Source organism: Streptomyces sp. NPDC088810 (assembly GCF_044750305.1).
Classification (GTDB): Bacteria; Actinomycetota; Actinomycetes; order Streptomycetales; family Streptomycetaceae; genus Streptomyces.
Map to the genome: position 1 here is coordinate 1 of NZ_JBIVJQ010000018.1, position 55,682 is coordinate 55,682.

Below are 55,682 nucleotides of genomic sequence, written 5' to 3' on the forward strand. Positions count from 1 at the left end.
GCGATGAAGATCCGGCGTCGGCTGGCGGAGGGCAACCCGGCCGCCTACGAACCCGACCTCGCGCGCTCGCTGTCCAACCTCGGCATCCGGCTGGCGGAGGCAGGGCGGCAAGGTGAGGCCCTGACCGCTGAGCAGGAGGCGATGAAGATCTACCGTCGGCTGGCGGAGGGCAACCCGGCCGCCTACGAACCCGACCTCGCGCGCTCGCTGTCCAACCTCGGCATCTGGCTGGCGGAGGCAGGGCGGCGGGGCCAAGCCCTGACCGCTGCCGAGGAGGCGGTGAAGATCTACCGTCGGCTGGCGGAGGGCAACCCGGCCGCCTACGAACCCGACCTCGCCACCTCGCTCGCTGTCTTCGCGATGCTTCCGGCAGCGGAGGGCGACCTTTCCATGGCGCTACGCGCGGCGGAGGAGGCTGTGGAGCTCTACCGCAGGTACGTTGCCACGGTGCCGTCCGTGCTTCCCCGACTTCGCGCTGTGCTGGGAGTACAGGCGGATCTGTTTGAGGTGCTTGGGCGTGAGGAGGAGGCGGAGGCAGTCCGTCGTTGGCTCAGTGAGAATCCGCTGCCGCCGGGATTCTCATAATCGACCGTCTGTGAGAGTTCTGCGAGAGGTCCGGAAGCGATCGCGTTTCCGCAGGTCGCCGTTCGCAAAAGTCCTCTCGAAACCAGCATGTTGTGCGAGGCACTTCTAAGAGACTGCCCGCATGGATCTCACGCCCGATCAGGCAGCACTTGCGGTAGAACGTCACGACTGCCCGAACTGTGACGCGCCCGCCGGCAGCGCCTGCCGCACCCGGGGCGGGAAGACCGCCGCGAAGTACCACACCCCCCGCTTCGTCCTCGTCCCGGCGCTGCGCGAGGAACTGGAGATCCCCGTCCCCGCCGACCGGCACCCGGGCCGCGCGTGGAAGCAGGGCCCCGGCGCTCGCCGTGGTGCCCGCCCCCCGCACCGAGCGGCCGGTGCGGATCGGCTACGCCCGCACCTCGACCCCCGCCAGGAGCTGGCGAGCCAGCTCGAAGCCCTCCACCGCGCGCAGTGCCACAAGGTCTTCAAGGAACCTATCAGCACGCGCGTGAAGGTCCGGCCCGAGCTGGAGAAGGCGCTCGCCCTGGCCCACCAGTTCAAGGAGGCCGCCCCCGAGACGCCGGTGATCTTCACCGTGCACGAGCTGAAGCGTCTGGCCAGGAACGCGGCCGAGCTGATGACGCTGTCCGCCGAGCTCCAGGCCGGCGGCATGCAGCTCGAACTCCTCACCGGCCCGCTCACCGGGATCTACGACCCCAACGGGATGGGCGCCATGTTCTTCGCCGTCCTCGCGGTCGCCGGGCAGATCGAGCGCAACTACATCCGGGATAAGACCCTCGAAGGCCAGGTCATCGCCGCGTCCAAGGGCAACCACGGCGGACGGCCCAAGGTAATCGACGACGACATGCTCACCTTCGCCGTCGCGCTTAAGGACAAGGGCGTCCCCGTCCCCGAGATCGCCAAGAAGCTCACCATCAAGACCGGCAAGAACGCGGGCAAGTCCCCCTCGGTCGCCTCGCTGTACCGGGCCCTCGCGGAAGCCGAAGCCGCCGCGGTGGACGACGGCCTGCCCCTGCGGCCCAAGCCCGTCCGCATCCGCCGGCCCGAGGACCCGCTCACCGCCGAGGAGACCGACCTGCGCGACCGGCTCCAGTCCCAGCCCCACCCGAACACCGAGCTGCGATAGGGCCTTCCCCGCCGTACCGATGTTCCCCCACCCCGACACACGACGGCCCTCCGGTGCCGGGCAGGAATCGGGGGGCCGCCAGCACGAGTGACCTCTCGTAGCGAAGGTTGCGTTCGGAGGTCTGGACGAGCCGTGAGCAGGCAGCAGGTACCTTCACCCGAGGGTCAGATCACGCTGTAGCGGGCGGGGACGGCCACCAGCGAGGATGCCCACCATGACCGCTGACCAGAACCTTGTTCCTCTTCGCGCCACACACGTAGCCCCCGTGGTGTTCGGCGCAGGAGCGGCCATCGGCGTTCTGGGCGGGATGATCGGGCTGGGCGGTGCCGAGTTCCGCCTGCCGCTGCTGATCAGTCTCTTCGGTTTCGCCGCGCTGTCGGCGGTCATCTTGAACAAGGCAATGAGCCTAGTCGTGGTCCTGGTCGCGCTGCCCGCCCGACTGGCCGCGGTCCCGGCCGCCGAGATCGCCGCCCGCTGGCCCGTCGCGGTCAACCTGCTGGCCGGGAGCCTCCTCGGCGCCTGGGCCGGAGCGAGCTGGGCGGTCCGCATGCGGTCGGCCACCCTCTACAAGGTGCTGGCGGCCCTGATGGTCCTCATGGCCGCCGCCCTGGTGGTCACCCACACCACCACCCTGGACACCCTCGCGCTGCCGCTCTGGGCCCAGATCCCCGCCGGAGTCGCGGCCGGGTTCGGGATCGGTGTCGTCGCCGCGATCATGGGAGTGGCCGGCGGCGAACTGCTGATCCCGACGATCGTGCTGCTGTTCGGCGAGGACATCAAGACCGCCGGGAGTCTCTCCCTGCTCGTCTCCCTGCCGACCATGCTGGTCGCGTTCGCCCGCTACAGCCGCGACGGCAGCTTCGCCGTCCTCAGCACCAACCTCCGCTTCACTGCGGTCATGGCCGCCGGCTCCATCGCCGGGGCCGTACTGGGCGGCCTGCTGCTCGGCACGTTCCCGGATGAAGTCCTTATCCCTCTGTTGGCCGTGATCCTGCTGCTTTCCGCGATCAAGCTCGCTCGTCACGACTGACCGGGCCAGAACAAACTCGGCACTCAGCCAGGGTGGATTCACCCGGGACGCTCCGGGACACCCCGAGCCTGATCAGGCCATGATCAAGTGCTTAGCGCTAACGGCTGTACCGATGTCCCCCAAGGCCGTCCTCGGCACGGCGGGGCCGGGAGGCGTCCCAGTCCGGCATCATGCGCTTGATCTCGATCTGGACGCGCGGACCGGCGATCGGCGCCTCCAGCGCGCCGATACGGCCCGGCTCCGCGCCGAGCAGCCCGTCCGGCCAGGGCATGCCCGCCCAGGACCCGCCGGCGACGGTCACCCGCCCCGCCGCGTCCGTGTCGACGAGGGTGAAACTGCTCTCCAGGCCGTCCTTCACGAAGTCCAGCTGGAGGTCGGCGGGCGGCCGGGCACCGGGGTGTGGCCGAGCCGGACCAGGGTGCCGGCGAGCGGTTCCGCGTCCTCCGCCCGGGCGAACCAGTCGATGTCCCCGTGCTCCCGGGTGACTTCGCCCAGGAAGTTCACCGGCTCCGTCGTTCCGTGTCGAACGCGTCGATGACCCGCCCCACCGCCCGTTCGAACACCGCCTCCAGATCGATCGGCCCCGGGTCCTCGCCGAACGCCGCCGCCATGCGCGGGTAGGCGCCGGAGGCGATCTGGCGGCCCAGGTAGGCGATGCGGACGGCGTTCTCCTCGTCCTGCGACCACGGCAGGGCACGGGCCCGTTCGGCGGTGTCGAGTTCGTTGCGGACGTACATCGTCACGACGCCGTTGAGCATCGCGATCAGCTCCAGCTTGATGCCGTACGCCGCGTCCAGCGGGTCCAGGCAGGCCAGGCAGTGCTCCAGGTAGCGCAGGGCGTTCGGGCTGAAGCCGTACACGGGGGACATCAGGCGCGGCAGCCAGGGATGCCGGTGCATCAGCTCGCGCGTCTGCCCGGCCACGCGGCGCATGTCGGCCCGCCAGTCCCCGCTCGGTTCCCACGGGGCGTGCTCCGCGCCTGCCGCGTCCACCATCAGCTCGTACAGGTCCTCCTTGCGGGGGACGTAGTTGTACAGCGACATGGTGCCGCAGCCCAGCTCGGCCGCGACGTGCCGCATCGACACCGCGTCGAGCCCCTGCGCATCGGCGATCCGGACCGCGGCGGCGGCGATGTCGTCGCGCGTGTACGCCGGTCTCGGGCCCCGGCCGGTGCGCTCGGGGCGCGCCCAGATCACCTCGGGGACGGCCCCTCGGACTGCCATCGGTCATCACCTCGGCCACCATCCTAGTTACGTACACCGTACGTAGTGCGGTATGGTCCCGGCATGACTACTACGTACACCGTACTTAGTGAGGGTCTGGAGAAGCGCTTCGGCGCCGTACGGGCCCTGCGCGGGCTGGATCTGGCCGTCGCCGAGGGCACCGTCTGCGGGCTGCTGGGGCCGAACGGGGCGGGGAAGACGACGGCGGTGCGGCTGCTGACCACGCTGCTGCACCCGGACGGGGGCTCGGCGCGGATCGCCGGGCACGACCTGGTGCGGGAGGCGGCGGCCGTGCGCCGCCGGATCGCGGTCACCGGGCAGTACGCCTCGGTCGACGGGGACCTCACCGGCCGGGAGAACCTGCGGCTGTTCGCCCGGCTGCACCGGGTGCGCGGGCCGGCCGCCCGGGCCGACGAGCTGCTGGAGCGCTTCGGCCTGACCGAGGCGGCGGACCGGAGGGCGGCGGCGTACTCGGGCGGCATGCGGCGCCGGCTGGACCTGGCCGCGAGCCTGGTCCGCCGTCCCGACGTGCTCTTCCTGGACGAGCCGACCACCGGACTCGACCCGGCCAGCCGCGCCCGTGTCTGGCAGGCCGTGCGCGAGCTGAGGGCGGACGGCACGACGGTGCTGCTGACCACGCAGTACCTGGAGGAGGCCGACCAGCTCGCCGACGACATCGCCCTGGTGGACCGGGGCCGGGTCGCCCACACCGGCTCGCCCACCGCGCTCAAGGCGCTCATCGGTTCGCAGGTGGAGGCGGTGGTCGCGGACGCCGGCGCGCTGGCGCGGGCGGCGGCCGTGCTCGACCGGCTGACCGGGAGGGAGCCGGTGTTCGACCGCGAGCGCAACGCCGTCGGCGCGGTCACCACCGACCCGACGCTCACCCTGCCCCGCCTGGTGCGCGAACTGGACGCGGCCGGCGTGCCGTTGCTGGACGCGGGCATCCGGCCGCCCACCCTCGACGACGTCTTCCTGCGGCTCACCGGTGAGTCCGCCGACGGTGAGGAGCTTGCCGCATGAGCGCGTTCGCGTACGACGGACTGGCGATGACGGGCCGGCAGCTGCGCCGCGTCCGCAACAATCCGGGACTGGCGGTCCTGACCCAGCTGATGCCGGTCAACATGCTGCTCTTCTTCGGCTATGTCTTCGGCAGCGCGCTGGCGATGCCCGGCCGCGAGTACCGCTCCTTCCTGGTGCCCGGGCTGCTGGTCGCGACGGCCGCCGGCGGGCTGATGACCGGCATGTTCCAGGCCGCCCAGGACACCCACCGGGGCGTCATGGACCGGTTCCGCACGATGCCGGTGAGCCGGGCCGCCGTCCCCCTCGGGCAAGCCGTCGCGGACCTCGTCGTCACGGCCGTCGGGACGGTGCCGCTGCTGCTGACCGCGCTCGCGGTGGGCTGGCGGATCGAGGGGTCCACGGCCGGGGCCGTCGGTGCGGTGGGGCTGCTGCTGCTCTTCCGGTTCGCCTGCACCTGCGCCGGGATCTTCCTGGGCCTGCTGTCCCGCAGCGAGGACGCCGCCGGACAGCTCGGCGCCTCCTCCTTCGTGCTGCCGCTGCTGTCGAACGCGTACATCCCGACGGACAACCTGCCGGGCTGGCTGCGCGCGCTCGCCGAGTGGAACCCGATCAGCGCGGTCACCACGGCCCTGCGGGACCTCTTCGGCAACGCGCCCGTCCCGGAGGGCGCAGCCTGGCCGGTGGCCCACCCGGTCGCCGGGTCGCTGCTGTGGAGCCTGGCCCTGATCGCCCTGTTCCTGCCGCTCGCGGTGGGCAGGTACGCGCGGGCCGAGTGAACCCGCACTGCTGACAAAACCGCCGGTCAGGGGAGATCATCCACCCCATGGATCACCTCCCGCTGCCCCTGGAGGGCATCACCGTCGTCGCCGTCGAGCAGGCCGTGTCCGCACCCTTCGCGACCCGGCAGCTCGCCGATCTGGGCGCCCGCGTCATCAAGGTGGAGCGGGTCGACGGCGGCGACTTCGCGCGCGGCTACGACACGGCGGCCCGCGGTCTGGCCTCGCACTTCGTGTGGTGCAACCGGGGCAAGGAGTCCCTCGCGCTGGACCTGAAGGACCCGCGCGGTCTGGAGGTCGTACGGCGGCTGGTGGCGGACGCGGACGTGTTCGTGCAGAACCTCGCGCACGGCGCCGCCGCCCGGCTCGGCCTGGACGCGGCCACGCTGTGCGCCCGGCACCCCCGGCTGATCGCCGTGGACATCTCGGGCTACGGCGGCTCGGGGCCGTACTCGGACAAGCGGGCGTACGACATGCTCGTGCAGTGCGAGGCGGGGCTGGTGTCGGTGACCGGGACGCCGGAGCAGCCGGTGAAGGCGGGCATCCCGGCGGCGGACATCGCGGCGGCCATGTACGCGTTCTCCGGTGTGCTGGCCGCGCTCGTACGGCGCGGCACGACCGGGCGGGGCGGGCCGGTGGAGGTGTCCATGCTGGAGGCGCTCGCCGAGTGGATGGGCCATCCGCTGCACCACGCGCTGCACGGCGGCGAACCGCCGGCCCGCACCGGGCTCGCGCACGCGGTGATCGCGCCGTACGACGCCTATCCGACGGCGGACGGCGGGCGGGTGCTGCTGTCGGTGCAGAACGACCGGGAGTGGCGGCGGCTGGCCGAACAGGTCATAGGCCGCCCGGAGCTGGGCACGGATCCGGCGTACGCGACGAATGCCGCGCGGGTGGCGCACCGGGACCGCACCGATGCCCTGGTCGCTCGGGCGCTGGCGGTACTGGCGGCCGAGGAGGCGCTGGCCAGGCTGGAGAAGGCGGGCATCGCCTGTGCGCGGCTGCGGGATCTGCACGAGCTGGCGGAACATCCGCAGCTGGCGGCCCGGGAGCGGTGGCGTCAGGTGGGTTCGCCGGTGGGGCCGCTGAAGGCGCTGCTGCCTCCCATCACGCTGCCGGGCGGGGACGAGGCGCGGATGGGCGATGTGCCCGCACTCGGGCAGCACACCGGAGCGCTGCTGCGTGCCGTGGGGATGACGGACGACGAGATCGCAGCGCTGCGCCGGGACGGTGTGGCGGCCTGAGCGCGGGCACCCCTGCTCGGGGTCAGGGGCCCTGCGGTGCGGTCAGTGACCGCCGAACAGCGAACGGCGCAGCCGGCGCAGCGGCGCGAAGAGCGAGACGCGGCCGATCCGCGTGCCCCGGTCACTGCGCTGGTGCACGGAGTCACGCGCCGTCAGTTCGCGCATCAGCGACGTCGCCTCGACCGTCTCCCGCTGCGGTATGGCGGGACCCGCCAGCACCGACAGATGGCGGTCGAGGCGCGAACTGGTCGCGCTGCTCCCGTAGGTGATCGCAGGGACCCTCGCCCTGCTGCGCACTGTTATCTGTTCCATGTCACTCCCCACCCGTACGAGTCCACCCGGCCCGGGCAGGGTAACCCTATCGCCCCACCGGGGCACGCGTGTATCTCGGCCACAGGATTCACCTTCCCTGTAAGGGGGTTGACCATCCCCCTTTGACTACTCTCCGAATCCGACCGATTTCAGGGTGAGTTGGACAATCGGCTGACCGGTGGGCTGAACTGATCCGCCGTCAGGCTCGATGGTTACGGCGAGTGACGACGAGGAGGTGTCGACGCCCTTCGCGACCAGGGGCGTGTCGCCCGCGAGGAGCCCCAGGGAGCGCGGTTGTACACGGGGGCGCATGAGCCAGAGCTGGTGTACGCGTCCGCCGGGCGGGGTGCCGTATCCGCTGAGGGTGACGACGGCTTCCCGCTCGGAGGCGGAAGCGATTACTCCGATACTGCGGCCCCGGGCGTCCTCGCTGCTCGCCGCGCGGGCGTCGGGAGCGGCCAGAACGTGGGCGATCTCACGTGCCCGGGCCCGCTCGGCGGTGAGCCGGTCCTCGGTGCGGTGCGCCTGGACCGCGAAGAGGGAGGCGACGACGAGGGCCGCGGCGGCGGTGACCGTGGCGAACGGCGCGAACAGGGGGCGTCTGCGGGGCGTGCGGGCGCGTCCCGGCGGGGGCTGGGTGCCCCAGACGTGCGGCGGCAGCAGGGGTGCGCGCTCCCGGCCCGGCGCCTGCGCCCGCGCGGCCGTGCGGCCGCGGGCCGACGCGGGCTCCTGCGGGGTGCTGCGGACGGCGGACAGGACCCGGTCGCGCAGCGCGGCGGGCGCCGGGGCCGCCGTGGACCAGGCGAGCCGGACCGCGTCTTCGGCCAGGTCCCGCACCTCGGCGGCGCAGCGGTCGCAGCCCGCCAGGTGTTTCTCGAAGCGGCGCCGCTCGCCCGGTTCGAGGGCGTCGAGCGCGTAGGGCGCGGCCAGGGAGTGCAGGTCCTCGCGGCGCAGCAGTCTGCCGAGGATGCTCATACGGCGCCTCCCAGGCACTGGCGCAGCCGGGTGAGCCCGTCGCGCATCCGCGTCTTGACCGTGCCGAGCGGCAGCGACAGCCGCTCGGCCACCTCACGGTAGGTGTACCCGTCGTAGTAGGCGAGGGTCACCGACTGGCGTTGCAGGGCCGTGAGCCGGTTCAGGCAGCGGCGCACCCACTCGCGTTCCAGGCCGGCCTCGACCTCCTCGGCGACCTGGTCGAACGCGGGTTCACCGGCGCGCAGGGCCTCGCGCTGCTCGCGTTCCCCGGCCGCGCGGGCGCTGCGCACCCGGTCTACGGCACGGCGGTGGGCGAGGGTGAGGATCCAGGACAGGGCGCTGCCCCGGCCGGGGTCGAACCGGGCGGCGGAGCGCCACAGTTCGAGCAGCACCTCCTGGGCGACCTCCTCGGACTGGGCGGGGTCCCGCACCACCCGGCGCACCAGCCCGTACACCGGGCCGGACACCAGTCCGTACAGCTCCTCGAAGGCTCGCTGGTCGCCGCCCGCCACGAGCACCAGCAGCTCGTCCGCCTGCATCCGGGCCCCCTCACCGTGGCCGCAGCCGGCTCTTCCTCGCGCACCGCGCATCCGCACCGAGACACACCTCCCCGAGGGGTTACGGATCAGCGGGCCGAAAACGCGGGTCCTGGACCGGGAAAAAGTTTTTCGCCTTCGACCAAACCGATCGGCGCGTCCGCTCCGTATACCCGTCCGTCAAAGGCAAGTCGGCACTGAGGACGGACGGCATGACACCTCTCTTCTCCAGGGGCGCCCTCTCCGGGAGGGCGTCCACCGGGCGCGGCACGGGACGCACCGGACTGGTCACGCTCATCTGCGGCGCACTGGCCGCCGGAGGGCTCACGGCCGCCGGCGTCGCCACCCTGGCACCCGGGGCGGCCTCCGCCTCCTCCCACCGTGAGGCCCCGCTGATCTCGGGCACCCCGCAGTACGACAACACCGACCTGTACGCGTTCGTCAGCCCGGACAAGCCCGACACGACGACGATCGTGGCGAACTGGATCCCGTTCGAGGAGCCGGCCGGCGGACCGAACTTCTACACGTTCGCCGACGACGCGCAGTACGACCTGCACATCGACAACAACGGTGACGCGCAGGGCGAGTTGGTGTTCCGCTACACCTTCAAGACCCGCACGAAGAACGGCAACACGTTCCTCTACAACACCGGTCCGGTCACCAGCCTGGACGATCCCGACCTCAACATCACCCAGACGTACGACATCGACCTCATCAAGCTCCGGAACGGGCACGAGATGTCGAAGACCAAGCTGGCCGACGACGTGCCGGTGGCACCGTCGAACGTCGGCAAGGCGTCCATGCCGGACTACGGCAAGCTGCGCGCCCAGGCGGTGTACAAGACGGCGGGCGGCGCCGCGACCTTCGCCGGCCAGGCGGACGACCCGTTCTTCGCGGACCTGCGCGTCTTCGACCTGCTGTACGGCGGGAACCTCACCGAGGTCGGCCGGGACACCCTCAAGGGCTACAACGTCAACACCATCGCGCTCCAGGTGCCGAACGACCTGATCCGCGAGTCGTCCCACCAGCCGGTCGTCGGCATCTGGTCGACGGCCCAGCGCCGCAACGCGCAGGGCTACTACAGCCAGGTCTCGCGCCTGGGCAACCCGCTGGTCAACGAGGTCGTCAACCCGCAGAAGGACAAGGACAAGTTCAACGCCTCGCAGCCCGCGTACGACGGGCAGTTCCTGAAGAACGTCACCAACCCCGAGCTGCCCAAGCTGATCGAGTCCATCTACAAGATCAAGGCACCGGCGGAGCCGCGCAACGACCTGGTCGACGTCTTCCTCAAGGGCGTCAAGGGGCTCAACCAGCCGCCGCACGGGACGCCTTCGGAGGAGCTGCGGCTGAACACCTCGATCAAGCCGAGCATGCATCCCAAGCGGCTCGGTGTGCTGGACGGCGACAACGCGGGCTTCCCGAACGGCCGCCGGCTGGGTGACGACGTGATCGACGCGGCGCTGCAGGTCGTCGAGGGCGAACTGGTCGGCTCCAAGAACGACCTGGGTGACGCGGTCGACAAGAACGACAAGAAGTTCGAGAACTACTTCCCGTACGTCGCCCAGCCCACGGCCGGTTCGCGCGGCCGGCTCGCCAAGGGCACGACGGCGGGGACGGACGTGCGCAGCCAGCTCGGGGACGCCCTCCAGCCGGCCGGGTCAGCCTCCGGCGGCTCCGGGAACACCACGCTGATCGCCGCCTCGGCGGCCTCCGGCGCGGCCGGGATCCTGCTGATCGGCACCGCCTTCGCGTGGTGGCGCCGGCGCCTGCAGCGCCCGTACTAGATCCCGCACCCACCCAGACCGGCGCGGCCCGTGATTCCCCCTCCCCCACGGCGGGCCGCGCCTTCCACACGACCGACCGAGGAGAAGGCAATGGGCCCGCGCGGGCAGGACGACGAGCAGGACGTGCGGAAGGTGAGCGCGAGCGGCGAGGCCCGGCCGGCGCCTGTGGCTTCCGACCCCGACGAGCACGCGGGCGCCGAGGAGCGCGCGGCCGTCGGGCACGAGGCAGGCGGCGACGAGCGGGTCGCCGCCGTACGGCGGGTCGGTTCGGTCCGGCGGCTGTGGCGGGGCGGTGCGCAGCTCGTCGTCGCCGCCTCGCTGGTGGCGGTCGCCCTGACCGGTGGTGCGATCGCGCTCGGCGCGGACCGGGGGCCGGCGTCCGTGCCGGTCGCGGCCGGCGCCGTGGATCCCGGGGTGCTGAGCGGCGGGAACCTGGACGCGAGCATCACCGCCCTGCAGACGCATCTGCGGGCCCAGCCGAAGGACCACGGCGGCTGGGCCACCCTCGGCCTCGCCTACGTCGAGCAGGCGCGGACCAAGGGCGACCCGTCCCGGTACCCGCAGGCCGAGCAGGCGCTGCGGCGCTCCCTGTCGCTGGCGCCGGACGACGACCAGGCGCTGGCCGGCCGCGCCGCCCTCGCCGCCGCCCGGCACGACTTCCACGGCGCCCTGTCCTTCGCGGACGCGGCCCTGCGGCGCAACCCGTACAGCGAGCGCGCGCTGTCCTCCCGGATCGACGCCCTGGTCGAACTCGGCCGGTACGCCGACGCGGCGAAGGCGGCGCGGACCGCCGACGCGCGCAAGCCGGGCGTGCCGGTCTTCACCCGGTACGCCTATGTGCAGGAGCTGCGCGGGGACGTGCGCACGGCGCGCCGCGTCCTGGAGCAGGCGCTGACCGCGGCGGCCTCGCCGGGCGACACCGCGTACGTGGCCACCCAGCTCGGCCAACTCGCCTGGAACCAGGGCGACCAGCGCACGGCGCTCACCTACTACGCCCGCGCCCTGGCCGCCGACGACGGCTACCTCCCGGCGCTGGAGGGCCGGGCCCGCGCACGGGCGGCGAGCGGTGACCGGGCCGCGGCCGTCGAGGACATGGAGACGGTGGTGGCCCGCGCTCCGCTGCCCGGCCCGCTGGTCGCCCTGGGCGAGCTCTACGAGGCGCGGGGCGCGGCCGGCGACCGGGCGCGGGCCCGGCAGCAGTACGCGCTGGTCGACGCCTGGATCGCGCTGGCCCGCGCCAACGGCGTCAACGCCGACCTGGACACCGCGCTGGCCGCCGCCGACCACGGCGACAAGCGGGCCGCCCTGCGCGCGGCCCGCGCCGAATGGGCCCGCCGGCACACCGTGCACACCGCGGACGCCCTCGCCTGGGCGCTGCACGTCAACGGCCGCGACGCCGAGGCCCTGCCCTACGCCCGCCGGGCCACCGCCACCGGCTACCGCAGCGCCGCCTTCCGCTACCACCGCGGCATGATCGAGCTGGCCACCGGCCACCGGGCGGCCGGCCGGGCCTCGCTCACCGCGGCCCTGAAGCTGAACTCCGGCTTCTCCCCGCTGGGCGCCGCGCAGGCCCGCGAGGCGCTGGAGGGGGCCCGGTGAAACCCCGTCTGCTGTACGTGCTGCTCGCCGGGTGCGCCCTCGCGCTCCTCCCGGCCGGCACCGCGAGCGCGCACCCCCTCGGCAACTTCACCGTCAACCGCTACGACGGCCTGGTCGCCGCTCCCGGACAGCTCCGCGTCGACCATGTGGAGGACCTGGCCGAGATCCCGGCCACCCAGGCCAAGCCCGGCATCGAACGGCTGGGGCTGGACGCATGGGCCCGGCAGCGCTGCGCGCGGGCCGCCGCCGACAGCGCCCTCACCGTCGACGGGCGTACGGCACCCCTGACGGCCGCCCGCAGCAGCGCCCGCCTGCGCCCGGGCCAGGCAGGTCTCGACACCCTGCGCGTGGAGTGCCGGCTGACCGCCGCGCTGCCCCGCTCGGGCACCGCGACCCTCGGCTTCCGCAGTGCGGGCGCCAGCGGCGGGCCGGGCTGGCGGGAGATCACGGCGCGGGGCGACCGGATGACGCTCACCGCGACAAACGTGCCGAAGGAGTCGGTCTCGCGGGAACTGACCTCCTATCCGAAGGACTTGCTCTCCTCCCCCGCCGACACCGCCACGGCCTCGGTGCGGGTGCGGCCCGGCGGCCCGGCGCTCGCGTCGGACGCGCAGCGGCAGGCGGCCCCGGCCGCCGGCGTGCTCCCCCGGGGTGCCGACCGCTGGACCCGGGCCCTGGACGACCTCGTGGCCCGGCGCGATCTCACGATCGGCTTCGCCGCCGTGGCCCTGCTCATCGCGGTCGCCCTGGGCGCGATGCACGCCCTGGCCCCGGGCCACGGCAAGACCCTGATGGCCGCGACGGCGGCGGCGCGCGGGGGCCGGGCCCGGCCGCGGGACGTGCTGCCGCTGGCCGCCTCGGTCACCGTGACCCACACCCTGGGCGTGGTCGCCCTGGGCCTGCTCGTCACGGCCGGCTCCGCCGCCACACCGGCGGTGATCTCCTGGCTGGGCATCGCCAGCGGCGCCCTGGTGCTGGCGGCGGGCGTCACCCTGGTACGCCGGGCCTGGCGCAACCGCGTGCGGGCGACCGTCGCGCCCCACGACCATGCCGAGCGGCGGGAGTTGGCGGCCGTGGGGGCCGGCCACGGTGCCGACCACCACCATCATCACCATCACGGTGGTGAGCACACCCATGGGGGGCACACCCACAGCCACGGGGGCCACACCCACACCCACGGCGGGCACACCCACACGCACCCCACCGCGCCCACCGTCCGCGGCACGATCCTGCTGGGGTTCGCCGGTGGGCTGGTGCCCAGTCCGTCCGCCGTGGTCGTCCTGGTCGGTGCCGCCGCGCTCGGCAAGGCGTGGTTCGGCCTGCTGCTCGTCGTGGCGTACGGGGCGGGGCTCGCGCTGACCCTCACCACCGCCGGGTTCGCCGTCGTACGGCTGGGCGCGGGGGCGGCCCGGGTCATGGAACGGCGCCCGCGCTGGAGCGCGCACCCCCTGGCCGCACTGGTGCGCCGGACCCTGCCGCTGGTGTCGGCGCTGGTCGTGCTCGCGCTGGGTACGGGACTGGTGCTCAAGGGGGCCGCATCCGCGCTGGGCTGAGCTACTTTTGTGGAGAATTCGCGCGAGATGCCTAGGGGGCGCCCGTGTCCGAGGAGCCGGGCCCGGAACGTGTGATCGCGGGTCGCTACCGTCTGCTGGCCCCGCTGGGTGAGGGCGGCATGGGCACCGTGTGGCGTGCCCGGGACGAGGTGCTGCACCGCGAGGTGGCGGTCAAGGAGGTGCGGGCGCCGGCGGGGCTGCCCGGCCCCGACGTGGAGCGGCTGTACGCGCGTCTGGAGCGGGAGGCGTGGGCGGCGGCCCGGGTCGCGAACCGCAACGTGGTCACGGTGTACGACGTGGCGATGGAGGGCGGCCGGCCGTGGATCGTGATGGAGCTGGTGCACGGGCTGTCGCTCGCGGACCAGCTGGAGGCGGAGGGTCCGCTGCCGCCGCAGCGGGCCGCGCACATCGGCGCCGAGGTGCTGTCCGCGCTGCGCGCCGCGCACGCGGCCGGGGTGCTGCACCGGGACGTGAAGCCGGCCAACGTGCTGCTCGCGAACGACGGCCGGGTGGTGCTGACCGATTTCGGGATCGCCACGGTGGAGGGCAGTGCGGCGCTGACCATGACCGGCGAGGTGATCGGCTCGCCCGAGTTCCTGGCGCCGGAGCGGGCGTTGGGGCGGACGCCTGGCCCGGAGTCGGACCTGTGGTCGCTGGGCGTGCTGCTGTACGCGGCCGTCGAGGGCGTGTCCCCGTTCCGGCAGGACACCCCGCTCAGCACGCTGCGGGCCGTGGTGGACGAGGAGGTGCCGCCGCCGCGGTGGGCCGGGCCGCTCGCGCCCGTGATCCGGGGGCTGCTGCGCAAGGACCCCGCCGAGCGGCTGCCGGCCGGGCAGGCGGAGCGCGAGCTGCGGCTGGTCGCGGCGGGCGGCGCGGGGCGCACGGGGCCCGCGGGCGGGGTGTCGCCGTACCCGCCGTCGGTGCCGGCACGGTCGCCTGAGCCGTCCCGCACCCCGCCGGCGCCGCTGCCCACCGGGTATCCGGACCCGGGCACCACGGCCGCCCAGCCGGAGCGGCGGCCCGAGCGCGACCGCCGCGCCGCCGCCGTGCTGGTGGCGGGCGTGCTCGCGGTCGTCCTGGCGCTGGCCGGACTGACGTACGCGCTGCTGCACCGCGACGACGGGAGCAAGCAGGGCAGTGGCACGCCGAACACCGGCCGGGTGAGCCGCGGCGCGCACTCCCCCACGCCGAGCGGCAGCACCGACACGTACACCGGAGCCCCCTCGCCCCCGCGCAGCAGCGCCTCGGCGAGCAGCGCGCCGGCGCAGTCGGTGCATGTGACGCTGACCGGCGCGCACACGGCGTACTCGGGGGCGTGTCCGCCGCCGGCCGCGCAGGCACCCGAGTTCACGGCCGCGTTCACGGTGGGGCGGCTGCCGGCGCGGGTGGAGTACCGGTGGGTGCTCGCGCACGGGTCGGTGTCGGACCCCGGGTGGAAGACGCTGCCGTTCCCGGCGGGCGGCCCGCGCACCCGGCGGCAGCAGGTGACCGTGACCACCCATGCGGAGAGCGGGACGATCGAGAACGAGATCGGTGTGGAGGTGCGCGGCCCGGTGCGGGCCACGTCGGACTCGGTGCCGTTCTCGGTCACGTGTACGACGGCGACGGAGACCCCGTCATCCGGGGCCTCCGCCTCTCCGTCGGGCTCGCCCTGAGGGACCTCACCGGGAACGGCCCGGAAAGTTCACCCGGAGGGACGAACCCGTACGGGTCAGGCCGCGTTGGTGAGCACCGGCAGGTAGCCGCCGGACTGGCCGGACGCGGTCGGGTGGTACGACTCGCCGATGTTGAGCCAGTTGACGCTGTGCAGCCAGGAGTTGCTGGAGCAGATCTCGTGGCCGCTGAACGTGGTGCGGACGTCGCCGAAGACGAAGTTGTGTGCGCTGGCGCGGGTCTTGATGGCGGCGTCGATGTAGTCGGCGGCGTCGTTGATCGCGGACCGCTTGGTCTCCGAGAGTCCGAGGCACGACTGGCCGAGCAGGTAGAAGCGGGGGTAGCCGATGACGACGACCCGGGCGGACGGGGCTTTGGCGCTGATCGCGTTGTAGACGGTGTCCAGCTTGCCGGGGAGCGTGTTGGCGACGTACGCCTTCGCGGTGTTGATGCGGGACAGGCAGGTGCTGTCGGAGCTGGTCACACAGGTGGTCATGACGTCGGCGAAGCCGGCGTCGTTGCCGCCGACGGTGATGGACACCAGTGCGGTCGAGGAGTTCAGCGAGCCGAGCTGGCCCGAGAGCACGTCGTCCGTCTTCGCGCCGGAGCAGGCGACGAAGGCGAACGAGGAGGGGCTGTGCGCGGCGTTCCACAGGTACGGGTACGCCTTCGTGCTGCGGTTGCAGCTGCCGCTCGAGCTGATGTAGCTGCCGGCGCCCACCCCGGAGGAGTAGGAGTCGCCGAGTGCCACATAGCCGCCGGTCGCGGCTGTCGAGGAGGCCTGCGCCGAAGCGGCCCCGGTGAGACCGAGGCCGGCGGCGAGGAGGAGCGAGGTCACGAATCCGGTAAGTCGGGAACGTCTCATGGAACCTCCCTTTAGCAGGATCTCTGCCACAACTGTCGTAGCAGCTACGCGTGTTGACAGGAAGTGTTCATGCCAAGAACTTTTGACACCTCAACAGGATCAACCCGGAACGTTCACTGCCCATGTATTGCGCGTGCATGTAACGTCTGCTGACTTCGCGTCAACTCCCTGATGCCGCCGGGTGAGGGGTCGTCTTGACGCCCCGCCCGCGGCTGCGCCACATTGAAGTCCGGCATCCGGCGCGTCGGGGGGCAAAGTCGCCAATGCAGACCATAGGTATCAAGCCACCTTCATCAGACGGCAGCGCGGACGGCGCCGACGGGCCGCGGCCAGGACCGGGGAGGGGCCTGGCACCGCTGCTCGCCGGGGCCGCGACCGCCGTCGCGGCGGCCGGTGCACTCCTTGCGCTCACCGACTCCGGCACGCCGCTGCGCGGCCCGTGCACGCTGTTCTTCCTGCTCATGGCGCCGGCCGTGGCGATCGCCGCGGCACTGCGCGGACTGAACCCGCTCGGCCGGGCGGTCACCGCTGTCGCGGGCGCGATCGTGGTCGACATGCTGGTCGCCCAGGGCTTGCTGGCCGTGCACCGCTGGTCGGTCCGCGGCGGGGTGGCCGCGGTGGCCGGCGTGAGCGTGCTGGCCCTGCTGGCGGTCCTGCTCCGGGCACGAATTTCCGCAAAACACCCACAAGGCTGAACAACATGGGCCAAGGTTGTGTAAGGGCCGAACCATCAGAAAAGTGAGATCCCGCGCCGGAGCGTCGCTCATGGTCCCAGGGGAGGGTTCAGGGCCGCGGCGATTCCGGCGCGGGGCGCGGTAGGGGGGTGCCGTGCTCGGTGACCGCAACGGTGACCGAGCCGTGCCGCGCGACCGGCTGCCTGCTTTCCGGCAGACCGGCCAGCTTTGCCAACTCGTCAGCGGAAACGGAGGCCGTCACGGACTTCGGTCCGGGCGTGGGTCCGCCGTACCCCAGACGAGAGCCCCCCTTTCGAACCGGACACAGAGCCGGGCCGCCCGGGGGCCGGGCGGTCCACCGGACGAGAGGGAAAGACACTCATGACTTCCGTTGTGCGCCCGCCGAGTTCGGGGCAGGATCCCTTCCTCGCCGCCGACTTCCGACCCATCTCCTCCCACCTGGCGATCACTCCGCCGGTGAGCGTGGTGATTCCCGCGATGAACGAGGCGGAGAACCTGCCCTACGTCTTCAGGAGTCTGCCGGACTGGATACACGAAGTGGTCCTGGTGGACGGCAATTCCACGGACGGCACCGTCGACGTGGCGCGTTCCCTGCGGGCGGACGTCAAGGTCGTCGAACAGCGGGGGAAGGGCAAGGGGGATGCCCTGATCACCGGGTTCGAGGCGTGCACCGGCGACATCATCGTGATGGTCGACGCGGACGGCTCGGCCGACGGCGGCGAGATCGTGTCGTACGTCTCCGCGCTGGTCTCCGGCGCCGACTTCGCCAAGGGATCGCGGTTCGCCAACGGCGGCGCCACGGACGACATGACCTTCGTGCGCAAGCTCGGCAACTGGGCGCTGTGCACCGTCGTCAACCGCAAGTTCGGCGCCCGCTACACCGACCTGTGCTACGGGTACAACGCGTTCTGGCGGCACTGCCTGGACAAGATCGACCTCGACTGCACGGGCTTCGAGGTCGAGACGCTGATGAACATCAGAGTGGTCAAGGCGGGCCTGAAGGTGCAGGAGATCCCGAGCCACGAGTACCTCCGGATCCACGGCACCAGCAATCTGCGGGCCGTCCGGGACGGGCTGCGGGTGCTGAAGGTGATCCTGAAGGAGCGGTCCAACCGGCGTGACCTGCGCCGCCGCACCCACCACTCGCCGCTGCTGCACACCGGGCGGGGAGGAGTCTCTTGACGGATCCCGGCATCTCCGTCGTGATCTGCGTGTACACCGAGGACCGCTGGGAGGACATCCTCGCGGCGGTCTCCTCGGTCCGCGCGCAGTCGTATCCGGCGCTGGAGACGCTCCTGGTCGTGGACCACAACCCGGCCCTGCGGGACCGGCTGGCCCGCGCGTACCAGGAGACCGACGGCGTCCGCGTCCTGTCCAACGCGGGGCCGCGCGGCCTGTCCGCCGGGCGCAACACCGGCATCGCCGCCTCCCGCGGCGAGGTGATCGCCTTCCTCGACGACGACGCGGTGGCCGAGCGGGACTGGCTGCGGCACTTCGCCGCGGGGTACGCCGACCCGCGCGTGCTGGCGGTCGGCGGCCGCACGGTGCCCAGCTGGGCGTCGGGCCGGCGGCCGGCCTGGTTCCCGCAGGAGTTCGACTGGGTGGTGGGCTGCACCTACAAGGGGCTGCCGCCCGGCCGGGTCCGGGTCCGCAACGTCCTCGGCGGGAACGCCTCCTTCCGGCGTACGGCCTTCGCCGCGGCGGGCGGCTTCGCCACCGGCATCGGCCGCGACCGCGACCGGCGCCCGCTGGGCTGCGAGGAGACGGAGCTGTGCATCCGCCTCACCCACGCCCGCCCCGACGCCGTCCTGCTCATCGACGACCGCGCGGTGATCCACCACCGGGTGCCCCGGCCCCGGGAGCGCTTCGCCTACTTCCGCACCCGCACCTACGCCGAGGGCCTGTCCAAGGCGCTGGTGGCGCGCAGCGTCGGCGCGGACAAGGGCCTGGAGTCCGAGCGCCGGTACACCACCCGCGTGTTGCCGGCCGGCATCGCCCGGGGCCTGCGCGACGCCCTGCTCCTCCGCCCGGGCGGCGCGGCCCGCGCGGCCGCGATCATCACCGGCACGCTGAGCGCCGCCGTCGGCTACGCGGTGGGCACCCTACGGAACCGCCGAACCGGCCCCACCTTCACCCCGACACCGATCCGCCCCCCTGGCGAAGCCCCGCCCGTGCATCCGACGGAGGAACCGGCACAGACGCCGGCACAGACGCCGGCGGAGTCGGTACGAGCCTCCGGTGCCGGGGCCGTCCGAGTGCCGGAACCAAGGGGGCGCCATGAGTGATGTGCCTGTGCCGATCCTGATGTACCACTCCGTGGCGAGCGCGCCGAGCGGGGTCACCCGGGAGCTGTCGGTCGCGCCGGGGGCGTTCGCCGAGCAGATGGCGCTCATCGGGGACCTGGGCCTGACCCCGGTGACCACCGCGGACCTCGCGGGCCGCTGGCGCTCCGGGCGCCCGCTGCCCGTCCGGCCGGTGCTGATCACCTTCGACGACGGCTACGAGGGCGTCCACCGGCACGCACTGCCGGTGCTCGCCGAGCACGGCTTCCCGGCCACGCTGTTCGTCTCCACCGGCTGGCTCAGGGGCGCCCACGACACCGGCGGCGGCCCGGACACCATGCTCGACTGGGCCCAGACACGGGAACTGGCAGCCGCCGGCGTCGAGATCGGCGGGCACAGCCACACCCACCCGCAGCTCGACCAGCTCGGCGACGGCGAGCTGCGCACGGAGCTGACCCGCTGCACGGAGATCCTCGCCGCCGAACTCGGCGCGCACCCGGTGTCGTTCGCCTACCCGTACGGCTACTCCAGCCGCCGGGTCCGGCAGGCCGTGCGCGCGGCCGGGTACGCCCAGGCGCTGGCCGTGGGCAACGCCCTCGCCCGCCGCCGCCAGGGCCCGTACGCCCTGAAGCGCGTCACGGTCCGCCGCGGCACGGGTGCCGAGGAGTTCGAGCGGCTGCTCCTCGGCCGCGCCATCACCCGCACCTTCGCCCGCGACCGCGCCCTCACCAAGGGCTACGCCCTCGTCCGCAGAGCCCGCCAGGTCCGCCGGAAGGCCATCCGTTCCCGTGTCTGACACGACCACCACGACCGAGTCGGAGAGACCCGACGCCACGACGCCCGGCACGGGCCGTCCCGGCGAGGGCAGCCCGCTGTTCCGCAACGCCTACGCGCTGATGCTCAACACCGGCATCTCCGCCGTGCTCGGGCTCGGCTTCTGGCTGGCCGCGGCACGTTACTACTCCGAGTCGGCGGTCGGCCAGGGGTCGGCCGCCATCGCCGCGATGAAGTTCCTCGCCGGGCTGACCGCGGTCACCCTGACCGGCGCCCTGGCCCGTTTCATCCCGGTCTCCGGCAACCGCACCGGCCGCCTCGTCTTCGGTACCTACGCGGGCAGTTCCCTGATCGTGGCGCTGGCGGCCGGGGTCTTCCTGCTGACCCTGGACGTGTGGGGGCCGTCGTACCGCTTCCTGCACGGGACGCTCAACGGGCTCGGCTTCATCGTGGCCGTCGCCGCCTGGAACGTGCTCACCCTGCAGGACGGCGTGCTGACCGGGCTGCGCAGCGCACCCTGGGTACCGGTCGGGAACACCGTGTTCTCGGCGGTGAAGCTGGCCCTGCTCGCCGCGTTCGCCGTGGCCCTGCCGACCACCGGGGTCTTCGTGTCCTGGGTGGCCGCGATCGCCACCTCGGTGGTCCCGCTGGGCTGGCTGGTGTTCCGGCGGCTGGTGCCCCGGCACGTGAAGGCGACCCGCGACCACGCCACCCCGCCGGCCCCGAAGGAGATCGCCAGGTTCCTGGCCGGGGACTACACCGGCTCCCTGTTCTCCCTCGCCGTGGTCTACCTCGTCCCGGTGATCATCGCCGCCCAGGTCAGCTCCGCGGAGAACGCGTACTTCTACATCACCACCACCATCGGCGGCACGACCAACCTGCTCGCCGTCAACATGGGCGCCTCCCTGACCGTCGAGGGCTCGCACGACCCGGCCCGGCTGGCCGCCAACACCCGGGCCGCGCTGAAGCGGATGTCCCGGATCATGCTGCCGATCGCCGGTCTGCTGTTCCTCGGCGCGCCCTGGATCCTGGGCGTGTTCGGCGCGGGCTACGCGGACGCGGCGACCCCGCTGCTGCGCTGGTTGGCGGCCGGCGCGGTGCTGCGGACCGTGATGGAGATCCACTTCGCGGTGCTGCGCGCACAGAGCCGCACCGCCGGACTCGCCTGGCTGCAAGGCCTGCTGTGCGCGCTGGTGCTGGGTTCGACGCTGCTGCTCCTGCCCCGGATGGGGCTGACCGGCGCGGGCGTCGCCGAGATCTCCAGCCTCGCGGTGATCGTGGCGATCGCCGCGCCGAGGCTGTGGCGGACGGTGCGGTCCGCGCCCGCCGGGCCGCCCGAGACGGCGGCACCGGACGGCGACCTCGCCGACCTGGGCCGTTCCTGGGGTGTCCGCGGGGTCCCGGCCACCACCCCGGCGCACCGGCCCGGTCCCGCCCGGGCGCTGGACGCCGACACCCTGGCCCTCGGCGTCCACGTGGAGGCCGGCCGGCGGCCGGAGCCGCAGGACGCCGTACCCGAAGAGCCGCCCCGGCGCCGGACGCCGACCCGGGCGGGAGTCGTCCTCGGCTGTCTGCTGATCGCCGCGCTGGTGCTGTACTGGGTGCCGGCGCTGCGGCTCGGCGAGGCCGATCTGGACCGGATGGGCGGGCTCGGCCTGGTGTCGGTGCTGCCGCTGCCGACGGCGGCCGGGGCGGCCCTGCTGATCGCCGTCTTCGCCGCGCTGCTCCGGCGGCGCCGCGAGCACCGGGCGCTGCTGCTGGTCACGCTGCTGACGACCGTGGTGTCCCTGCACGCGCTGCCCGCGGTGATCGAACCGGCGCCGCGGTTCCCGACGGCCTGGCAGCACCTGGGGTTCCTCGACTACATCGACCGCACCGGCTCGGCCGTACCGGACCTGGACGCGCGCTGGAGCTGGCCGGGCTTCTTCGCGGTGGCCGCGTTCGTGGGCCGGGCGTGCGGGGTCTCCGACTTCACCGAGGTCATCCGCTGGTGGCCGACGGCGATCCAACTCGCCTACCTCGCGCCGATGTTCCTCCTCACGCGCGCGATGCGGGCGAGCTGGCGGGCGAAGTGGGCGGGCCTGTGGCTCTTCGTGCTGAGCGGCTGGGTCGGCCAGGACTACTTCTCCCCGCAGGGCTTCACCTACCTGCTGTACCTGGTGTTCGTGGCGGTCCTGCTGGTCTGGTTCCGCCCGCCACGGGTGATCTGGACGGAACTGCGTCCCGGCGAGGCCGAGGTGGAACCGGCCGACCGGCGCCAACGCGCCGTGCTGCTCCTGCTGTTGGCCGGTCTGTACGCGGCGGCCGTACCCGCGCACCAGCTCACCCCGTTCGTGATGCTCGGCGTGCTCACGGCGCTGGTCCTGCTCGGCCGGTCGGAACTGCGCGGGCTGCCGCTGCTCTGCGCGGTGCTGGTCGCGGTCTGGGTCGGCTTCATGGCCGAGCCGTACTGGTCCGGGCACTTCGACGAGCTGTTCGGCGGGGTCGGCGGGGTGGGCAGCAATGTGTCCACCTCGGTCTCGGGCCGTATCCAGGGCGGTAGTTCCACCCACAAGCTGGTGCTGTACACCCGGGTGCTGCTGGCCGGTTCGGTGCTGGCCCTGGCCTGCTGGGGCTGGTGGCGGCGCCGCTCGCACCGCTACCGCGAACGCTCGCTGCTGATCCTCACGTTCGTGCCGTTCCTGGGCTTCGGCATGCAGTCGTACGGCGGCGAGATGGCGCTGCGGGTCTTCATGTTCGCGGTGCCGGGTGCGGCCCTGCTCGGCGGGCTGGCGCTCTTCCCGCGCGCCGGTGCCGGTGCGCGGGTGCGCCGGCAGCGAGCCGCTCCGGTGGCCGCGCTGCTCACCGGGCTGCTGCTGATGGGCGGCTTCCTGGTGGCCCGCTGGGGGAACGAGCCGTTCGAACGGACCCGGCCCGGCGAGGTCACCGCCATGAACTGGGTGTACGCCCACGACCGGCCCACGGTACGGCTGCTGTGGCTCACCCAGGATCCGGTCGACGACGTGACCCCGGCACTGCCCTGGGGTGCGCGGGACATGGAGCGGGTGAACTACGTGCCGACGCGGGCGCCGGCCGACCCGGCGCTGGTGGCCGGCCTGGTCAGGGCGCTCAAGGACGCCGGTCCGAACGCGTACCTGATGGTCAACCGGAGCCAGGTGACGTACCTGGAGCTGGACGCGGGCTTCCCGGCGGCCTGGGCGCCCCGGCTGACCGCGCACCTGGACGGGCGGCGGGAGTTGACGAAGGTCCTGGTCAACGAGGACGTCACGGTGTACGCGCTGCGCACCCGGCCGGCCGGGCCGGTGCCGAAGCCGGATCCGGGGCCGATCGGTCCGCAGGTGACCTGGACGCCGTGGTCGGTGGTGGGGGCGCTGGCCGCCGTGGTCCTGGTCGTGCTGCTGGCCGCCCGCGAGCTGGTGCGGGTCGCGGTCCGGCCGAGCGTGCGCCGGCTCAGGCTGCTGCAAGGGAGTTTCTGGTTCTCGATGCCGCTGCTGGCGGTGGTGCTGGCCGCGCTGGTGCAGCGGTTCCTGACCATGAAGTGACGGGTGGGCGGCTCAGCGATCGAGCCACTTCACCTCGTAGGCGCGCATCGCGAACCGCTCGCCGTCGACCTGCGCGCTGATCGTCCGGTCGAGGGTGTTGACGACGAGGACGGTCCGCGCGGTGGCGAGGACGCGGACGTTGGGTACGTCGTCGGGGGCGACGGACACGGTCTCGTACCGGGTGCCCGGCGGGAACGCCCGCGCGAACCGCGACACCAGGCCGTACATGGGCAGTTCGCGGCCCCCGCCGGGGGTGTCCGTCGGGGACCACAGACAGCCGGGGCAGCGCCCCGTCCGCTCCTCCGGGTTCCAGTAGAAACCGGAGTCCGCGCCGCCCTCCGCCAGGGCGATCAGGCCGGCGGCCTGGACGGCGACGCGGTGCGGTTCGGTCCAGCCGGCGCGCTCGTCCTGGTCGTCGGCGGGCTCGACGTAGTACTCCGCCCACCACAGCGGCAGGTCCCGGGTCTGCCGCCGGACCCACTCGCCCACCGCGGTGAACTTCCCGGTGGCCGCGAACTCGTCGGGCAGCAGCTTCTCCTCGTCGGTGTAACTGGAGCCGTCGACGACCACGAAGTCGGCCCCCGCCTTGTGGCGGTTCCAGTACGCGAAGGCGTCGAGAACCCGTTGGTCCACCGCACCCCACGGCCCTTTCAGCACGTCGGAGGCCTTCTCGTCGCGCGGGTCGAGGCTGTCCATGCCCAGGTACGGGCCGCCGACCATGATGTCCTTGTCGACCTTCTTCAACGCCGTGTAGACGAGGTTGTACATCGCCGTGTAGCCCTCGTGGTCCCAGCGGCCCCGGGCGTTGTTCCAGAAGCCCTTGAACTCGTTCCAGACGATGAAGTGCCGTACGTCGGGATAGCGCCTGGCCACGGTCGCGGCCAGGTCGGCGAAGTCCTGGTAGTGGTCGGGGGTGGGCGCGGTCTCCAGGGCGGCCTGGCTCCAGTCGGTGTTGCCGGCGCCGGCCCTGCCGCCCTTCATCCAGTCCGGCGAGCAGCACAGCGTGATCACGGGGGTGCCGCCGGACCCGCGGACGAAGTCGATCCGGCGGTCCAGCGCGCCGAAGTCGTAACGCCCCTTGACCGGCTCGGGGTTGTCGGCGCCCCAGCCCATGATCGCCTGGTCCTGCGGCAGCCCGCCGCCCCGCGCCAGCAGCCGCTCGACCCGGCCGACGGCCGCGCCGCTGCCCTCGTCGGCGCTGTACCGGGTGTGGGTGAAGCCCCAGCCCACGTACGGCTCCGGGCGCGCGGGCAAAGTCGCGGGCGTGCCGTGCACCTTGTCGCCGTCGGGCGACGTGCCGGCCGTGCTGCCGCCGCCCCCGGGCAACGTGCCGACCAGGGTCACCACCAGGGCCAGAGCGGCCGCTCCCGCGCCGAGCAGAGCGGTGAGCCGCCACCGCCGAGCCCCCGAAAACCACCCATGACGTCCCATCAAGGACAACAGTAGTGGCGAATACCGCGTACCGGGCCGGTATGGGAACACCCGGGCCCCCGCAGGAGCGCGGGGACGGCGCGACCAGCCACTACGGACCCGGGCCCGAAGAACCGCACTCCCCGGCGAGGGAAATGCCATGCGCGGAGCGCACTCGTGCCGGATCATGGCGGCATGTCTGCGAACCCACACGACGCTCTGCCGATCCGGCTCCACGTCGACGACTCCGACTCGCCGTCCGACGTCGTCGACGCGCTGTTCCTCGGCCGCTTCGCGACGGGCGAGCAGCCGTACTCGCACGCGGCGAACATCGACCGGGTGCGCTCGGGCGTGACCCTGCTGCCGGAGGGTGCCCGGGTGCTGCGGGTCGCCCGCGACGACGACCGCAGCGCGACCCTCGCCGAGGGCGACGGCTGGACCCTGCTGATCTCCCGCTGGAACCGGGGCGCGGACGTCACGGTCACCGCGACCAGCGCCGAACTGGCCCAGCAGATCCTCGACCGGGCCACGGACGGTGCGGCCGACGAGCCGGAACCGCAGCCGGAGAACGTGACGATGGGGTTCTGGTACGTCTCCCCCAGGCGCGGCCCGCACCGCACCACCCGGCAGATCTCCGCGGGTACCTGGGAGGAGGTCCGGCCCAACTACACGGCGCCGGTGGCGGAGGCCATGGACCGCCTGATGAAGACGACCCCCGAGGACATCGCCGGCCGGCTGCTGCTGCTCCACGGCCCGCCGGGCACCGGCAAGACCTCCGCCCTGCGCACCCTGGCCCGGTCCTGGCGGGACTGGTGCCAGGTCGACTGCGTCCTGGACCCGGAGCGGCTCTTCTCCGACGTCGGCTACCTGATGGACATCGCGATCGGCGAGGACGACGGCGCGGGCAAGGGCCGCTGGCGTCTGCTGCTGCTGGAGGACTGCGACGAGCTGATCCGCGGCGAGGCCCGGCACACCGCGGGCCAGGCCCTGTCCCGGCTGCTGAACCTGACCGACGGTCTGCTCGGCCAGGGCCGCAACGTCCTGGTCGGCGTCACCACCAACGAGGACCTGGAGCGGCTGCACCCGGCCGTGGTCCGCCCCGGCCGCTGTCTGGCCCGCATCGAGGTGGGCCCGCTGACCCGCACGGAGGCGGTGAACTGGCTCGGCACCGAACAGGGCGTCGGCCGGGAGGGCGCGACCCTGGCCGAGCTGTACGCGCTGCGCCGGGGCACCACACCGACCTCGGTGCCGGGCGCGCGGGAAGGCGCGGACGCGGGCCTGTACCTGTAGTGCTTTCATGAGGGTATGACGCTGTTCGTCGGCACGTCGGGGTGGCAGTACAAGGACTGGCGGGACCTCGTCTACCCGGCCGGGGTGCCGACGCGGCTGTGGCTGGAGGAGTACACCCGGCTGTTCGCGACCGTGGAGATCAACAACGCGTTCTACCGGCTGCCGTCGTACGACACCTTCGCCGCCTGGCGCGGGCGCGTTCCGCCGGGGTTCGTGGTCGCGGTCAAGGCCAGCCGGTACCTCACCCACATCAAGCGGCTGAAGGACCCCGAGGAGCCGGTGCACCGCCTGATGACGCACGCGGCGGGCCTCGGCGACCGCCTGGGCCCGGTCCTCCTGCAGCTCCCGCCCACCCTGCGCGCCGACCCGTCGCTGCTGGACGCCTGCCTGGCCTGTTTCCCGCCCGGTACGAGGGTCGCGGTGGAGCCCCGGCACGAGTCCTGGTGGACGGGTGAGGTGCGCGAGGTGCTGTCGTCCCGTGGCGCGGCCCTGTGCTGGGCGGACGTCCTGGCCCGCCCGGTCACCCCGCTGTGGCGCACCGCCGACTGGGGCTACGTCCGCTTCCACCAGGGCCGCGCCCAGCCCTGGCCGCGCTACGGCCGCCGTTCCCTGGACACCTGGGTGGACCGCATCGCGACGACCTGGTCCGCCGGGGAGGACGTCTACGCGTACTTCAACAACGACCCCGGGGGCGCGGCGGTCCAGGACGCGATCACCTTCGCCCGCTCGGCCCACCGGGCGGGCCTGCCGGTGACCCGGACACCGGAGCCGGCGAGACGGAGCTGATCCGGCCCGCCTTTTCGCACCCCCCGAGTCGACATGTCCCCTATTCCCGGTAAGCCGCCCGCAGGGCGTCCCGCACCGCGTCCAGTGCCGCCCCCTCGTCCAGCCCCAGCCGCCGCACCCGATCGACGTACGCCTGCGCAGCCAGGGAGGCCTCACGCGTGGCGGCCGAGCCGGCGGCGGCCACGAACGTGCCGTTGCGCCCCCGCGTCTCGATCACCCCGTCCCCCTCCAGGGCCCGGTACGCCTTGGCCACCGTGTTCACCGCGAGCCCCAGGGACTCGGCCAGCCCCCGTACGGTCGGCAGCCGGTACCCCACCGGGAGTGCCCCGGCCCGTGCCTGCTCGGAAATCTGCGCCCGCACCTGCTCGTACGGGGGCGCGCTGTCATCGATGCGGATCTTCAGGCTCACAGGGCCGATTGTCCCGCACCCGACGGAAAATGAGAGGCAGCCCGGCCTGCCCGCCCGTACGGTGCCTCCTCATGACAGTGCTCGTCCGCGCCCTGCGCCCCGACGTCCCCGCCGACGCCGAAGGCTTCGCCCGCGTCCGCCGACTCGCTCTCCCGTACATGCTGTTCACCCCGGAATCCGTCCGGCACACGGCCACCCACATCCACCCGGACGCCCGTTTCCGGCCGCTCGTCGCGGAGGAGGACGGCGAGATCATCGGCACGGCACAGGTCCATCTGATCCACGACAGCCCCGAACCGGGCCAGGGCTCCCTGAACATCTACGTCCGCCCGGACCGGACGCACCGCGGTGCCGGCCGGCTGCTGGTGGGGGCCGCCGAGGAGTACCTGACGGACCTGGGCGCGAGCCGGCTGTTCGCCTGGGCGCTGGACGAGCCGGCGAACCAGGCCTTCGCCGAGCGGCGCGGCTACCGGCGGGGCCGTACCGCGTACTTCCTCCGGCTCGACCTGGCGCACGGCACCCTCCCGCCGCTCCCGGAGGTCCCGCCCGGTGTCGAGCTGCGGACGGCCGCCGACTTCGCGGACGATCCCCGGCCGCTGTTCGAGCTGGACGCGGAGACGGTGCTGGACGAACCGAGCGACGTGGACTACGCCTTCACGGACTACGACGCCTGGCTCGCGGAGACCTGGAACCACCCGCTGCTGGACCGGGAGCTGACCACGGCCGCCTGTGTCGACGGCCGGCCGGTCGCGTTCACCGTGGCCTACACCGACGGCGACGGCCGCTACTCCACGGCGATGACCGGCACCGCCCGCACCCACCGCGGCCGCGGCCTGGCCAAGCTCGCCAAGATCCATTCCCTCCACCGGGCCCGCGCGGCCGGTGCCGCCGAGGCCTTCACGGGCAACGACACCGGCAACGATCCCATGATCGCGATCAACAAGTGGCTCGGGTACGAGGTCTGCGCGCGGGAGGTGCGCTATGTCCGTGAACTCGGCTGAACCGGCGGCCCGGTTGGAGGTCGTCCTGGTCAAGGCGGGCCGTACGAAGATCCGTTACCCGGCGGAGCTGCTCCGGGACGACGGTGACCGGATCGCCGTGCGCGCCGCCTGGGCGGGGTCCGGGGTCCGTGACTTCGGGTTCGTGCGCTTCGAGCCGGGTGACGTGTTCACCGAGTACTACTGGCGGAGCCGGTGGTACTCGGTGAAGGAGGTGCGCGCGGCGGACGGCTCGGTCAAGGGCTGGTACTGCGACATCACGCGCCCCGCGGTGCGGTCCGAGTCGGAGCTGGTCGTGGAGGACCTCGACCTGGACCTGTGGCGCTCCGCGGACGGGCGGGACGTACGGCGTCTGGACGAGGACGAGTTCGCCGAGAGCGGGCTCGCCCGGCGGGACCCGGAGGCCGCGTCCGCCGCGGTGGCCGCGCTCGACGCGCTGGAGGCGCTGGCCCGCGCCGGCGGCTTCGCGGAGCTGCTGGCCTGACGTGCCCGTCCCGTGGCGCGGTCACACGGTGGCCAGCACCGCGTACCGCTCGTCGTCGACGTCCTTGCCCCACAGCAGGGAGTCGGCGGACAGTCCCTCCACGCGCACGTGCCGGGTGAGCGGTGCGAGGTGGGCGGTGAGCCGCGCGGCCGGTACGCCGACCGGGGCGAGGGTCCCCCAGACACCCTCGACCAGCACGAACCGGCCCCCGGGGCGCAGCAGGCCCCGCCAGTGCCGCAGCACCCCGGCGGGGTCGGGCAGCGCCCACAGGACATGCCGGACGAGGACCACGTCGAAGCGCTGCGGTGCCACCGGCGGGGCGGCGGCGTCCCCGCACAGGATCTGCGCGGTGCGCCCGGCCAGCTTGGTCCGGGCCCGCTCCACCATCGCCGGCGAGCGGTCGACCCCCGTCACCCGGTGGCCCTGTTCGGCGGCGAGGAGTGACAGGCTGCCGGTTCCGCAGCCTAGGTCGAGGACGTCGGCGGGGTGCCCGGGGAGCCAGGCACGGAGCCGGTCCGCCCAGGCCGCGCGGACCTCCGGGTCACGCAGGCCGTGGTCGGGTTCGTCGTCGAAGGCGGCGGCCTGCGCATCCCAGTCCACTTCGGGGGCAACCGCAACCGTGTACCTGTTCCTGCTCGTCATGCCCACAGAGTGACAGCCGCCACTGACAACCCGGCACCGATGAGGAACTCTCGCCGAAAGGGTCCACCCCCGTGACACCGCGGAACCGGGTGGGCCTGAAGGAGGCAGCCATGCGCCGTGTGACCGTGCACAAGCCCCTGAAGAGGACGGACACCCGCCGGATCCGCGAAGAGGCGGACCAGCGCCCGGCGGGACGCCCCGAGGTGCGCAAGGACATCGCCCGCACCTGGTGGCCCGACGGCTGACGTCCGGCGGCGGGCTGTCCCCTCGTCTACCTGAGCGCAGCATGAGGGGTTCCTTAAGCGGACCATAAGGATCTTCTCCAGCCGCCTTCGGCAGCAGATTTTCCGGCCTCTCCGGGCTAGCTTCGGATCGCCTCCACGGGTTCCGGGGCCCGTCCGGCGGCTCAGGCCGGACAGGCCCCGGCGGCAGCTCAGCTGAAGACCGAGGCGCAGGTGGTGGCGGTGGCGCGGCCCGGGTCGAGGGCGTTGGCCACCTCGTGGAAGGCGATCCGGTCGAACAGGCCGATCGCGAGGTGTTCGGAGAGGTCGAGCGGGCACAGGTCCTGGAGCAGGACGTTGCGGACGTCGGAGCCGCTCAGGTACTGGGTGCGCCAGGGGGTGACCACCTCGTCGTGCCTGGTAGCGATGACGGTGTAGCGCACTCCGGGGACGGTGTCGCCGCCGGCGTTGAGCTTGGTGAGGAAGGCGGAGCCGGTGATCTGGTCGGCGAGGCCGGGGGTGGCGGCCTTGAGCAGGTCCTCGGCGCCGGGGAAGTAGGGCAGCAGGTTGGTGAGGCCGTCCAGGTCGGTGCCGTGGTTGTCGGGGGCGAGACCGACGAGGGCGCCGACCTTGGCGGCTCCGCCGAGGAACTTCAGGTAGTAGCGGGGCATCATGCCGCCCTGGGAGTGTCCGACCAGGTCGGCCTTCGCGGCTCCGGTCGCGGCGAGCACCTTGTCGACGAAGACCGACAGCTGCTCGGCCGACTTGTCGATGGGGCCGAGGCCGTGGAAGAGGGGGACACCGGGGAGTTGGCCGTAGTCGAGGGAGTAGACGCAGTACCCACGGCTCGTCAGGTAGGGCGCCAGGCCGAGCCAGTTGTCGACCGAGTTGCCGAGGGTGCCGTGGACGAGGACGACGGGGCGGGGGTGGGCGGCGGAGGGCTTGCAGGAGTAGTCGTTCCAGCCGGAGCTGGGGGCGGTGACGTCGGAAGCGCTGGCGGTGGCGGCCGGTACGACGGCGACGGCGGCGGTGAGGAGCAGTGCGGCGAGGGGTCTGAGCACTCGCTTCCAGGGCAGCATCGTGTGATCTCCTTGCGGCTCACGGGAGGTGCACGGCCTTACCCTGTGATCCGGATCACGGGATGCTGTTCACTCGTCAAGTTACGGGCGGGTAGTGCAAGTGTGAAGTTACGCGTCAGTAAAAACTTCCAGTGATAACCAGAGGCGCATCACGCCGCTCGGAGCCCGTCCACCGACGAGGGGCCGCCGCCCCGGCCCAGCGAGCCCGGCATCACCGCGCGCGGTCCGAACTTCGCCCGGGCGCGGTCCGCGACCTCCTCCAGGCGGCGGGCCTTCTCGTCCGCGGGGTCGAAGGTGAGCTGGCAGGAGGCCTGGTCGGCGGGGGTCAGGCCCTCGGCGCGCAGGGCGAGCGCGCGGACCCGGGCGCGCTGCAGGCCGAGCGACTCGTACATGCCGTAGGCCGCCCGGGTCAGGGCCGCCGAGTGCGCGGACGGCTCCTTCAGGGTGCGGCTGCGGGTGGTGGCGGACCGGTCGGCGTAGCGCACGGTGAGGGTCAGGGTGCGGCAGACCTTCTCCACCGCGCGCAGCCGGGCGCCGATCTCCTCGGCGGCCGACAGCAGCGCCCCGCGGTGCCGGGCGGGGTCCAACTCGTCGATGCCGAAGGTCCGTTCCGTCATCAGCGAGCGGGCGACGGCGTTCGGGACGACCCGGCCGCGGTCGATGCCGCCCGCCTTCTCGCGCAGCTCCCGGCCCGCCTTGGCGCCGATCAGCCGCTGGAGCGTGGACAGCGGCGCGGCGGCGACCAGGCCCAGGGTGTCCAGGCCGTACTCGCCCAGGGTGCGGGCGGTCGCCGTGCCGATGCCGGGCAGCGCGGCGACGGGCTTGCCGGCGAGGAACTCGGCGACGGCGTCCTCGGGCACCGCGCAGGTCACCCCGGGCCGGGCGTCGCGCAGCGCCACGCGGGCCAGCATCGGCCCCGGACCGGCGCCGATCGCGCAGTCGACGCCGTACCGAGCGAGGGCCCGCACCCGGATCACCGAGGCCAGCTCCACGGCGCTGCGCCCGAAGTACCGCTCGGCGCCCCGGAGATCGGCCAGCGCCCCGTCCGGCGGCAGCGCCTCGACCACCGGGGTGAACTCCTCCAGCAGCCCGAGCAGTCCCGGCAGGGCCGCCTCGTACATCGGCGGCAGCTGGAAACGTACGCAGAGGATGGTCATCCCGCACTCCCCGGACTCTGGTGCCACAACTTCCGTATCGCCGCAGGCCCTTGCGCGGCGTCCTGGCCGGCGGGCCGCAGGTCGGCCCAGGGGTGCATCTCGTACCCCGTGGGCATGCGGATCGTCCGGTCCGCCATCGGGTCACGGGCCGCCGAGCCGGCCGGCGCGGGCAGCCCCTCGGAACCGGCGAGCCGGGCCCGGAGCGGACCGCCGTCGTCCCCGGCCGGGGAGCCGTCCGTGCCGGACGGTCCGGCCAGCCGGGCCGCGACCCCGTCGAGTCCCTCGGCGTGCCGCACCTCCACCAGTTCGGCGAGGTTCCAGGCGGCGGAGCCGACCACGCTCAGGCTGCGCGGGCCGCGCCGCTGCACCACTCCGCGCACCAGCAGCAGCCAGGAGTGGAAGACGGTGTGGGCGCAGGCGTCGTGCGAGTCGTCGAAGAACGCGAGGTCGACCAGGCCCGTGCCGTCGTCCAGGGTGGAGAAGATGACCCGCTTGCCGGAGCGGATCGGCGGCGTCTGGGTGGCCGCCTTGGCGCCCGCGACCAGCACGGTCTCCCCGTGCCGGACCTCGCGCAGCCGGCGCGCGGAGACCACGCCCAGCTCGTCGAGGAACGTGCGGTAGTCGTCCATCAGATTGCGCGAGGCGTCCATGGACAGCACCCCCAGCTCGGCGCTGAGCCGCTCCGCGGCGGACAGATCGGGCAGCCCGGCCGGTGCGGTCTTCCGCCCGCCCGCCAGCGGGAGTTGCCCGCCGCCACCGCCCCGGGCGCCGCGGTGCAGTTCGGTCAGGTGCAGTTGCAGGTCGCGCCGGTTGGCGCCGAAGGCGTCCAGCGCGCCCACCTGGGCGAGCCGTCCGGCCAGCGGCCTGCTGGGCCGGGCCCGTTCCCAGAAGTCCAGCAGGGAGGCGTACGGCTGTCCGTCCGCGATCCGCTTCGCCTCGGCCTCGCTGATGCCGTGGACGTCGGAGAGGGCGAGCCGCAGCCCCCACACCTTCGGCGATTCAGACACCAGTTCGATCCTGTGTGCGACCCCGGAGAGGTTCACGTCCAACGGCAGGATCGGCACCCCGCGCCGCCGGGCGTCCGCCAGCAGCAGCCGCTTCGGGTACATCCCGGGGTCGTGCGTGAGCAGCCCGGCGTAGAAGGCGGCCGGGTGATGCGCCTTCAGCCACGCCGACTGGTAGGTGGGCACGGCGAAGGCGACGGCGTGCGCCTTGCAGAAGCCGTACGACCCGAAGGCCTCCACGATCTCCCAGGTCCGCCGGATGGTCTCCGCGTCGTACCCCCTGGCCGCCGCCTGCTGGGCGAACCACACCCTGATCCGCCCCTGCGACTCCGGCTCGGACAGCCCGCGCCGCACCCGGTCGGCCTCGCCCCGGCCGCAGCCGGTCATGAGGGCGACGATGTCGATGACCTGCTCGTGGAAGACGACGACCCCGTACGTCCCCTTCAGCGGCTCCTCCAGGTCCGGGTGCGGATAGCGCACCGGCGCCCGCCCGTGCCGCGCCTCGATGAACGGCCGCACCATGTCGGCGGCGACGGGACCGGGCCGGAACAGCGAGATGTCGACCACCAGATCGTGGAAGGTGCTCGGCTGCAGCCGCCCCACCAGGTCCCGCTGCCCCGGCGACTCGATCTGGAAGCAGCCCAGCGTCTCGGTGGACCGGATCAGCCGGTACGTCTCCGGGTCCCCCGGCGGCACCGCGTCCAGGTCGATCCGCTCCCCGGACGCCCGCTCCACCTCGGCGACCGCGTGCGCCATCGCCGACTGCATCCGCACGCCCAGCACATCCAGCTTGAGCAGACCGAGGTCCTCCACGTCCTCCTTGTCGAACTGCGACATGGGCAGCCCCTCACCGCTGGTCGGCACCACCGGCGTACGGGCGAGCAGCGAGGCATCGGACAGCAGCACCCCGCACGGGTGCATGGCGATCCCGCGCGGCAGGGCGTCGAGCGCCTCCACCAGCTCCCACAGCCTGCCGTACTTCGCACCCTCCCGCTGAACGTCCCCCGCCAGCTGCTTCAGCTCGGGGAGCTCGGCCAGCGCGGCACGGGCGTCACGTGCCCGGATGTGCGGGAAGGACTTGGCGATCCGGTCGATCTCGGCCGGGTCCATGGACAGCGCGGCCCCCACGTCCCGGATCGCGTGCCGCACCCGGTAGGTCTCCGGCATGGACACGGTCGCCACCCGCTCCGCACCGAACCGGCCGATGACCGCCCGGTAGACCTCCAGCCGCCGCGCGGACTCCACATCGATGTCGATGTCGGGCAGCACCACACGCTCCTTGGACAGGAAGCGCTCCATCAGCAGTCCGTGCTCGACCGGATCGGCGTGCGCGATCCCCAGCAGGTGGTTGACGAGCGATCCGGCCCCGGACCCACGGGCGGCCACCCGGATCCCCATCTCGCGCACGTCGTCGACGACTTGGGCGACCGTCAGGAAGTAGGAGGCGAAGCCGTGATGAGCGATGATGTCCAGCTCCTGGTGCATCCGCTCCCAGTACGCGCGCCGCCTGTCGTACCCGAGCCGCAGCATGCCCTCCGCCGCCCGCGAGGCGAGCGCCCGCTGCGCGGTGCGCCGGCCGGCGCCGACGAGGTGCGCCTCGGGAAAGTGCACACTCCCCATCCCCAGGTCGCCCTCGGGATCGACCCGGCACTCGGCGGCCGTGGCCCGGGTCTGTTCCAGCAGCCGCAGGGCGGTGTCCCGCCGGTACCCGGCGGCCTCCACGATCCGCTCGGCCACGTGCAGCATGACCTGCCCGTCCTTCAGCCAGGCCTCGCCGGAGTCCAGCTCCCCCCGGGGGTCGATCGGCACCAGGCGCCGCGCGGCATCCAGCACGTCGGCGACCGGCCCCTGCCCGGGATCGGCGTACCGGACGGCGTTGCTGAGCACCGGCCGCACCCCCTGTTCGGCGGCGAACCCGACGGTACGGGCCGCCAGCCGCAGGGACCCGGCCCCCGTACCCGTGCGCCCGTGCCAGACGGCCTCCAGCCGCAGCGCGTCGCCGTAGACCTCGCGCCACGGCACGAGCAGCTCCGCCGCCCGGTCGGGCCGCCCGGCGGCGAGCGCCCGCCCCACGTCCGACCCCGGTCCGAGCAGCACCACCAGACCGTCGCCCTGGTTGCCGGCCCACGGCAGCAGCGGGCCCCCCTCCCCCGCGTGCGCCGCCGTGACCAGCCGGCACAGGTCGGCCCAGCCCCGGGCGCCGTCCCGGGCGAGGAAGGTCGCCCGGGGGGCCGACTCGTCCACGAAGGCACCACCGCGCACCGGCGTCCGCCGCCGCTCACGCCGTACGGCCTGCCGCGCCTCCACCGCCAGGTCGACCCCGAACAGCGGACGCACGCCCGCCCCGGCGCACGCCTTGGCGAAGCGCACGGCACCGGCAAGGGTGTCGCGGTCGGTCAGGGCGAGGGCGTCCATCCCCCGCTCCGAGGCGCGCTCGGCCAGCCGCTCCGGATGGGACGCCCCGTACCTCAGGGAGAACCCGGAGACGGTGTGCAGATGCGCGAAGCCCGGCACACACACCTCCCGCACTCGTGAGTCCCGAACGACTCTCGAACATCAGTTCCAACTTCCCCGCCTCCACCATACCCCCATTCCCGAACATGTGTACGACATCCAGGGCGCCGCCTCTCACCTGCACGAACACCTCACCGCAGCCGCCCGCAGCCGCCCGTGCACGGCGAAGCCCCCGCACGCCCGAGGCGTGCGGGGGCCGGCTGCCGGCACAGGAGCTCTCGTCAGCGGATCATCAGTAGACGTGCACCCCGTAGGCGCTCAGCGCCTCGGTCACCGGCTGGAAGAACGTCGTACCGCCGGAGCTGCAGTTACCGCTGCCGCCCGAGGTCAGACCGTAGGCCGTGGTGCCGCCGTACAGCGGGCCGCCGGAGTCGCCGGGCTCGGCGCAGACGGTGGTCTGGATCAGGCCGGAGACGATGTCGCCGCCGCCGTAGTTGACCGTGGCGTTCAGCGCGGTGACCCGGCCGCTGTGCGTACCGGTCGTGGACCCGCGCCGGTAGACGGTGGTGCCCACGGAGGGCGTGGCCGCGCTGGTGATGTCCTGGCTGCCCACGGCACCCGACTTGGTCACCGAGCTGTTGGTGTAGCGCACGATGCCGTAGTCGTTGCCCGGGAAGCTGGAGCCGGCCGTGGTGCCGAGCGTGGTGCTGTGGGAGGAGTTCGACCACCACGTGCCCGCGCCGTCGGTGCAGTGCCCGGCGGTCAGGAAGTAGTAGTTGCCGCTGGAGTCCTGGACGTTGAAGCCCAGCGAGCAGCGCCAGCTGCTCGCGTAGATGGCGTCGCCGCCGGAGATGAGCTTGTTGAACTTGCCCGGTGTGCGCTTGACGACCAGGGCGTCCGCGGTGGCACCGGCCTGCTTCTTGATCTTGGCGATCTCGGCCTGGGACACCGTGCTGTCGACGGTCACGACGACGCGGTTGGTCTTGCCGTCCACCGCCCAGGCCGTACCGGGGATGTCGGCCTTGAGGACGGAGTCGCTCGCCTTGGCGAGCTGGCTCGCGCTGAAGGTGTGGGCGTCGCTGGCGTTCGCGGTGGGGGCGGCGAAAGCGGCTGCGGCCAGGAAGCCCGTGGCCACGGCGGTCAGCCGGGTCCGTCTCGCCATGGTGCCGCGGGGAGTGGTGCGCTTGTTCCTCACTTGTCGTTCCCTCCAAGGGAAGTCGGGGGCCCGCGTGGGGTCGGGGCCCGTGAGGCGCAGCCAGGGGACCGACCGGATTCGAATACGCATGCCCCTGACAAGCGCTGGGGGGAGTATTCGGCCGAACGGCCGGTCGGCACAAGGGTGCCTTTCGGCCGTCGGCCCGGAACCACCCGAACGCCCCAAGGCGGCCCCGGACCGGCGCCCCGCAGGTCAGCTCAGCCGGCGCTCCCCCGCCTCGATCGCCACGTCCAGCGTGTTGCCGGGAGCCGGGAAGGGGCAGATGAAGTGGTCCGCGAAGGCACACGGCGGGAGTTGGGCGCGGTTGAAGTCGACGGTCGTGCGCCCCTCGGCGTCCGGAGCCGGCGGGAAGAGGAAGCGGAACCGGAAACTCGTGTCACCGCTGGTGGCGTCGGCGAACACCGCCCACAGCAGCCCGTCCCCCTGCCGCGCGACCTTCAGCGTCCGCTCCTGTCCGCCCAGCGAGAAGGCGAGTTCGCCGGCGAGGGCGAAGCCGCGCTCACGCCCGTCCGCGTTGCCGAGCCGGATGGTGCGCGTCCCGTCGTACGGCGTGAACCGCCCCGGCACCGACCAGCGGGGGTCGTAGGGCTCGGCCGCGATGCCCCGGAAGGCCTGCCGGGCGGCGGAGTCCGGGTCGTACACCCGCACTCCCCACACGCCCTCGCGCACCAGCACGACCAGCCGCTTTCCGCCGAGCGCGACCCGCGCCCCGGACTCCGGACCGCCGTCCGCGGCAAGCCTGGCCTCACCCGCGAAGGGCCGGCCGTCCACGGTCAGACCGTCGGTCTCCGCGGCCGTGAGCACCACCCCGCCCTCATCCGCCACCCACTTCCCGGAAATGTCCGGAAGTCGACCCTCCGGATAGTCCTCGATCCAGTGCGTCGCGGTCAGCGCGAGCGGCCCGTAGGGCGCCGAGACGCTCTCCACACGCTGCTCGTGCCACTGCTTCCAGGCGTCGGACGCGTCGGTCGTCATGCCATCGGTTCCTTTCTCCTGTGAACGGCTCGTCATGATGGGCTCTCCCCGGCTCGGCCAGGACTCCTCCAACCCGTCGGCCGGTGCAGATCGGCGGCGACCGTGTCGCTCGGGTCGGTCTCGGGCAGCGGGCCGTCGGGGTCGTATCCGGACAGGTCCGTTCCCCGGACCCGCTCCAGCGCGTACCGCGGGGTGACGCGCTGCCGCCTGACCCGGCGGCCCGCTCCTGCGCCTCGGCCCCGGTGTCGCCGGGGACGACGGTGACCGGGGACATGACCTTCAGGTCCCGCGGGGTACGGCCGTGGGCCGCGAGCCGCCGTTTGACGCCGGCATAGCGCGCGCGGGCCGGCTCCGGCGGCCGTACCGGACGAGCAGCACGCCGGCCGCGGCCGGCTCCCGGGCCCGTTCGGACTCCCCCGCCTGGATCACCGGCCCATACGGCCGTGCCGGGCCCGTCGGCGCCGGCCCCCGGGGACGCGGCCGGCAGGTGCAGCCGTCGTACGGTCATGGCGTTCCCCCGGGCATGGCGTACTGGTTGGCGGGCCGGGCCAGGCCCAGGTGCTCGCGCAGGGTGCTGCCCGGGTAGAAGGTGCGGAACAGACCGCGGTGCTGGAGCAGCACCACCGTGCCGTTGACCAGGCGCTCCAGGTCGCGGCGCGGTTCGACGGGGACGAGGTGGAAGCCGTCGGTGACGCCGTCGGCGTGCCAGGCGGCCACCAGCTCCGCGAGGTCGACCGGGCCGCCCCGGTACAGCGGGCCCTGCGCGGTGGGCCGCGGGCCGCCACCGCCGTGTCCCGGCTCGGCTGCGTGCTCGCCGTCGCCGAGGTCGACCAGCAGGCTCACCAGGACCCGTAGCGCGTCCGGGTTCCGGCCGAACGCCCTTGCCTCCTCGCGCAGCCGGTCCCGTACGCCGGCGGCCTGGGCGGGCGCGGTGGCGCGCACCAGGGCGACGTCCGCGTACCGGGCGGCGACCGTGCGGGCGGGGCCGTCGGTGGCGTCGACCACGCGCACGGGGTGGCCCTGCGGCGGCCGGGGCACGGTCGACGGGCCCCGGACCGAGAAGGCGGTGCCGGTGAAGTCGACGCGGTGCAGCCGGTCCCGGTCGAGGAACCGGCCGGTGGCCTCGTCCCGGATCCCGGCGCCGTCCTCCCGGCTGTCCCACAGCCTCGCCGCCACGTCGGCGACCTCGCCCGCCTCCTGCCAGAGGTCTTCGGCCGGGGCCGCGTGAGGGTGGCCGGACAGCCGGGTCTCCCCCTCGGTGGTGGACACGTCGATCCGCCAGCCGGCCCGGCCCCGGCTGACCCGGTCCAGGGTGGCCACGGCGGCCTGCACCCGGAAGGGCTCGGTGTGGGTGGTGGTGACGGTCGGCACCAGCCCGATCCGCCGGGTCGCGGGCGCCACCCGGCACAGCACGCCGAGCGCGTCGGGCCCGGGCCGGGCGAAGGAGTCGTCCAGCGTCACGAAGTCCAGCCCACCCCGCTCGGCGAGCCCCGCCAGCTCCACGTACGCCCCGCCGTCGGCCACCCCCGGCAGATCGAGAGCGGCTGCAAGATGCAGCAGGCTGCTCATCCCCGCCCCCCGGACGCACCGCACCCGAACCCCACGGTCCCCGCCCTCACAGCACCTTCGCCAGGAACGCGCGGGTCCGGTCCTCGCGGGGAGCGCCCAGCACCTCCTCCGGCGGCCCCTGCTCCACGATCCGCCCGTCGGCCATGAACACCACCGTGTCGGCGACCTCCCGGGCGAACGCGATCTCATGGGTGACGACGATCATCGTCGTGCCCCGCGCCGCCAGGTCCCGGACGACGTCCAGCACCTCCCCCACCAGCTCGGGATCGAGCGCCGACGTCGGCTCGTCGAACAGCAGCAGCTTCGGCTCCAGCGCCAGCGCCCGCGCGATGGCGACCCGCTGCTGCTGCCCGCCGGACAGCTGCCGCGGATAGGCGCCGGCCTTGTCCCCGAGCCCGACCCGCGCCAGCAGCCGGTGCGCGCCCTCCACGGCCGCCTTCCGGGGCCGCTTCAGCGCGGACACCGGCGCCTCGACGACGTTGTCCAGGACGGTGAGGTGCGGAAAGAGGCGAAAGTTCTGGAAGACGAAGCCGATCCGGGTGCGCTGCCGGAGCACCTCCCGCTCGGGCAGCTCATGCAGCTTGTCCCCGGCCCGGCGGTACCCCATCAGCACGCCGTCCACGCTGATCTCGCCCCGGTCCACCTTCTCCAGGTGGTTGATGGTGCGCAGCAGCGTGGACTTGCCGGAGCCGGAGGGCCCGAGCACGACGGTGACCTCACCGGCGCGCACCTGGAGGTCGATGCCCCTGAGCACGCCCAGCGAGCCGAAGCTCTTGTGCACCGACCTGATGTCGACCATGACACTCATCGCGCGAGTTCCTTTTCCAGTGAGCCGCTCAGCAGGGCCAGCACCGCCCGGGCGGTCGCGTCGTTCTGCCGGAAGGCGGGGCCGCCGGTGCGGGGGCGGGTGAAGGCGCCGGGGGTACGGGCGTCGGTGTAGGGGCCGAGGGCGAAGCGCCGGGGATGCGGGCGCCCGGCGCGGTCGAGGATCCGGCCGTCGCCGGGGTCGACCCGGAGCAGTCCCTCGGGGGTCTCGGCGGCGCCGTCGGCGTGCAGTTCGCGCAGCAGGCTGTCGCGGGCGCGTTTGATGGCGGGCTCGGGCAGCCGGGCCTCCACCAGTGCCCGGGCCTCGACGGAGAAGCCCGGCACGGTGGGACTGGTGGCCCGGAACAGGCCGTCCCCGGCGGTGACGGCCATGCCGGCCCCGACGAACCGGAGCAGTCCGGCCCGGGACAGCGCGAGCATCTGCCGCAGCCGGGGCCCGGGCGGCCCGGACGCCAGGTAGCTGAAGAAGCCGTGCCACCAGGACCCGGTGTCGCCGAGCCGCACCAGCTGCCCGTAGACGGAGAGCAGCCCGAGGAAGACGGCCAGGTCGGCGCTGTGCGCCGGGTCGTGCCGGCGTGCGAGGTCCGCCTCGATGTACGTGCGGAGCCCTTCCTGGAAGTCGTCGTGGGAGGCGTACCGCACGCCCTCCAGCGGGTGGTCGAGCACGCCGAGGTCGAGCCGGTCGGCCGGATCCGGTACGGCGGCGGCGACCAGTGCCCGGGTCTCGGCGGGGTCGCCGGCCGCCGCGTACTTCTCCTCGAAGTCGGCCCAGGCCATCGCCGTCCGCCCGGGGTGGGCGGTGAACAGCCGGTGGTAGTGGGCGAAGCCCAGCTCCTTCTCGACCAGCGGCCACACATCGCGCCGGAAGTCGAAGCCTGCGGGCCGGGCCAGCAGCTGCGCCACCTCGGCGGGGCCGAGGAAGCGGGGCAGCGGGGGCCGGTCGCCGGTCCAGTCGTAGCCGATCTTCGAGTGGTACGGCACTCCGCGGCGGGAGCCGACGTACAGCACCGGCTCCCGTCCCGAGGGGACGTAGGTGTCGCCCTCGTACCGCCCGCCGCGCCCCTCGGTGAGCAGCACCATCAGGTCGACGAAGGCCAGCCCGAAGCCGCGGACGAGGACGGGTGCGCCGGGTTCGAGCGCGGAGAGATCGCTGTCGGCGGTGAAGTCGGGCGGCAGGTACACCAGGCCGTGCTCCCGGGCGTACGCCGACAACTCGGTCTGCTCGGGCGCGAGTTCGGCGTCCTGGTGGCCGACGGCGAGGATCACCAGGTCGGCCGGGAGCGGGCGCGGGCGGCCCTCCAGCCAGACCTGCTGGCGGCCCTCGCGCGGCCCGCCGACCCGCAGGGCGCGGTGGGGGTGGTGGTGGACGGTGACGTTCGGGGGCAGGTCGGCGAGGGCCCGGTCGTACACCCAGCGCAGGTAGCGGCCCTGGAGCTGCCGGTCGGGGAAGGTACGGCCGTCCAGCCCGGCCCACTCGTGCAGGGTGGGGCCCTCGCGCACCGGGCCCGCCATGGTCACCGTGTCGTCGGTGAACATGGTGACGTCCTCGGCCTGCGAGTTCATCCACAGCAGCGGGGACTGCGCCTGCCGCCAGATGCGTCCGCCGCCCGGCGGATGGGGGTCGACCAGATGGATGTCGAGGCCCGGACCGGCGTACAGCTCGGGCGCGTTGGCGGCGAGGCGTTCCAGGATGCCGGTCCCCCGCGGCCCGGCTCCGACGATCACCAGCTGCTGCCTCATCGGGCGTTCTCCGTGCCGCGGGCGTAGCGCTTCTCGACGTAGTACTGGCCGATGCCCAGCAGCGAGGTGACCACGGCGTACCAGAGGGTGGCGACCATCAGCAGCGGGATCACCTGGTAGGTGCGGTGGTAGATCAACTGGGCGGAGAACAGCAGGTCGTTGACGGCGATGACGCTGACGATCGAGGTGCCCTTGAGGGTGCCGATCAGCATGTTGCCGGCGGGCGGCACGATGGCGCGCATCGCCTGCGGCAGCACGATCCGCCGCCAGCGCCGCCAGGGGCTCAGGCCGAGCGCCTGGGCGGCCTCGATCTGGCCGCGGTCGACGGAGAGGATGCCGCCGCGGACGACCTCGGCGGCGTAGGCGGCCTCGTGCAGGGTGAGGCCGACGATCGCGACGGCGACCGGGCTGAGCAGGTCGACGGTCCGTACGCCGAACAGCCGCGGGTACAGCGCCCCGATGTTGAACCAGAGCAGCAGCTGCACCAGGATCGGGATGGACCGGAACAGCCAGACGTATCCCCAGCTGACGGCGCGCAGCACCGGGTTGGCGGACAGCCGGCACGCGGCGAGCAGGGTGCCGAGGGCGAAGCCGAGGACCATCACCACCGCGGTCAGCCACAGGGTGAGCCACAGTCCGCGCAGGACGGAGTCCGAGGTGAAGTAGTCGGCGACGACGTCCCACTGGAACGCCTGGTTGCGCAGGACGGAGTTGACGGCGAACCCGAGCAGCACGAGGACGGCCACGGCTGCCGCCCACTGGCCGTACCGGCGCTGCGGGACGATCCGGGGGGCGTCGGCCGGCTCGGGCAGGTCCGATGCGGTGGGGACTTTGGCGAGGGTGTCGGATGACATGCGAAGGCTCCGTGACGCGGTGGTCGAACACGGGTGGTGCCTTCACACGGGTGCGCCGTGCGGCGCGGACACGGCCGAGCCCCTCAGCAGGGCCGTGCACCGAGAGTACGGGGGCGTTTCGGTCCGCTGTCAAGGCTGTCCGGACTGTGAGCCGTACATCTCAACTCGGTTGACTCACCACCGGATGCCTGTTCCACTTGGCCCATGCATCCACAGCAGTGGCTGGTCACCCGCTCCCACATCGACTTCGGTCGCGTGTGGTCCTGTTCCTGTTGAGCTGACCCCCTGCGCGCCTGCCCCCGGGGCGGCGTTTTCGCGTTCTTCTGCACTTCTGTGCTTTTCCCGCCTTCACACGCGCACCCCTCCCCTCGCGTTTCAGCACCCCTTCTGCTTCAGGAGACCGCCACCCGATGCGTACGCCCGTTTATCGCCATTTCCTGCCCTTTGTCACCATTACCTCGGCCGCGTTGTTCCTGACCGCCTGCGGCTCCGGGTCCGGTGGCCCGGGCGGCACGGACGCCTCCGGAGTGGCGGCCAGGTCCGGCGAGGTGCCCACCACGGACGTCGTCTCCGCCGTGCGCAAGGACGACTCCGCGGCGAGGCTGCTGCCCGCCGGCACGACGAGCCTCACCGTCGCGGTCAGCGTCGGCGGCACCCCGCCCGGCACCACCTACGTCGACGACGGCAAGACCCTGACCGGCCAGGACGTCGACTTCACCAAGGCCGTCGCCCGGGTTCTCGGCATCAAGCTGAAGGTGGAGCAGGCGAGCTTCGAGGCGATCCTGCCCGCCCTGGACAGCGGCAAGTACGACTTCGGTGCGAGCAACTTCGGCGTCACCGACGAGCGCCGCAAGACCATCGACTTCGTCACCTACATCAATGACGGCCAGGGCTTCGCCACCCGCAAGGACAGCAGGCTCTCGAAGATCACCGACCTGAAGCAGCTGTGCGGCCTGAAGGTCGCGACCAGTGCGGGCACGACGTTCGAGGCCACCCTGGAGGAGAACAAGCACGTGTGCACCGACGCGGGCGATAAGGCGTACCAGGTGCAGACGTACGCCGAGTCGAGCGCGATCTGGTCCTCGCTCCAGCAGGGCCGCAGCGACATCGTGATGTCCACGATCAACGGCCTGCGCTACGACGTCGCGCACCAGGAGGGCCTGAAGTTCCTCAACGAATTCCACCGCCTGGACGTCGGTTTCGCCTTCAAGAAGGGCACGAAACTGGCGCCGGCGTTCCGGGCGGCGGTGAACAGACTGCTGTCCGACGGCACCTACGACCGGATTCTCAAGAAGTGGGGCACGACCGGTTCGGCGATCAAGACGTCGCAGATCAGCCCGCCGGAACTCAAGAACTGAATCAACCGTCGCAGGGGCAGCAGCAATCGCAGCCGTCGCAGCCCCCGGGGCAGGAACAGTCGCACCACTGACAGCAGCCGCTGCGCCTCTTCCGGGACCACGGTCCCTCGTATTCCTCGGCGCAGCACATTCTGCAGGTGCACAGCAGCGAGAAGAACATCCCGCAGCCCGCCCAGAAACCACGTCTGCCCGGATGGGGGGCGGCGGGTTGCGCGTTCCCCCCGCCGTACGGACCCGGCGGCGCCCCGTGCTGATGGGCCGCGCACACCGGTGCCGTGCCGAAGGCGCGGTCCACCGAGCGGCGCAGCTCGTGGACGAGGAGGAGGTGGACGAGCCCGCCGTCGCGGAACTCGGCCTCCCGCAGGGCGAGCCGGATGCCGTGCAGGGCGTCGTCGGCGAGCCGGCGGGCCTCGGCGAGGGGCGTGCCGGTGGCGGTGAGGGGGTTCCAGGCACCCGACAGGGCGTCAGCCCGCCGGTCCTCCACGGCGTCCAGCAGATGGGCGAGCCGGCCGAAGAGCCGGCCGGCCTCGGCCAGGGGCTCGGCGTTGTCCGGCCGCCCGGCCAGCACCGCGGTGTGCGCGAAGGCCGCGGCGGTGGCGGTCTCGGTCGGCTCGGTGACCGTCAGGATCGGTGTGCCGGGACCGGCCACGGTCTCCACGGCGAGCTGCCGGTCGACGGCGTCGACCAGGACCCCGGTGTCGAACCCGACCGCCGCCCCCCTGTGCTCCCCGGCCCGGCCCCAGCTCGCGGCGACCCGGCGCGCGGCGGCGGCGACCGGCCTGCGGGCCAGCAGTCCGTCCCGGTCGGCGACATGGTCGCGCACCTTGGCCGCGGCGAGCACCAGCGAGACGGCGGCGGCGAGCCGCGCGCCCTCACCCTGCGCGACGGAGGCGGTGCGCATGCCACGCAGCGCACACGGCCCCGCCGTACGGCGGCCGCCGCTCACCGGGCCGGACTGAGCCTCTGTCAGAACCGATACGAGAAGGCCGTCGTAGTTCGTCACGATGCGCGCGAGCTGACCGTGGTCGCGGCGCAGGGCCAGACAGAGCCCGCACAAGTGCGCCGTCCAGTCGGCCTTCAGCCGCTCACCGAGCCGGTGAGCACACGGCCTGACGATTCCGAACACGACATCCCCCGTACTGTGATACGACGTTGGCGTTCACCCGTACGCTCCGCGCATCACCCGTCCGCCGCAGACAATCATATTTCACTCTCAGTCAGCAGCCGTATGAGTCTCGCCCCTTGGGGCACAAGGACTCTCGACGGAACGGCTGTGCACCAGTACCGTCACAAACCCCCCGCGCGGCGTCTATCCACTTGGCGAGGCGTCCGCATCATGGATGACCATAGGGATGCGGAAAGCAAGAGAGACCGCTGTGAGAGGAGGCGTCCATGGGATCGGTACGCAAGGCGAGTGCGTGGCTCGGCCTCGTCGACGACAACGATGACGAGCGCTACTACGACGACGACTACTCCGAGGGCACCGAGTCCGGGGACGCCTGGGTCACCGACCCGCGGGTGAAGGTGGCCACGGACACCGCCGAGGAGAAGGGACGCCGGATCGGCACGGTCACCCCGGACAGCTTCCGGGACGCCCGCGCCATCGGCGAGCTGTTCCGGGACGGTGTCCCGGTCATCATGAACCTCACCAACATGGAGCCCGGCGACGCCAAGCGGGTCGTGGACTTCGCGGCGGGGCTCATCTTCGGTCTGCGCGGCTCGATCGACCGGGTCTCGAACCGGGTGTTCCTGCTCACCCCGGCCGACACGGAGATCATCAGCGGTGAGGCGTCCGCCCACCGCTCGGACGGCTTCTTCAACCAGAGCTGAGGCAGGGCCGCGCACCGGCCCCGCCTCGCACCGGGCCTCACCGGAAGGCGTCGAGCCCGGTGAGCGCCTTGCCCAGCACGAGCTGGTGCATCTCCACGGTGCCCTCGTAGGTGAGCACCGATTCCAGGTTGGTCGCGTGCCGCATCACCGGGTACTCCAGGGAGATCCCGTTGGCACCGAGGATCGTCCGCGCGGTACGGCAGATCTCGATGGCCTCGCGGACGTTGTTGAGCTTGCCGAAGCTGACCTGCTCGGGACGCAGGCGGCCGGCGTCCATCCGCCGCCCCAGATGGTGGGCGAGCAGAATCCCCTTGTGCAGTTCCACCGCCATGTCGGCGAGCTTCGCCTGGGTGAGCTGGAAGCCGCCGATGGGCCGTCCGAACTGCTCCCGTGACTTCGCGTAGTCGAGGGCCGCCTCGAAGCTGCTGCGCGCCGCGCCCATGGCACCCCAGACGATGCCGTAGCGGGCGTGCGAGAGACAGCTGAGCGGTCCGCGCAGCCCGGTGACCCCGGGGAGGACGGCCGTGCCGGGCAGTCGTACGTCGTCCAGCACGAGTTCGCTGGTGACCGAGGCGCGCAGGGACCACTTGTGCTTGATCTCCGGCGCGGAGAAGCCGGGGGCGTCGGTGGGGACGACGAAGCCGCGGATGCCCTCCTCGGTCTGCGCCCAGACGACGGCCACCCCGGCGACCGAGCCGTTGGTGATCCACATCTTGCGGCCGCTCAGCACCCAGTCGTCGCCGTCACGCTTGGCGTGGGTGCGCATGGCGGCGGGGTCGGAGCCGTGGTCGGGCTCGGTCAGCCCGAAGCAGCCGATCACCTCGCCGGCGGCCATGCGCGGCAGCCACTGGAGCTTCTGCTCCTCGCTGCCGAACCGGTGGATGGCGTACATCGCGAGGGAGCCCTGCACGGAGACCAGCGAGCGGATGCCGGAGTCGGCCGCCTCCAGCTCCAGGCAGGCCAGGCCGTATTGCACGGCGCTCGCGCCCGCGCAGCCGTACCCGGTGAGCGACATGCCGAGCGCGCCGATCGCACCGAGTTCGCGGGCGAGCTCCCGGATGCCGGGCAGCTCGCCCTTCTCGTACCAGTCGGCGATGTGGGGCAGCACACGGTCGGCGGCCCAGCTGCGGACGGTGTCCCGGACGGCCAGGTCCTCGGGCTCCAGCAGGTCGTCGATACCGAGCGGGTCGGTGGCATCGAACGGGGGCAGCTTCGCGGACGCGGACATGGAACACCCTCCGGGACACGGGACGTCGACAAAACTAGCAGCGCTAGTTACGGCTCTCCGGCCGACGTTACGGTGCAGTGTCCCGCACGTCCAGAGGAGGTCAGGCGGAGACCCGCGGTTTCCCGGCCGCCGCCTCCGCCTCCCGCGGCGCCGGCAGCTCCACCTCGTCCTCGGCCGGCTCCTCCCCGCACTGCATGATCCGCGGCAGCCGCAGCGCCATCACCGCGCCCAGCAGCAACAGCCCCGCGCTCACCAGCAGGCTCACATGCAGCCCGTGCACGAAGGAGTCGCGCGCCGCCCGGCGCAGCGCGGCCCCGGCGGTTCCGCCGAGCCGGCCGGCGACCTCGTAGGCCTCGCCGAGCGAGTGGCCCGCCGCGTCCGACGCGCCCCGCGGCACGCCCGGCACCGAGCGCAGCCCCGGCGTGTAGGCCGCGTTCATCACGCTGCCCAGCAGCGCGATGCCGATACCGGCGCCGAGCTGGTACGACGTCTCGCCGATCGCCGCCGCGCCGCCGGCCTGGTCGGCCGCAGCCTCGCTCAGCATCGACTCGTAGGCGCCGAACAGCGTGGTCTCCAGACCGAAGCCCAGCAGCACGAAGCCGGACAGCAGCAGCGCCGGGTTGTCGGTGCCGCCCATCGCCGTCAGCGTCAGCACCGCGGCGGCCGTCAGGCAGAAGCCGAAGCACACCATCCGGCGTGGCCCGAAGCGGCGCAGCATGCGGGCGCCCGCCAGGCCCGCCGCCATGGCCGCGAGGGTCAGGGGCAGCAGCCGCAGGCCGGTCTCCAGCGGGGACAGGCCGAGCACCAGTTGCAGGTACTGGGCGGCGATCAGCTCCAGGCCGACCAGCGCCAGCATGGCCAGCACGATGCAGCCCACCGAGGTGCTGAACGCGGGCCGCCGGAACATCCGCAGGTCCACCAGCGGATGCGGGTGCCGGCGCTGGCGCCGGACGAAGAAGAAGAGGAGGGCCGCGCCGATCAGCAGCGGCAGCACGGTGAAGGGGCTCGCCGCCGCCTCGCCGCCGCCGAGCCGCTTCACACCGAGGACCACACCGAACAGCCCGGCCGCCGCCGTCAGCGCGCCGGTCACGTCCCAGGGACCGCCGTCGTCGCCCCGGGACTCGGGCAGCAGGGCCCGGCCCACCGGCAGGCTGACCAGCATCAGCGGGATGTTGACCAGGAAGACCGCGCCCCACCAGAAGTGCTCCAGCAGGAAGCCGCCGAGCAGCGGTCCGACCGCCGCGCCGACCGCGGCGACCGCACTCCAGATGCCGATGGCGAGGGCGCGCTCGCGCCGGTCGGGGAAGACCTGGCGGAGGATCGACAGGGTCGCGGGCATGATCATCGCGCCGCCGACGCCGAGCAGCGCGCGGGCCAGGATGAGCGTCTCGGCGGTCTGCGCGAACGCGGCCACGGCGGAGGCGATGCCGAAGAGGCCGTAGCCGAGCAGCAGGACGCGTCTGCGGCCGACCCGGTCGCCGAGGGTGCCGAAGAGGATCAGCAGCGAGGCGCAGACCAGCGGATAGACGTCGACGATCCAGAGCAGTTCCACGGCGCCGGGCTTGAGGTCCTCGGTGACGGCGGGGACCGCAACGTGCAGCACGGTCGCGTCGAGGGCGACGAGCAGCAGGCTGGCGCAGAGGACGACGAGGACGATCCACCGGTTGGCACCGGCCCCGGCCGCCCGACGGTGCTGCCGCACGGCAGCCGTGGTCGTCCCGGACATGTACGTACCTCCCAGATGATCCCTCGCGTGGGGCGGACCGACGGGGTGGGGACTCCCTGTCGTACGGCCGGAGAGGAGCGGTGTCTCCGGCCCGCGCGAACCCACGCGGGTGACTCGCCAGCGTACGCGAGTTCACCCCGGGGGCACGTGGCGGACCTCTCACACGCGTGACGAACCCGTGTGGCGTACGCCACGCCACCTCCTCTTGACCCCGACCCGGCGGCCGGTCCGGTGTTACGGGCGGTCGATAATCGAGCCCGTGACCGATCTTGCGACGCGCGTGGACGCTCCCCGCGCCCCTCTTCTGCGCCGGGCGGCGCCGGCCCTGCTGGGCTATGCGGCGGTCCGCGCCCTGGGGCTGCTCGTGCTGGCGGCGTGGAGCGCCGCGCGCGGCAAGAGCGCGTACACCGTGCTGACCGCCCGCTGGGACTCCCTCTGGTACACGCGGGTCGCCGGGCTGGGCTACGGCTACGAGGTGCGGCTGCCGAACGGTGACGTGCACTCCAATCTCGCGTTCTTCCCGCTGCTGCCGTGGCTCGAGCGGCTGGGGCACGCGCTCACCCCGCTGTCGTACGCGGACGCCGGGTTCGTGGTGAGTCTGCTGGCCTCACTGGCCGCCGCGGCCGGGATCTTCGCGGTCGCGGACCGGGTGTACGGGCCGCGGGTCGGCCTGTGCGCGGTGCTGCTGTGGGCGGTGCTGCCGGTCGGGATCGTGCAGTCGATGGCGTACAGCGAGTCGCTGTTCACGGCGCTGGCGGCCTGGTCGCTGTACGCGGTGCTGACCGGACGGTGGGTGAGCGCGGGCGCGCTGGCGGCGCTGGCGGGGCTGACCCGGCCGGTGGGGGTGGCGGTGGTCGCCGCGGTGTGGACGGCGGGCGTGGTCTCGTTCGTGCGAGAGCGCGGCACGCAGCACACGCCGGGCGCACACCACCACGAACGCACCCCCGGCCGGCGCCGCGCGCTCGGCATGCTGCTCGCCCCGCTCGGTGCCGCCGGGTACGTCCTCTGGGTCGGCCACCGCACCGGCCGGGGCCCGCTCGGCTATCTGGACGTCCAGGCCGGATGGCGCAACGGGTTCGACGGCGGCTACGCCTTCGCCCGCTTCGTCGCCGACAAGTTCACGTCATTTCCGTCCGCCCTCGCCGGCCTCGGCCTTATCGCCGGGGTGTCCCTGCTGATCTGGCTGTACGTCACCGGCGTCCGCGGGCGCCAGCCGGTCACCCTGCTGGTGTACACGGGGGTCGTCCTCGCCCTCGCCCTGTGCGCGTCAAGCTACTTCGGCTCCAAGCCGCGGCTGCTGATGCCCGCCTTCCCGGTGCTGCTGCCGCTCGCCGGCGCCCTGGCCCGGCTGCGTGCCTCCCGATCGGCCCTGGTCATCGCCGGGTTGGCGGTCGTGGCGGCGGTCTATGGGGCGTTCTGGCTGAACGGCTCGGGGCCGCCGTGATCCACTCGGCCGGCCGATGACGCCCCGGAAAATTCCGCGCCAGGGCCGGGTTAACACATTCATAAGCGCCATATAAACAACACCCGGCATGATCAAAGGAATTGGCCCGATCAGTCTCCTCGGATTGCGGAATCCCCGGAATTCGACCCGCCCTTGAGACGTTTCCCACATCACATCGTCATCACAAAGCCGCTGTTTCGACCGGGAACACCGCTCACTCGCTGTAACGTCGATTGGGTGCGTACCGAACGAAACCTCACCCGGCGTCTGGACCGGGTGTTCGCCAGGCTGGACCGTGAGCCGGAACGACCGGCCCACATCGATGTGCCGACGATGAGCCGGCACCGGGTCGTCCTGTTCTCGGCGACCCTGGCTTTCTACCTGGCGATCGTGTGGGCCGTGGTGACCACCTCCTGGCTGGTCCGGCTGGACTGGCAGGTCATGTTCTTCCGGCCGTACCAGCAGTGGCCGGAGATCCACGCGTTCCTCGACTACTACGTGGTCCTGGGCCAGCGCGGCCCCACCGCCGTGATGGTCGCGGCCTGGCTCGGCTGGCGCTCCTGGCGGCAGCACACCCTCCGCCCGCTGCTCACCCTGGCCGCCTCGCTGCTGCTGCTGAACATCACGGTCGGCGCCGCCAAGATCGGCATGGGCCGGCTCGGTCCGCACTACGCCACCGTGATCGGCTCGAACGAGATGGGCCTGGGCGGCGATATATTCCCCAGCGGCCACACCGCCAACGCGGTGGTGACCTGGGGAATCCTGGCGTACCTGGCCTCCAGCCCGAGAGCGCGCCGCTGGCTGTCGGCCCTCTCCGCCGTCACCTCGCTCGGCGTCGGCCTCACCACCGTCTACCTCGGTACGCACTGGCTGAGCGACGTGCTGCTGGGCTGGGCCGCGGGCCTGCTGATCCTGCTCGCGCTGCCCTGGTTCGAGCCGCTGATCACCAAGGCGGAGCTGTGGCTCTTCGACCTGCGCGACCGCTGGCGCGCGCGCCGTGGCCTGCCCGCGCCCGAACCGGCCGTCCCGGTCAGGCCGGTACTGCTCAAGACCCGCGGCGCGCCGGCCGGGCAGCCGGTGCCGGCCCGCGAGCCGGTCTCCCCGACCCGGGCCTCCCGGGGCCTGGCGCACCTGGCGCCGGGCCCGCACACGACCCGTTCGGAGCGCACCCCGGTCACCCCGGCGGGCAGCCGCCGCCCGCCGCACGCCGACCGTCTCCCGCACACCGACCGCCCGCGCAGCACGTCCCAGTCGGCCCGCCCCCTGACCGGCGGCTGACGGGAACGGCGGCGGGGTCCCGGTACGCACACCGCCCCGCGCCACGGCGAAGGCCCCGCTCCCGGAAGAGGAGCGGGGCCTTCGCCGTACGCGCGTCCGGGCCGCGAGGGGGGTCAGCCCTTCCAGGCGCGGGCCACCCGGCCGTCCCGCACCTCGAAGTTCAGCCGTCCGGCCCGGTACTCCATGGTGATGATCGCGCCCGGCGGCAGGGACCGTACCGTCGACCAGCCGCGCTGCCGAGCGAGCCGCTGGGCGTGCGCGGCGTCGAGGCCGACGTACCCGTCCGGACTGTCCTGGGGCTCCGCTGGCGGAGTGGGAATCGGTGCCATGCGGCCACGCTAGTCCGGCACGTCCGGGTAAGAGAAGGGTCAGTCCCCCGTCACACTTCTGTCACAGCCTGCGGGCCCGCGTTCTGCTCGAACTCCGTCACACGTACGGGGGTTTCCGTTCGGCTTGCCGGGGTAATCGAACAGAATTCCCGCGTGTCGGAGAGCCGTTCCGAATTCCACGGAGTAAAGGGCCGCGACCGGTGACCGGGGCGGGTCCGGACGCTATTCCCCGCACAATCCGCCGCGCCGACGGACCGGCTGACGCCACATGCGAATTTCACAGATTCAGCACACAACCGCCGGACGCCCCCTGCAGGGGGTGCCGCCGACAGCCGCCGTCCCGGGCGGGACGGCGGCTGTCGGTCATGTCAGGTGCGGCGCTCAGAGCGCGAGGCGCTGGCCGGGCACGATGAGATCGGGGTCGTCGCCGATGACGGCCTTGTTGGCGGCGTAGATCCGCTGCCAGGTGGTCCCGTGCCGGGCGGCGATGGTGCTCAGGGTGTCGCCCTCGCGGACGGTGTAGTCACCGTGGGAGGCCGCGCGCCCGGTGCCGGCCGCCGGGCGTTCCGGCGTCTTCACCGGGGCGGACTTGACGGGGGCGGACCGCGTCGTCGCACCGCCGCGGGAGGCCGCCGTACCGGAGGAATCGCTGTGGGCTGCCGCCGGGGCGCCGCCGGAGGCCCCGGCCCGGGCCGAGCAGACCGGCCAGGCGCCCCAGCCCTGGGCGCCCTGGACCTTGGTGGCGACGGCGATCTGCGCGCTCCTGGAGGCCTGGTCGGCCGTCGGGGCGTAGGCGGTGCCGCCGTACGCGCGCCAGGTCGAGGCGGAGAACTGGAGCCCGCCGTAGTAGCCGTTGCCGGTGTTGATGTGCCAGTTGCCGCCGCTCTCGCACTGGGCGATGCGGTCCCACACTCCGTTGTCCGCCGCGGCGGCGTTGCCGGTCGCGGCCAGCAGTCCCAGCGGGGCCAGCAGTGCGGCTCCGGCGAGCGCGGCCGCCGTACGGCCCTTGCGGGCCCCGTCGGGACGCGCGCTGTCGGGACGGGCGGTGTTGCGGGTGGTATCGGCACAGTCGGACATGTAGTTCCCTCTCCACGAACCCGGGCTCCCCCAAGGCGGGGCGCGCGTCGCCGCGTGGGCCGCGGTTCTGCGCGTCCGCCCCGTCCGCCGTGACCGGTGTCGGCGATACAGCTCTGCCTGGTGCCGGCCGGCGGACGTACCCGAGCGGTGCTCGTTGCACACGGCGGAGGAATGTAAGGAGGACGAGCGGCCCGGATCAACCAACTTCTCGTCGTGCCAGGCCAGTTGGGCGTTACCGCAGGTATCGGCGATTTCCAGCCACCCACTACATGCGCTGATTTCCTGATTTGTCGACCACGGTCCGAGGCGAACCGTGACCCACATCACCCATTCAAGTTCCTTGACCATGCACGAAGTTGACGGAACGGATCCGATGCATCACGCAAAGTGATGCTGTGCGGTGGAAGGTTCGAACCGGTCCCCCTCAAGGCGTGACTCCCACCACAGGACGCCCGTTGTCTTCTTCATGAGCCCTGAGCCCCGGGGCTCATCCGCCGGGAGCCACCCGGCCGACCCCAGCACCGCATCCCGAGGGAGCCACCCGTGCCGCGCATGCTCGACGTCAGCGACGCCGTACGCGCCGAGATCGGCGACGAAGAAGCCGACCGGCTGCTCGCCGGAGAGAACGCCCCGGGCAGTTACGACTGCACGTCCTGTCGCACCCCGGGCGACTCCGAGCAGGAGCGCACCAGCACCGTTCTGTTCGTCGGCGACGAGACCGCCGTCCTCGCCTTCGCCCACGCCAGCTGCCTGCCCTCGCAGGTCGTCCAGGTGACGGAGGAGCAGTTGCAGGGCGCCGTCCGGTCCATCGGCGCCGGCGCCGGCGACCTGGCCGGCGGTGAACCGCACAGCGCCGTTCCCGAGCAGGCCGTCCTCGGTGTGACCAGCGGACTCGTCCTGATCCACGGCGAGTTGCACCCGGCGCTCGTCGTCGAGCCGACCTCGCCGATCGCCCGCCCGGGCACCACCACGGCCGGCGACGACTTCCTTCCGCTCCTCATCGAGCAGGGCTTCATGCCGGTGACCGCGCTGACGTCCGTGCCACCGGTGCTGCACGGCTGGTCCGTCCTGCTCGCCATGGGCCAGCTGCACGCCGTGCTGCAGCCCTCGGCGAACGGGGGGCAGCCGGTGGCGTGGTGGCAGGCGCACCAGCCGCTGCAGGTGACCGACAGCTGGCGGGCCGCCGCCAACAAGCACCAGCAGGTGCTGATGTTCGCTGCACCGGTGGGGTCGATCGGCCGCCAGCCCCGGGAGGACCTGCTGCGGGACGCGCTGGACAAGGCCGCCGCCAACGGGAAGTTGGTCGCCGTCGCGCTGCCGCTCGCCGGTACGTGACAGCCGCCTCCGGGCGGCGGCTGCGGTTCGTGACCCTCAGGGGTGGCCGGACCGCATCCCTTTGACGTTCCCGTCGTTTGGACATACGTGCACGCATACGACACTCCTCCCCGCCGGTCCTTTTCGTCCGTGCCGTCCGCCCGGGCGGCGCACGAGCCCGCCGGTGGACCGTCGGCCACGCCGATCTACGACTCGCTCTACGCGGAGTGGGTCAGGACCTTCCGCACGCTGCCGGGCGACCGCAGCGGCGAGGAGGGGCTGAGGTTCAGCGCCTTCGGGGACCTCCCGGACGCCTCGGGCACGTACGGCGGCCACCGGCCGGGGTCGTTCAGCAGCTCGTACAGCGCCTACAGCGCGGGGGCCTACAGCGCCCGGCAGCAGTCGCAGTGGCAGCGGGTCGGCACGCTCGGCCGGCAGCACGAGACCGGGATGCAGTACGTCCCGGCCGCGGCCCTGCCGCCGGGACAGCGCCGGGGCGCGTGACACGCACCCGGACATGAAGGGCGGCCCCCGGACAGCCGGGGGCCGCCCTTCATGGCGTACCGCCTTACTTCTTCTTCGCGCCGCGCTTCTCTCGCACCCGCACCGAGATGTGGATCGGGGTGCCCTCGAAGCCGAACTCCTCGCGCAGCCGGCGCTCGATGAAGCGCCGGTAGCCCGCCTCGATGAAGCCGGAGGCGAAGAGCACGAACCGCGGGGGCTTGGTGCCGGCCTGGGTGCCGAACAGGATGCGCGGCTGCTTGCCGCCCCGGACGGGGTGCGGGTGGGCCGAGACCAGCTCGCCCAGGAAGGCGTTCAGGCGGCCCGTCGGGACGCGCGTCTCCCAGCCGGCCAGCGCCGTCTCGATCGCCGGGACCAGCTTCTCCATGTGCCGGCCGGTGCGCGCCGAGACGTTGACCCGGGGGGCCCAGGCGACCTGGCCCAGCTCGGTCTCGATCTCCCGCTCCAGGTAGTAGCGGCGCTCCTCGTCGAGGGTGTCCCACTTGTTGTAGGCGAGGACCAGCGCGCGGCCCGCCTCGACCGCCATGGTGACGATCCGCTGGTCCTGCACGGAGATGTTCTCGGAGGCGTCGATCAGGACGACGGCGACCTCCGCCTTCTCCACGGCGGCGGCCGTGCGCAGCGAGGCGTAGTAGTCGGCGCCCTGCTGGAGGTGGACCCGCTTGCGGATGCCCGCGGTGTCCACGAACTTCCAGGTCTTGCCGCCGAGTTCGATGATCTCGTCGACCGGGTCGCGGGTGGTGCCCGCCAGCTCGTTGACGACGACGCGCTCCTCGCCGGCCACCTTGTTCAGCAGCGAGGACTTGCCGACGTTCGGGCGGCCGATGAGGGCGATGCGGCGGGGGCCGCCGACCGCGGTGCCGAAGGACTGCTCGGGCGCGTCCGG

At 72.9% G+C, this 55,682-nt stretch carries 51 protein-coding genes (1 of these 51 running past the window's edge); 26 read left to right on the forward strand and 25 right to left on the reverse strand.

Annotation, left to right across the window (positions count from 1 at the left end; all coding sequences use genetic code 11):
- The 3 genes from ACIP4Y_RS36850 to ACIP4Y_RS36860 all read left to right on the forward strand — a co-directional run.
- Window positions 1–585, forward strand: a 585-nt coding sequence (locus ACIP4Y_RS36850; RefSeq protein ID WP_401401059.1) for a tetratricopeptide repeat protein, incomplete at its 5' end; no start/stop codon positions are given.
- Window positions 586–706: 121 nt separating this feature from the next.
- A complete protein-coding gene (locus ACIP4Y_RS36855; protein ID WP_401401062.1) occupies window positions 707–1,714 on the forward strand; it encodes a recombinase family protein in 1,008 nt (335 codons plus the stop codon).
- A 214-nt stretch (window positions 1,715–1,928) separates the two neighbouring features.
- The gene (locus tag ACIP4Y_RS36860; protein WP_401401064.1) at window positions 1,929–2,744 is read left to right on the forward strand and encodes a sulfite exporter TauE/SafE family protein; all 816 of its coding nucleotides are present in this window, start codon (window positions 1,929–1,931) and stop codon (window positions 2,742–2,744) included.
- 97 nt (window positions 2,745–2,841) lie between these two features.
- Here the strand turns inward: ACIP4Y_RS36860 and ACIP4Y_RS36865 are convergent, their stop codons facing one another.
- Genes ACIP4Y_RS36865 through ACIP4Y_RS36875 form a run of 3 tightly spaced genes read right to left on the reverse strand, consistent with a single transcriptional unit; the run spans window position 2,842 to window position 3,967 of the window.
- Window positions 2,842–3,102, reverse strand: a complete 261-nt coding sequence (locus tag ACIP4Y_RS36865) for a hypothetical protein (RefSeq protein WP_401401066.1) — start codon at window positions 3,100–3,102, stop codon at window positions 2,842–2,844.
- On the reverse strand, window positions 3,099–3,248 hold the full coding sequence (locus ACIP4Y_RS36870) for a hypothetical protein (RefSeq protein WP_401401068.1): 150 nt from the start codon (window positions 3,246–3,248) through the stop codon (window positions 3,099–3,101). Before ACIP4Y_RS36870 ends, ACIP4Y_RS36865 begins: the two co-directional genes overlap by 4 nt.
- Window positions 3,245–3,967: a TetR/AcrR family transcriptional regulator gene (locus ACIP4Y_RS36875; RefSeq protein ID WP_401401071.1), complete on the reverse strand. Its 723-nt coding sequence runs from the start codon at window positions 3,965–3,967 to the stop codon at window positions 3,245–3,247. Before ACIP4Y_RS36875 ends, ACIP4Y_RS36870 begins: the two co-directional genes overlap by 4 nt.
- A gap of 63 nt (window positions 3,968–4,030) precedes the next feature.
- On the opposite strand from ACIP4Y_RS36875, the gene ACIP4Y_RS36880 reads away from it, so the two are divergent.
- Genes ACIP4Y_RS36880 through ACIP4Y_RS36890 form a run of 3 tightly spaced genes read left to right on the forward strand, consistent with a single transcriptional unit; the run spans window position 4,031 to window position 7,007 of the window.
- Entirely contained in the window at window positions 4,031–4,987 is a 957-nt protein-coding gene (locus ACIP4Y_RS36880; RefSeq protein ID WP_358642335.1) for an ATP-binding cassette domain-containing protein, read from the forward strand.
- A complete protein-coding gene (locus ACIP4Y_RS36885; RefSeq protein ID WP_401401074.1) occupies window positions 4,984–5,763 on the forward strand; it encodes an ABC transporter permease in 780 nt (259 codons plus the stop codon). The genes ACIP4Y_RS36880 and ACIP4Y_RS36885 overlap by 4 nt, the downstream gene beginning before the upstream one ends.
- A 47-nt stretch (window positions 5,764–5,810) precedes the next feature.
- Window positions 5,811–7,007 (forward strand): CaiB/BaiF CoA transferase family protein, encoded by a 1,197-nt coding sequence (locus ACIP4Y_RS36890; RefSeq protein ID WP_401401076.1) that lies wholly within the window; start codon window positions 5,811–5,813, stop codon window positions 7,005–7,007.
- Window positions 7,008–7,049: 42 nt separating this feature from the next.
- Here ACIP4Y_RS36890 and ACIP4Y_RS36895 read toward each other — a convergent pair whose 3' ends face one another.
- The 3 genes from ACIP4Y_RS36895 to ACIP4Y_RS36905 form a co-directional block, all read right to left on the reverse strand.
- Complete coding sequence (locus ACIP4Y_RS36895) at window positions 7,050–7,319, reverse strand: hypothetical protein (RefSeq protein ID WP_401401079.1); 270 nt, start codon at window positions 7,317–7,319, stop codon at window positions 7,050–7,052.
- Window positions 7,320–7,445: 126 nt separating this feature from the next.
- Complete coding sequence (locus ACIP4Y_RS36900; protein WP_401401082.1) at window positions 7,446–8,294, reverse strand: anti-sigma factor domain-containing protein; 849 nt, start codon at window positions 8,292–8,294, stop codon at window positions 7,446–7,448.
- Window positions 8,291–8,833, reverse strand: coding sequence for a sigma-70 family RNA polymerase sigma factor (locus tag ACIP4Y_RS36905; RefSeq protein ID WP_358642345.1), 543 nt, complete (start codon window positions 8,831–8,833; stop codon window positions 8,291–8,293). Before ACIP4Y_RS36905 ends, ACIP4Y_RS36900 begins: the two co-directional genes overlap by 4 nt.
- Window positions 8,834–9,042: 209 nt before the next feature.
- Between ACIP4Y_RS36905 and ACIP4Y_RS36910 the strand changes: the two genes are divergently transcribed.
- The 4 genes from ACIP4Y_RS36910 to ACIP4Y_RS36925 all read left to right on the forward strand — a co-directional run bounded on the left by ACIP4Y_RS36910 (window position 9,043) and on the right by ACIP4Y_RS36925 (window position 15,421).
- The gene (locus ACIP4Y_RS36910) at window positions 9,043–10,614 is read left to right on the forward strand and encodes a DUF4331 domain-containing protein (RefSeq protein ID WP_358642347.1); all 1,572 of its coding nucleotides are present in this window, start codon (window positions 9,043–9,045) and stop codon (window positions 10,612–10,614) included.
- 90 nt (window positions 10,615–10,704) lie between these two features.
- Window positions 10,705–12,213, forward strand: a complete 1,509-nt coding sequence (locus ACIP4Y_RS36915; protein WP_401401086.1) for a tetratricopeptide repeat protein — start codon at window positions 10,705–10,707, stop codon at window positions 12,211–12,213.
- On the forward strand, window positions 12,210–13,766 hold the full coding sequence (locus ACIP4Y_RS36920) for a nickel transporter (protein WP_401401089.1): 1,557 nt from the start codon (window positions 12,210–12,212) through the stop codon (window positions 13,764–13,766). The genes ACIP4Y_RS36915 and ACIP4Y_RS36920 overlap by 4 nt, the downstream gene beginning before the upstream one ends.
- 44 nt (window positions 13,767–13,810) lie before the next feature.
- Window positions 13,811–15,421: a serine/threonine-protein kinase gene (locus tag ACIP4Y_RS36925; RefSeq protein WP_401401092.1), complete on the forward strand. Its 1,611-nt coding sequence runs from the start codon at window positions 13,811–13,813 to the stop codon at window positions 15,419–15,421.
- A 56-nt stretch (window positions 15,422–15,477) separates the two neighbouring features.
- Here the strand turns inward: ACIP4Y_RS36925 and ACIP4Y_RS36930 are convergent, their stop codons facing one another.
- Window positions 15,478–16,284, reverse strand: coding sequence for an SGNH/GDSL hydrolase family protein (locus ACIP4Y_RS36930; RefSeq protein ID WP_401401095.1), 807 nt, complete (start codon window positions 16,282–16,284; stop codon window positions 15,478–15,480).
- Window positions 16,285–16,547: 263 nt separating this feature from the next.
- Here ACIP4Y_RS36930 and ACIP4Y_RS36935 point away from each other — a divergent pair, with 263 nt between their 5' ends.
- The 5 genes from ACIP4Y_RS36935 to ACIP4Y_RS36955 all read left to right on the forward strand — a co-directional run bounded on the left by ACIP4Y_RS36935 (window position 16,548) and on the right by ACIP4Y_RS36955 (window position 23,577).
- Window positions 16,548–16,979 carry a hypothetical protein gene (locus ACIP4Y_RS36935; protein ID WP_401401098.1) on the forward strand — a complete coding sequence of 144 codons (432 nt, stop codon included), beginning with the start codon at window positions 16,548–16,550 and terminating at the stop codon, window positions 16,977–16,979.
- Window positions 16,980–17,339: 360 nt separating this feature from the next.
- Window positions 17,340–18,161: a glycosyltransferase family 2 protein gene (locus ACIP4Y_RS36940; protein ID WP_358642359.1), complete on the forward strand. Its 822-nt coding sequence runs from the start codon at window positions 17,340–17,342 to the stop codon at window positions 18,159–18,161.
- The gene (locus ACIP4Y_RS36945; RefSeq protein ID WP_401401101.1) at window positions 18,158–19,264 is read left to right on the forward strand and encodes a glycosyltransferase family 2 protein; all 1,107 of its coding nucleotides are present in this window, start codon (window positions 18,158–18,160) and stop codon (window positions 19,262–19,264) included. Before ACIP4Y_RS36940 ends, ACIP4Y_RS36945 begins: the two co-directional genes overlap by 4 nt.
- Window positions 19,257–20,057, forward strand: a complete 801-nt coding sequence (locus ACIP4Y_RS36950) for a polysaccharide deacetylase family protein (protein WP_401401104.1) — start codon at window positions 19,257–19,259, stop codon at window positions 20,055–20,057. The genes ACIP4Y_RS36945 and ACIP4Y_RS36950 overlap by 8 nt, the downstream gene beginning before the upstream one ends.
- Window positions 20,050–23,577, forward strand: a complete 3,528-nt coding sequence (locus ACIP4Y_RS36955) for a lipopolysaccharide biosynthesis protein (RefSeq protein WP_401401107.1) — start codon at window positions 20,050–20,052, stop codon at window positions 23,575–23,577. The genes ACIP4Y_RS36950 and ACIP4Y_RS36955 overlap by 8 nt, the downstream gene beginning before the upstream one ends.
- Before the next feature lie 12 nt (window positions 23,578–23,589).
- On the opposite strand, the gene ACIP4Y_RS36960 is transcribed toward ACIP4Y_RS36955, so the two are convergent.
- Window positions 23,590–25,008, reverse strand: a complete 1,419-nt coding sequence (locus ACIP4Y_RS36960; protein ID WP_401401109.1) for a xylan 1,4-beta-xylosidase — start codon at window positions 25,006–25,008, stop codon at window positions 23,590–23,592.
- A 174-nt stretch (window positions 25,009–25,182) separates the two neighbouring features.
- Between ACIP4Y_RS36960 and ACIP4Y_RS36965 the strand changes: the two genes are divergently transcribed.
- The gene (locus ACIP4Y_RS36965; protein ID WP_401401112.1) at window positions 25,183–26,277 is read left to right on the forward strand and encodes a DUF5925 domain-containing protein; all 1,095 of its coding nucleotides are present in this window, start codon (window positions 25,183–25,185) and stop codon (window positions 26,275–26,277) included.
- Between the two features lie 15 nt (window positions 26,278–26,292).
- The gene (locus ACIP4Y_RS36970; protein ID WP_401401115.1) at window positions 26,293–27,063 is read left to right on the forward strand and encodes a DUF72 domain-containing protein; all 771 of its coding nucleotides are present in this window, start codon (window positions 26,293–26,295) and stop codon (window positions 27,061–27,063) included.
- Between the two features lie 40 nt (window positions 27,064–27,103).
- Here the strand turns inward: ACIP4Y_RS36970 and ACIP4Y_RS36975 are convergent, their stop codons facing one another.
- A complete protein-coding gene (locus tag ACIP4Y_RS36975; RefSeq protein ID WP_401401118.1) occupies window positions 27,104–27,472 on the reverse strand; it encodes a GntR family transcriptional regulator in 369 nt (122 codons plus the stop codon).
- 71 nt (window positions 27,473–27,543) lie between these two features.
- Here ACIP4Y_RS36975 and ACIP4Y_RS36980 point away from each other — a divergent pair, with 71 nt between their 5' ends.
- Window positions 27,544–28,473, forward strand: a complete 930-nt coding sequence (locus ACIP4Y_RS36980; protein WP_401401120.1) for a GNAT family N-acetyltransferase — start codon at window positions 27,544–27,546, stop codon at window positions 28,471–28,473.
- Window positions 28,454–28,954: a DUF402 domain-containing protein gene (locus ACIP4Y_RS36985; RefSeq protein WP_401401123.1), complete on the forward strand. Its 501-nt coding sequence runs from the start codon at window positions 28,454–28,456 to the stop codon at window positions 28,952–28,954. Before ACIP4Y_RS36980 ends, ACIP4Y_RS36985 begins: the two co-directional genes overlap by 20 nt.
- Before the next feature lie 21 nt (window positions 28,955–28,975).
- Here ACIP4Y_RS36985 and ACIP4Y_RS36990 read toward each other — a convergent pair whose 3' ends face one another.
- The gene (locus ACIP4Y_RS36990) at window positions 28,976–29,596 is read right to left on the reverse strand and encodes a class I SAM-dependent methyltransferase (protein ID WP_401401126.1); all 621 of its coding nucleotides are present in this window, start codon (window positions 29,594–29,596) and stop codon (window positions 28,976–28,978) included.
- A 110-nt stretch (window positions 29,597–29,706) separates the two neighbouring features.
- Between ACIP4Y_RS36990 and ACIP4Y_RS36995 the strand changes: the two genes are divergently transcribed.
- A complete protein-coding gene (locus ACIP4Y_RS36995; RefSeq protein ID WP_358642379.1) occupies window positions 29,707–29,841 on the forward strand; it encodes a hypothetical protein in 135 nt (44 codons plus the stop codon).
- A 188-nt stretch (window positions 29,842–30,029) separates the two neighbouring features.
- Here the strand turns inward: ACIP4Y_RS36995 and ACIP4Y_RS37000 are convergent, their stop codons facing one another.
- The 9 genes from ACIP4Y_RS37000 to ACIP4Y_RS37040 form a co-directional block, all read right to left on the reverse strand.
- A complete protein-coding gene (locus ACIP4Y_RS37000; protein WP_401401130.1) occupies window positions 30,030–30,896 on the reverse strand; it encodes an esterase/lipase family protein in 867 nt (288 codons plus the stop codon).
- Window positions 30,897–31,045: 149 nt separating this feature from the next.
- Complete coding sequence (locus tag ACIP4Y_RS37005) at window positions 31,046–32,053, reverse strand: DNA polymerase thumb domain-containing protein (protein WP_401401133.1); 1,008 nt, start codon at window positions 32,051–32,053, stop codon at window positions 31,046–31,048.
- On the reverse strand, window positions 32,050–35,571 hold the full coding sequence (locus ACIP4Y_RS37010) for a DNA polymerase III subunit alpha (protein ID WP_401401136.1): 3,522 nt from the start codon (window positions 35,569–35,571) through the stop codon (window positions 32,050–32,052). Before ACIP4Y_RS37010 ends, ACIP4Y_RS37005 begins: the two co-directional genes overlap by 4 nt.
- Before the next feature lie 232 nt (window positions 35,572–35,803).
- Complete coding sequence (locus ACIP4Y_RS37015) at window positions 35,804–36,706, reverse strand: S1 family peptidase (RefSeq protein ID WP_358642386.1); 903 nt, start codon at window positions 36,704–36,706, stop codon at window positions 35,804–35,806.
- A gap of 213 nt (window positions 36,707–36,919) precedes the next feature.
- On the reverse strand, window positions 36,920–37,702 hold the full coding sequence (locus ACIP4Y_RS37020; protein ID WP_401401140.1) for a DUF1684 domain-containing protein: 783 nt from the start codon (window positions 37,700–37,702) through the stop codon (window positions 36,920–36,922).
- A gap of 504 nt (window positions 37,703–38,206) precedes the next feature.
- Window positions 38,207–39,271 carry an LLM class flavin-dependent oxidoreductase gene (locus ACIP4Y_RS37025; protein ID WP_401401143.1) on the reverse strand — a complete coding sequence of 355 codons (1,065 nt, stop codon included), beginning with the start codon at window positions 39,269–39,271 and terminating at the stop codon, window positions 38,207–38,209.
- Window positions 39,272–39,317: 46 nt separating this feature from the next.
- Window positions 39,318–40,079, reverse strand: coding sequence for an amino acid ABC transporter ATP-binding protein (locus tag ACIP4Y_RS37030; RefSeq protein WP_401401146.1), 762 nt, complete (start codon window positions 40,077–40,079; stop codon window positions 39,318–39,320).
- Window positions 40,076–41,836 (reverse strand): FAD/NAD(P)-binding protein, encoded by a 1,761-nt coding sequence (locus ACIP4Y_RS37035; protein ID WP_401401149.1) that lies wholly within the window; start codon window positions 41,834–41,836, stop codon window positions 40,076–40,078. The genes ACIP4Y_RS37030 and ACIP4Y_RS37035 overlap by 4 nt, the downstream gene beginning before the upstream one ends.
- Complete coding sequence (locus ACIP4Y_RS37040) at window positions 41,833–42,690, reverse strand: amino acid ABC transporter permease (RefSeq protein WP_401401151.1); 858 nt, start codon at window positions 42,688–42,690, stop codon at window positions 41,833–41,835. Before ACIP4Y_RS37040 ends, ACIP4Y_RS37035 begins: the two co-directional genes overlap by 4 nt.
- A 410-nt stretch (window positions 42,691–43,100) precedes the next feature.
- On the opposite strand from ACIP4Y_RS37040, the gene ACIP4Y_RS37045 reads away from it, so the two are divergent.
- Window positions 43,101–44,048, forward strand: coding sequence for an ABC transporter substrate-binding protein (locus ACIP4Y_RS37045; protein ID WP_401401153.1), 948 nt, complete (start codon window positions 43,101–43,103; stop codon window positions 44,046–44,048).
- Between the two features lies 1 nt (window position 44,049).
- Here ACIP4Y_RS37045 and ACIP4Y_RS37050 read toward each other — a convergent pair whose 3' ends face one another.
- Window positions 44,050–45,174 carry a DUF5685 family protein gene (locus ACIP4Y_RS37050; protein WP_401401156.1) on the reverse strand — a complete coding sequence of 375 codons (1,125 nt, stop codon included), beginning with the start codon at window positions 45,172–45,174 and terminating at the stop codon, window positions 44,050–44,052.
- A gap of 266 nt (window positions 45,175–45,440) precedes the next feature.
- Between ACIP4Y_RS37050 and ACIP4Y_RS37055 the strand changes: the two genes are divergently transcribed.
- Window positions 45,441–45,878 (forward strand): cell division protein SepF, encoded by a 438-nt coding sequence (locus tag ACIP4Y_RS37055; protein WP_059248508.1) that lies wholly within the window; start codon window positions 45,441–45,443, stop codon window positions 45,876–45,878.
- A gap of 37 nt (window positions 45,879–45,915) precedes the next feature.
- On the opposite strand, the gene ACIP4Y_RS37060 is transcribed toward ACIP4Y_RS37055, so the two are convergent.
- Window positions 45,916–47,106 (reverse strand): acyl-CoA dehydrogenase family protein, encoded by a 1,191-nt coding sequence (locus ACIP4Y_RS37060; RefSeq protein WP_401401160.1) that lies wholly within the window; start codon window positions 47,104–47,106, stop codon window positions 45,916–45,918.
- A 100-nt stretch (window positions 47,107–47,206) separates the two neighbouring features.
- Entirely contained in the window at window positions 47,207–48,832 is a 1,626-nt protein-coding gene (locus ACIP4Y_RS37065; RefSeq protein ID WP_401401162.1) for an MFS transporter, read from the reverse strand.
- 259 nt (window positions 48,833–49,091) lie between these two features.
- Here ACIP4Y_RS37065 and ACIP4Y_RS37070 point away from each other — a divergent pair, with 259 nt between their 5' ends.
- A complete protein-coding gene (locus ACIP4Y_RS37070; protein ID WP_401401165.1) occupies window positions 49,092–50,276 on the forward strand; it encodes a glycosyltransferase family 39 protein in 1,185 nt (394 codons plus the stop codon).
- Between the two features lie 237 nt (window positions 50,277–50,513).
- The gene (locus ACIP4Y_RS37075; RefSeq protein ID WP_401401168.1) at window positions 50,514–51,554 is read left to right on the forward strand and encodes a phosphatase PAP2 family protein; all 1,041 of its coding nucleotides are present in this window, start codon (window positions 50,514–50,516) and stop codon (window positions 51,552–51,554) included.
- Window positions 51,555–51,667: 113 nt separating this feature from the next.
- Here ACIP4Y_RS37075 and ACIP4Y_RS37080 read toward each other — a convergent pair whose 3' ends face one another.
- Together ACIP4Y_RS37080 and ACIP4Y_RS37085 are read right to left on the reverse strand one after the other, a co-directional pair.
- Window positions 51,668–51,883, reverse strand: coding sequence for an I78 family peptidase inhibitor (locus ACIP4Y_RS37080; RefSeq protein WP_358642409.1), 216 nt, complete (start codon window positions 51,881–51,883; stop codon window positions 51,668–51,670).
- Between the two features lie 381 nt (window positions 51,884–52,264).
- Window positions 52,265–52,960 carry a transglycosylase family protein gene (locus tag ACIP4Y_RS37085; protein ID WP_401401171.1) on the reverse strand — a complete coding sequence of 232 codons (696 nt, stop codon included), beginning with the start codon at window positions 52,958–52,960 and terminating at the stop codon, window positions 52,265–52,267.
- 543 nt (window positions 52,961–53,503) lie between these two features.
- Here ACIP4Y_RS37085 and ACIP4Y_RS37090 point away from each other — a divergent pair.
- Together ACIP4Y_RS37090 and ACIP4Y_RS37095 are read left to right on the forward strand one after the other, a co-directional pair.
- The gene (locus ACIP4Y_RS37090; protein ID WP_358642413.1) at window positions 53,504–54,295 is read left to right on the forward strand and encodes a hypothetical protein; all 792 of its coding nucleotides are present in this window, start codon (window positions 53,504–53,506) and stop codon (window positions 54,293–54,295) included.
- An 87-nt stretch (window positions 54,296–54,382) separates the two neighbouring features.
- The gene (locus ACIP4Y_RS37095) at window positions 54,383–54,778 is read left to right on the forward strand and encodes a hypothetical protein (protein ID WP_358642415.1); all 396 of its coding nucleotides are present in this window, start codon (window positions 54,383–54,385) and stop codon (window positions 54,776–54,778) included.
- A 64-nt stretch (window positions 54,779–54,842) separates the two neighbouring features.
- Here ACIP4Y_RS37095 and der read toward each other — a convergent pair whose 3' ends face one another.
- A protein-coding gene (gene der / locus ACIP4Y_RS37100; RefSeq protein ID WP_401401175.1) for a ribosome biogenesis GTPase Der crosses the window boundary here: on the reverse strand, window positions 54,843–55,682 show its 3' portion. 642 nt of this gene lie beyond the right edge of the window; 840 of the gene's 1,482 nt are visible here — the last part of the coding sequence; its start codon lies off the right edge, out of view — the gene reads right to left on this strand; the stop codon is at window positions 54,843–54,845.

Excerpts from the sequence above, each read along its gene's own strand:
- ACIP4Y_RS36855 (WP_401401062.1), top strand. The coding sequence starts at position 707 with ATGGATCTCACGCCCGATCAGGCAGCACTTGCGGTAGAACGTCACGAC.
- ACIP4Y_RS36860 (WP_401401064.1), top strand. The coding sequence starts at position 1,929 with ATGACCGCTGACCAGAACCTTGTTCCTCTTCGCGCCACACACGTAGCC.
- ACIP4Y_RS36875 (WP_401401071.1), bottom strand. The coding sequence starts at position 3,967 with ATGGCAGTCCGAGGGGCCGTCCCCGAGGTGATCTGGGCGCGCCCCGAG.
- ACIP4Y_RS36880 (WP_358642335.1), top strand. The coding sequence starts at position 4,031 with ATGACTACTACGTACACCGTACTTAGTGAGGGTCTGGAGAAGCGCTTC.
- ACIP4Y_RS36885 (WP_401401074.1), top strand. The coding sequence starts at position 4,984 with ATGAGCGCGTTCGCGTACGACGGACTGGCGATGACGGGCCGGCAGCTG.
- ACIP4Y_RS36890 (WP_401401076.1), top strand. The coding sequence starts at position 5,811 with ATGGATCACCTCCCGCTGCCCCTGGAGGGCATCACCGTCGTCGCCGTC.
- ACIP4Y_RS36895 (WP_401401079.1), bottom strand. The coding sequence starts at position 7,319 with ATGGAACAGATAACAGTGCGCAGCAGGGCGAGGGTCCCTGCGATCACC.
- ACIP4Y_RS36900 (WP_401401082.1), bottom strand. The coding sequence starts at position 8,294 with ATGAGCATCCTCGGCAGACTGCTGCGCCGCGAGGACCTGCACTCCCTG.
- ACIP4Y_RS36905 (WP_358642345.1), bottom strand. The coding sequence starts at position 8,833 with ATGCAGGCGGACGAGCTGCTGGTGCTCGTGGCGGGCGGCGACCAGCGA.
- ACIP4Y_RS36910 (WP_358642347.1), top strand. The coding sequence starts at position 9,043 with ATGACACCTCTCTTCTCCAGGGGCGCCCTCTCCGGGAGGGCGTCCACC.
- ACIP4Y_RS36915 (WP_401401086.1), top strand. The coding sequence starts at position 10,705 with ATGGGCCCGCGCGGGCAGGACGACGAGCAGGACGTGCGGAAGGTGAGC.
- ACIP4Y_RS36930 (WP_401401095.1), bottom strand. The coding sequence starts at position 16,284 with ATGAGACGTTCCCGACTTACCGGATTCGTGACCTCGCTCCTCCTCGCC.
- ACIP4Y_RS36935 (WP_401401098.1), top strand. The coding sequence starts at position 16,548 with ATGCAGACCATAGGTATCAAGCCACCTTCATCAGACGGCAGCGCGGAC.
- ACIP4Y_RS36940 (WP_358642359.1), top strand. The coding sequence starts at position 17,340 with ATGACTTCCGTTGTGCGCCCGCCGAGTTCGGGGCAGGATCCCTTCCTC.
- ACIP4Y_RS36950 (WP_401401104.1), top strand. The coding sequence starts at position 19,257 with ATGAGTGATGTGCCTGTGCCGATCCTGATGTACCACTCCGTGGCGAGC.
- ACIP4Y_RS36960 (WP_401401109.1), bottom strand. The coding sequence starts at position 25,008 with ATGGGACGTCATGGGTGGTTTTCGGGGGCTCGGCGGTGGCGGCTCACC.
- ACIP4Y_RS36965 (WP_401401112.1), top strand. The coding sequence starts at position 25,183 with ATGTCTGCGAACCCACACGACGCTCTGCCGATCCGGCTCCACGTCGAC.
- ACIP4Y_RS36970 (WP_401401115.1), top strand. The coding sequence starts at position 26,293 with ATGACGCTGTTCGTCGGCACGTCGGGGTGGCAGTACAAGGACTGGCGG.
- ACIP4Y_RS36980 (WP_401401120.1), top strand. The coding sequence starts at position 27,544 with ATGACAGTGCTCGTCCGCGCCCTGCGCCCCGACGTCCCCGCCGACGCC.
- ACIP4Y_RS36985 (WP_401401123.1), top strand. The coding sequence starts at position 28,454 with ATGTCCGTGAACTCGGCTGAACCGGCGGCCCGGTTGGAGGTCGTCCTG.
- ACIP4Y_RS36990 (WP_401401126.1), bottom strand. The coding sequence starts at position 29,596 with ATGACGAGCAGGAACAGGTACACGGTTGCGGTTGCCCCCGAAGTGGAC.
- ACIP4Y_RS36995 (WP_358642379.1), top strand. The coding sequence starts at position 29,707 with ATGCGCCGTGTGACCGTGCACAAGCCCCTGAAGAGGACGGACACCCGC.
- ACIP4Y_RS37000 (WP_401401130.1), bottom strand. The coding sequence starts at position 30,896 with ATGCTGCCCTGGAAGCGAGTGCTCAGACCCCTCGCCGCACTGCTCCTC.
- ACIP4Y_RS37005 (WP_401401133.1), bottom strand. The coding sequence starts at position 32,053 with ATGACCATCCTCTGCGTACGTTTCCAGCTGCCGCCGATGTACGAGGCG.
- ACIP4Y_RS37020 (WP_401401140.1), bottom strand. The coding sequence starts at position 37,702 with ATGACGACCGACGCGTCCGACGCCTGGAAGCAGTGGCACGAGCAGCGT.
- ACIP4Y_RS37025 (WP_401401143.1), bottom strand. The coding sequence starts at position 39,271 with ATGAGCAGCCTGCTGCATCTTGCAGCCGCTCTCGATCTGCCGGGGGTG.
- ACIP4Y_RS37030 (WP_401401146.1), bottom strand. The coding sequence starts at position 40,079 with ATGAGTGTCATGGTCGACATCAGGTCGGTGCACAAGAGCTTCGGCTCG.
- ACIP4Y_RS37035 (WP_401401149.1), bottom strand. The coding sequence starts at position 41,836 with ATGAGGCAGCAGCTGGTGATCGTCGGAGCCGGGCCGCGGGGGACCGGC.
- ACIP4Y_RS37040 (WP_401401151.1), bottom strand. The coding sequence starts at position 42,690 with ATGTCATCCGACACCCTCGCCAAAGTCCCCACCGCATCGGACCTGCCC.
- ACIP4Y_RS37045 (WP_401401153.1), top strand. The coding sequence starts at position 43,101 with ATGCGTACGCCCGTTTATCGCCATTTCCTGCCCTTTGTCACCATTACC.
- ACIP4Y_RS37055 (WP_059248508.1), top strand. The coding sequence starts at position 45,441 with ATGGGATCGGTACGCAAGGCGAGTGCGTGGCTCGGCCTCGTCGACGAC.
- ACIP4Y_RS37060 (WP_401401160.1), bottom strand. The coding sequence starts at position 47,106 with ATGTCCGCGTCCGCGAAGCTGCCCCCGTTCGATGCCACCGACCCGCTC.
- ACIP4Y_RS37065 (WP_401401162.1), bottom strand. The coding sequence starts at position 48,832 with ATGTCCGGGACGACCACGGCTGCCGTGCGGCAGCACCGTCGGGCGGCC.
- ACIP4Y_RS37080 (WP_358642409.1), bottom strand. The coding sequence starts at position 51,883 with ATGGCACCGATTCCCACTCCGCCAGCGGAGCCCCAGGACAGTCCGGAC.
- ACIP4Y_RS37085 (WP_401401171.1), bottom strand. The coding sequence starts at position 52,960 with ATGTCCGACTGTGCCGATACCACCCGCAACACCGCCCGTCCCGACAGC.